The organism is Microbacterium alcoholitolerans (assembly GCF_050408615.1).
GTDB lineage: Bacteria > Actinomycetota > Actinomycetes > Actinomycetales > Microbacteriaceae > Microbacterium.
In genome coordinates this window covers 564,324-621,824 of record NZ_JBNTKD010000001.1, presented here as the reverse complement: position 1 = coordinate 621,824, position 57,501 = coordinate 564,324, and the positions used below count along the sequence as shown (strand labels likewise).

At 67.9% G+C, this 57,501-nt stretch carries 49 protein-coding genes and 1 tRNA gene (2 of these 50 running past the window's edge); 27 read left to right on the top strand and 23 right to left on the bottom strand.

From position 1 onward, the window contains the following. Positions 1-348, top strand: partial view of an AAA family ATPase gene (locus ACQUSX_RS03020; protein WP_428905484.1) — the final stretch only. The gene continues 1,803 nt to the left of window position 1, outside the view; the window shows 348 of its 2,151 coding nt (coding positions 1,804-2,151); the start codon falls outside the window, past its left edge; the stop codon is at positions 346-348. Positions 349-920: 572 nt separating this feature from the next. Here ACQUSX_RS03020 and ACQUSX_RS03015 read toward each other — a convergent pair. Next, complete coding sequence (locus ACQUSX_RS03015; RefSeq protein WP_428905483.1) at positions 921-2,555, bottom strand: ABC-F family ATP-binding cassette domain-containing protein; 1,635 nt, start codon at positions 2,553-2,555, stop codon at positions 921-923. A gap of 239 nt (positions 2,556-2,794) precedes the next feature. Here ACQUSX_RS03015 and ACQUSX_RS03010 point away from each other — a divergent pair, with 239 nt between their 5' ends. Further along, on the top strand, positions 2,795-3,790 hold the full coding sequence (locus ACQUSX_RS03010; RefSeq protein WP_428905482.1) for a pirin family protein: 996 nt from the start codon (positions 2,795-2,797) through the stop codon (positions 3,788-3,790). Between the two features lie 16 nt (positions 3,791-3,806). On the opposite strand, the gene ACQUSX_RS03005 is transcribed toward ACQUSX_RS03010, so the two are convergent. Beyond that, positions 3,807-12,764 carry a DUF5979 domain-containing protein gene (locus ACQUSX_RS03005; protein ID WP_428905481.1) on the bottom strand — a complete coding sequence of 2,986 codons (8,958 nt, stop codon included), beginning with the start codon at positions 12,762-12,764 and terminating at the stop codon, positions 3,807-3,809. A gap of 159 nt (positions 12,765-12,923) precedes the next feature. Next, complete coding sequence (locus ACQUSX_RS03000) at positions 12,924-13,415, bottom strand: carboxymuconolactone decarboxylase family protein (RefSeq protein WP_428905480.1); 492 nt, start codon at positions 13,413-13,415, stop codon at positions 12,924-12,926. A gap of 157 nt (positions 13,416-13,572) precedes the next feature. On the opposite strand from ACQUSX_RS03000, the gene ACQUSX_RS02995 reads away from it, so the two are divergent. Then, on the top strand, positions 13,573-14,904 hold the full coding sequence (locus ACQUSX_RS02995; protein WP_428905479.1) for an APC family permease: 1,332 nt from the start codon (positions 13,573-13,575) through the stop codon (positions 14,902-14,904). A 3-nt stretch (positions 14,905-14,907) separates the two neighbouring features. On the opposite strand, the gene ACQUSX_RS02990 is transcribed toward ACQUSX_RS02995, so the two are convergent. After that, positions 14,908-15,363 carry an Lrp/AsnC family transcriptional regulator gene (locus ACQUSX_RS02990; protein WP_428905478.1) on the bottom strand — a complete coding sequence of 152 codons (456 nt, stop codon included), beginning with the start codon at positions 15,361-15,363 and terminating at the stop codon, positions 14,908-14,910. A gap of 116 nt (positions 15,364-15,479) precedes the next feature. Here ACQUSX_RS02990 and ACQUSX_RS02985 point away from each other — a divergent pair, with 116 nt between their 5' ends. Together ACQUSX_RS02985 and pepN are read left to right on the top strand one after the other, a co-directional pair. Continuing rightward, the gene (locus tag ACQUSX_RS02985) at positions 15,480-16,676 is read left to right on the top strand and encodes a trans-sulfuration enzyme family protein (protein ID WP_428905477.1); all 1,197 of its coding nucleotides are present in this window, start codon (positions 15,480-15,482) and stop codon (positions 16,674-16,676) included. A gap of 71 nt (positions 16,677-16,747) precedes the next feature. Then, positions 16,748-19,291 carry an aminopeptidase N gene (gene pepN, locus ACQUSX_RS02980; protein ID WP_428905476.1) on the top strand — a complete coding sequence of 848 codons (2,544 nt, stop codon included), beginning with the start codon at positions 16,748-16,750 and terminating at the stop codon, positions 19,289-19,291. On the opposite strand, the gene ACQUSX_RS02975 is transcribed toward pepN, so the two are convergent. Then, on the bottom strand, positions 19,249-19,896 hold the full coding sequence (locus ACQUSX_RS02975; protein WP_428905475.1) for an MBL fold metallo-hydrolase: 648 nt from the start codon (positions 19,894-19,896) through the stop codon (positions 19,249-19,251). The two genes, pepN and ACQUSX_RS02975, sit on opposite strands and share 43 nt — an antisense overlap. A gap of 148 nt (positions 19,897-20,044) precedes the next feature. Between ACQUSX_RS02975 and ACQUSX_RS02970 the strand changes: the two genes are divergently transcribed. Next, positions 20,045-20,117 (top strand) — tRNA-Glu (locus ACQUSX_RS02970). Between the two features lie 53 nt (positions 20,118-20,170). Here ACQUSX_RS02970 and ACQUSX_RS02965 read toward each other — a convergent pair. Genes ACQUSX_RS02965 through ACQUSX_RS02945 form a run of 5 tightly spaced genes read right to left on the bottom strand, consistent with a single transcriptional unit; the run spans position 20,171 to position 24,485 of the window. Next, positions 20,171-20,977 (bottom strand): SDR family oxidoreductase, encoded by an 807-nt coding sequence (locus ACQUSX_RS02965; RefSeq protein ID WP_428905474.1) that lies wholly within the window; start codon positions 20,975-20,977, stop codon positions 20,171-20,173. A gap of 25 nt (positions 20,978-21,002) precedes the next feature. Continuing rightward, complete coding sequence (locus ACQUSX_RS02960) at positions 21,003-22,253, bottom strand: MFS transporter (RefSeq protein WP_428905473.1); 1,251 nt, start codon at positions 22,251-22,253, stop codon at positions 21,003-21,005. Position 22,254: 1 nt separating this feature from the next. Beyond that, entirely contained in the window at positions 22,255-22,794 is a 540-nt protein-coding gene (locus tag ACQUSX_RS02955) for a helix-turn-helix domain-containing protein (RefSeq protein ID WP_428905472.1), read from the bottom strand. 57 nt (positions 22,795-22,851) lie between these two features. Continuing rightward, a complete protein-coding gene (locus ACQUSX_RS02950; RefSeq protein ID WP_428905471.1) occupies positions 22,852-23,931 on the bottom strand; it encodes a DUF4349 domain-containing protein in 1,080 nt (359 codons plus the stop codon). Then, complete coding sequence (locus ACQUSX_RS02945; protein ID WP_428905470.1) at positions 23,928-24,485, bottom strand: RNA polymerase sigma factor; 558 nt, start codon at positions 24,483-24,485, stop codon at positions 23,928-23,930. Before ACQUSX_RS02945 ends, ACQUSX_RS02950 begins: the two co-directional genes overlap by 4 nt. Before the next feature lie 223 nt (positions 24,486-24,708). Between ACQUSX_RS02945 and ACQUSX_RS02940 the strand changes: the two genes are divergently transcribed. The 7 genes from ACQUSX_RS02940 (at position 24,709) to ACQUSX_RS02910 (ending at position 32,270) form a co-directional block, all read left to right on the top strand. Then, positions 24,709-25,701, top strand: coding sequence for a TerC/Alx family metal homeostasis membrane protein (locus ACQUSX_RS02940; protein WP_428905469.1), 993 nt, complete (start codon positions 24,709-24,711; stop codon positions 25,699-25,701). Between the two features lie 195 nt (positions 25,702-25,896). Beyond that, the gene (gene leuC, locus ACQUSX_RS02935) at positions 25,897-27,324 is read left to right on the top strand and encodes a 3-isopropylmalate dehydratase large subunit (RefSeq protein WP_428905468.1); all 1,428 of its coding nucleotides are present in this window, start codon (positions 25,897-25,899) and stop codon (positions 27,322-27,324) included. Next, entirely contained in the window at positions 27,324-27,920 is a 597-nt protein-coding gene (gene leuD / locus ACQUSX_RS02930) for a 3-isopropylmalate dehydratase small subunit (RefSeq protein ID WP_428905467.1), read from the top strand. Before leuC ends, leuD begins: the two co-directional genes overlap by 1 nt. A 108-nt stretch (positions 27,921-28,028) precedes the next feature. Next, positions 28,029-29,393, top strand: coding sequence for a UDP-N-acetylglucosamine 1-carboxyvinyltransferase (gene murA / locus ACQUSX_RS02925; RefSeq protein ID WP_428905466.1), 1,365 nt, complete (start codon positions 28,029-28,031; stop codon positions 29,391-29,393). 4 nt (positions 29,394-29,397) lie between these two features. Beyond that, a complete protein-coding gene (locus tag ACQUSX_RS02920; RefSeq protein WP_428905465.1) occupies positions 29,398-30,147 on the top strand; it encodes a lysophospholipid acyltransferase family protein in 750 nt (249 codons plus the stop codon). Continuing rightward, positions 30,137-31,276, top strand: a complete 1,140-nt coding sequence (locus ACQUSX_RS02915) for an NAD(P)H-dependent glycerol-3-phosphate dehydrogenase (RefSeq protein WP_428905464.1) — start codon at positions 30,137-30,139, stop codon at positions 31,274-31,276. The genes ACQUSX_RS02920 and ACQUSX_RS02915 overlap by 11 nt, the downstream gene beginning before the upstream one ends. After that, a complete protein-coding gene (locus ACQUSX_RS02910; protein ID WP_428905463.1) occupies positions 31,182-32,270 on the top strand; it encodes a D-alanine--D-alanine ligase family protein in 1,089 nt (362 codons plus the stop codon). The genes ACQUSX_RS02915 and ACQUSX_RS02910 overlap by 95 nt, the downstream gene beginning before the upstream one ends. Before the next feature lie 29 nt (positions 32,271-32,299). On the opposite strand, the gene ACQUSX_RS02905 is transcribed toward ACQUSX_RS02910, so the two are convergent. Then, positions 32,300-32,788, bottom strand: coding sequence for a DUF3515 family protein (locus tag ACQUSX_RS02905; RefSeq protein WP_428905462.1), 489 nt, complete (start codon positions 32,786-32,788; stop codon positions 32,300-32,302). Positions 32,789-32,811: 23 nt separating this feature from the next. Here ACQUSX_RS02905 and thiL point away from each other — a divergent pair, with 23 nt between their 5' ends. Further along, positions 32,812-33,816: a thiamine-phosphate kinase gene (gene thiL / locus ACQUSX_RS02900; RefSeq protein WP_428905461.1), complete on the top strand. Its 1,005-nt coding sequence runs from the start codon at positions 32,812-32,814 to the stop codon at positions 33,814-33,816. Positions 33,817-33,838: 22 nt separating this feature from the next. On the opposite strand, the gene rsmD is transcribed toward thiL, so the two are convergent. After that, the gene (gene rsmD / locus ACQUSX_RS02895; protein ID WP_428905460.1) at positions 33,839-34,414 is read right to left on the bottom strand and encodes a 16S rRNA (guanine(966)-N(2))-methyltransferase RsmD; all 576 of its coding nucleotides are present in this window, start codon (positions 34,412-34,414) and stop codon (positions 33,839-33,841) included. Between the two features lie 55 nt (positions 34,415-34,469). On the opposite strand from rsmD, the gene ACQUSX_RS02890 reads away from it, so the two are divergent. The 6 genes from ACQUSX_RS02890 to mutM all read left to right on the top strand — a co-directional run bounded on the left by ACQUSX_RS02890 (position 34,470) and on the right by mutM (position 39,652). Next, entirely contained in the window at positions 34,470-36,641 is a 2,172-nt protein-coding gene (locus tag ACQUSX_RS02890; RefSeq protein ID WP_428905459.1) for an ATP-dependent DNA helicase RecG, read from the top strand. A gap of 81 nt (positions 36,642-36,722) precedes the next feature. Then, entirely contained in the window at positions 36,723-37,220 is a 498-nt protein-coding gene (gene coaD / locus ACQUSX_RS02885; RefSeq protein WP_428905458.1) for a pantetheine-phosphate adenylyltransferase, read from the top strand. Between the two features lie 66 nt (positions 37,221-37,286). Further along, positions 37,287-37,835 carry a YceD family protein gene (locus ACQUSX_RS02880; RefSeq protein WP_428907578.1) on the top strand — a complete coding sequence of 183 codons (549 nt, stop codon included), beginning with the start codon at positions 37,287-37,289 and terminating at the stop codon, positions 37,833-37,835. A 2-nt stretch (positions 37,836-37,837) separates the two neighbouring features. Continuing rightward, positions 37,838-38,047: a 50S ribosomal protein L32 gene (rpmF, locus tag ACQUSX_RS02875; RefSeq protein ID WP_428905457.1), complete on the top strand. Its 210-nt coding sequence runs from the start codon at positions 37,838-37,840 to the stop codon at positions 38,045-38,047. An 11-nt stretch (positions 38,048-38,058) separates the two neighbouring features. Continuing rightward, on the top strand, positions 38,059-38,751 hold the full coding sequence (gene rnc, locus ACQUSX_RS02870) for a ribonuclease III (protein ID WP_428905456.1): 693 nt from the start codon (positions 38,059-38,061) through the stop codon (positions 38,749-38,751). A 7-nt stretch (positions 38,752-38,758) separates the two neighbouring features. After that, on the top strand, positions 38,759-39,652 hold the full coding sequence (gene mutM, locus ACQUSX_RS02865; RefSeq protein ID WP_428905455.1) for a bifunctional DNA-formamidopyrimidine glycosylase/DNA-(apurinic or apyrimidinic site) lyase: 894 nt from the start codon (positions 38,759-38,761) through the stop codon (positions 39,650-39,652). A gap of 13 nt (positions 39,653-39,665) precedes the next feature. On the opposite strand, the gene ACQUSX_RS02860 is transcribed toward mutM, so the two are convergent. From ACQUSX_RS02860 to ACQUSX_RS02830, 7 genes are all read right to left on the bottom strand, one after another. Next, entirely contained in the window at positions 39,666-40,223 is a 558-nt protein-coding gene (locus ACQUSX_RS02860) for a dihydrofolate reductase family protein (protein WP_428905454.1), read from the bottom strand. Between the two features lie 23 nt (positions 40,224-40,246). Beyond that, complete coding sequence (locus tag ACQUSX_RS02855; RefSeq protein WP_428905453.1) at positions 40,247-41,347, bottom strand: variant leucine-rich repeat-containing protein; 1,101 nt, start codon at positions 41,345-41,347, stop codon at positions 40,247-40,249. Between the two features lie 53 nt (positions 41,348-41,400). Then, positions 41,401-42,723 (bottom strand): permease, encoded by a 1,323-nt coding sequence (locus tag ACQUSX_RS02850; RefSeq protein ID WP_428905452.1) that lies wholly within the window; start codon positions 42,721-42,723, stop codon positions 41,401-41,403. Next, complete coding sequence (locus ACQUSX_RS02845; RefSeq protein WP_428905451.1) at positions 42,720-43,415, bottom strand: ABC transporter ATP-binding protein; 696 nt, start codon at positions 43,413-43,415, stop codon at positions 42,720-42,722. The genes ACQUSX_RS02850 and ACQUSX_RS02845 overlap by 4 nt, the downstream gene beginning before the upstream one ends. 100 nt (positions 43,416-43,515) lie before the next feature. Then, a complete protein-coding gene (locus ACQUSX_RS02840; protein WP_428905450.1) occupies positions 43,516-44,625 on the bottom strand; it encodes a GNAT family N-acetyltransferase in 1,110 nt (369 codons plus the stop codon). Then, positions 44,622-45,713, bottom strand: coding sequence for a GNAT family N-acetyltransferase (locus tag ACQUSX_RS02835; protein ID WP_428905449.1), 1,092 nt, complete (start codon positions 45,711-45,713; stop codon positions 44,622-44,624). Before ACQUSX_RS02835 ends, ACQUSX_RS02840 begins: the two co-directional genes overlap by 4 nt. Before the next feature lie 28 nt (positions 45,714-45,741). Continuing rightward, positions 45,742-46,032 carry a hypothetical protein gene (locus tag ACQUSX_RS02830; RefSeq protein ID WP_428905448.1) on the bottom strand — a complete coding sequence of 97 codons (291 nt, stop codon included), beginning with the start codon at positions 46,030-46,032 and terminating at the stop codon, positions 45,742-45,744. Between the two features lie 506 nt (positions 46,033-46,538). Here ACQUSX_RS02830 and smc point away from each other — a divergent pair. After that, positions 46,539-50,060: a chromosome segregation protein SMC gene (gene smc / locus ACQUSX_RS02825; protein ID WP_428905447.1), complete on the top strand. Its 3,522-nt coding sequence runs from the start codon at positions 46,539-46,541 to the stop codon at positions 50,058-50,060. 88 nt (positions 50,061-50,148) lie between these two features. Here smc and ACQUSX_RS02820 read toward each other — a convergent pair whose 3' ends face one another. Beyond that, on the bottom strand, positions 50,149-50,313 hold the full coding sequence (locus ACQUSX_RS02820; protein WP_428905446.1) for a hypothetical protein: 165 nt from the start codon (positions 50,311-50,313) through the stop codon (positions 50,149-50,151). 22 nt (positions 50,314-50,335) lie between these two features. On the opposite strand from ACQUSX_RS02820, the gene ftsY reads away from it, so the two are divergent. Both ftsY and ACQUSX_RS02810 read left to right on the top strand, forming a co-directional pair. Next, a complete protein-coding gene (gene ftsY, locus ACQUSX_RS02815; RefSeq protein ID WP_428905445.1) occupies positions 50,336-51,211 on the top strand; it encodes a signal recognition particle-docking protein FtsY in 876 nt (291 codons plus the stop codon). 38 nt (positions 51,212-51,249) lie between these two features. After that, the gene (locus ACQUSX_RS02810; RefSeq protein ID WP_428905444.1) at positions 51,250-51,750 is read left to right on the top strand and encodes a DUF2004 domain-containing protein; all 501 of its coding nucleotides are present in this window, start codon (positions 51,250-51,252) and stop codon (positions 51,748-51,750) included. Positions 51,751-51,846: 96 nt separating this feature from the next. Here ACQUSX_RS02810 and lipA read toward each other — a convergent pair whose 3' ends face one another. Both lipA and lipB read right to left on the bottom strand, forming a co-directional pair. Further along, the gene (gene lipA, locus ACQUSX_RS02805) at positions 51,847-52,839 is read right to left on the bottom strand and encodes a lipoyl synthase (RefSeq protein WP_428905443.1); all 993 of its coding nucleotides are present in this window, start codon (positions 52,837-52,839) and stop codon (positions 51,847-51,849) included. Further along, on the bottom strand, positions 52,836-53,537 hold the full coding sequence (lipB, locus tag ACQUSX_RS02800) for a lipoyl(octanoyl) transferase LipB (protein WP_428907577.1): 702 nt from the start codon (positions 53,535-53,537) through the stop codon (positions 52,836-52,838). The genes lipA and lipB overlap by 4 nt, the downstream gene beginning before the upstream one ends. A gap of 68 nt (positions 53,538-53,605) precedes the next feature. On the opposite strand from lipB, the gene ACQUSX_RS02795 reads away from it, so the two are divergent. Genes ACQUSX_RS02795 through ffh form a run of 4 tightly spaced genes read left to right on the top strand, consistent with a single transcriptional unit; the run spans position 53,606 to position 56,955 of the window. Beyond that, positions 53,606-54,190, top strand: a complete 585-nt coding sequence (locus ACQUSX_RS02795; RefSeq protein ID WP_428905442.1) for a TetR/AcrR family transcriptional regulator — start codon at positions 53,606-53,608, stop codon at positions 54,188-54,190. A 59-nt stretch (positions 54,191-54,249) separates the two neighbouring features. Beyond that, entirely contained in the window at positions 54,250-54,891 is a 642-nt protein-coding gene (locus ACQUSX_RS02790; protein WP_428905441.1) for a hypothetical protein, read from the top strand. After that, positions 54,888-55,391, top strand: a complete 504-nt coding sequence (locus ACQUSX_RS02785; RefSeq protein ID WP_428905440.1) for an RNA polymerase sigma factor — start codon at positions 54,888-54,890, stop codon at positions 55,389-55,391. The genes ACQUSX_RS02790 and ACQUSX_RS02785 overlap by 4 nt, the downstream gene beginning before the upstream one ends. 13 nt (positions 55,392-55,404) lie before the next feature. Next, a complete protein-coding gene (gene ffh, locus ACQUSX_RS02780; RefSeq protein ID WP_428905439.1) occupies positions 55,405-56,955 on the top strand; it encodes a signal recognition particle protein in 1,551 nt (516 codons plus the stop codon). 18 nt (positions 56,956-56,973) lie between these two features. Here the strand turns inward: ffh and glpK are convergent, their stop codons facing one another. Next, positions 56,974-57,501: the 3' portion of a glycerol kinase GlpK gene (gene glpK / locus ACQUSX_RS02775; protein ID WP_428905438.1), read on the bottom strand. 987 nt of this gene lie beyond the right edge of the window; the window shows 528 of its 1,515 coding nt (coding positions 988-1,515); its start codon lies off the right edge, out of view; it ends in the stop codon at positions 56,974-56,976.

The window sequence follows — 57,501 nt, the reverse complement described above, 5'->3', positions numbered from 1 at the left end:
GACCGCGAGCCGCTTACCGCCGAGGAGCTGGCGGAGGGTTCATTGAAGATCAGCGAAGTGGTGCTGGGGTTCGACTACGACGTCGCGGTCAAAGGGCTACGCAATCTAGACATCCTCAAGGAAAAGTTCTCGGCCTCTGCCGTCGGCTATGAGAAGGTGCAGATCTTCCGCATGATGCTCGAGATCGATGAGCCGCAAGAGGATGACACGTTCAAGAAGTTCGTGAACGAGACGTTTCACATCGAGAACGAGTACGTCATGCAGCTCGACCCGCGCGAATATGACTCGGTGCCAGAGTTCGTGGTCCGGGAGTGCGAGCGCCAAGTGGCCCTGATGAGGGCCACCTGATTGGCCACCGTCAAGTTCTGAAGAGCCGCCTAAAAGCTGAAGGGACGAAGCGACACCAAATAGCGCCTACTGCGTCTTCCTGCGAGGAGCCTTTGCCCTCGTTTTTACGCCAGCGCGATGGAGCGCTCTCAGAACTGCACCGTGAGACAGGTCATGTGCTACCTCGAGCTCGCGCATCGTGGCCCCGGCTTCGTATTCCGTAGCAAGCGCCCGCGCTTCGGTTTCTGTCACCTTGCGCTTCTGTACCACCACGTTGTTCTCGCGGAGCAACCGTGTCATTGCCGATGACGAGACCTTGTATCTGTGTGCCAGGGAACGGGCGCTCTCGCCCACCCTAGCTCTGCGCACAATCTCCGCGAGCTGCGCTGCGCTAAAGCGCTTGGACAGCGCCTGAGCTCGATACCTCACGGGATTGCTCGAACCATTTGTGCGATCACCTGCGACTGCTAGTTTCTTTAGTTGACCGGGGTTAAAACCAGCCATGTAATGGTTCGAGCAGATGTCAAGTACGTCAGCCAACAGATTAGGCCCGGAAGCACTGAGGAAAGTCAGTGATCCGGGCCTCTGTCGTCTCAGGCGCTCGCCAGATGGATGTGAGGCCATTCGGCGACATCGCGCAGGAGCTGCCGATCATGAGTCGACAGCACGACGGCCGCCTGGGTCGCCCCGAGTGCGTCGGTGAGTTCATCGACGAGCGCAATCGAGAGGTGGTTGGTGGGCTCGTCGAGAAGCAGCACGTGAGGCCGCGCCGCAAGCACGAGCGCCAGATCGAGGCGCCGCTGCTGTCCCATTGACAGTTCACTCACTCGTTTGCCGGCCTCTCGCGACCTAAGCAGCCCGAGCTGAGACAGACCGACCGTCTCCGACGCCTGGAGCGTTCCTTGCGCAACGAGTTGCTCGATGTGCCGCGCGTACACGTCGCTCGGGCGCCGATCAGGCGGCAGCGCAGTCTCCTGCCGAAGGAAGCCCAGGCGCGTGCCTCGGGATGCGCGCACCGTTCCACTGTCCGGTGGCAATTCCCCAGCGGCGATGCTCAGCAGCGTCGACTTCCCTGCTCCGTTCGGACCGGTCACGACGAGCCTGTCCCGGTGCGACAGCGTGAACGACACTGGCGCCGTCGACCGCCCCGCAACACCGACGGTCTCGACGCTGAGGAGGGCCGCGCCTGTTCGTGTCGGGAGTTCGGGGAACCGGAACAGCTGCGGTGGCTCCGGCATCGTCACCGCGTGGGCCTCAAGCGCTTCCTGGCGTCGGTGTACGCTCTGCACCAGCCCGCCTGCGCGGGTGGCGCGTCCATGCTTGTTGGTCCCTTTTTCGGGTCGCCACCCCGAGATCAGGCGGTTCTGCGCAGCGCTGAGGCTGTCCTGCAGCCGGGCCTGCTCTTGCTGCTGGCGGTCGTACTCCTGCTCCCAGCGTTCTCGTTCCGCCCGGCGTCCTTCTTGATAGCCCGCATACCCGTTGCCATAGACGCGGGGACGGTCATCGGGTGTCGGATCGAGGTCGACGATCGTCTCCGCGATGTCTGAGAGCAGAGCGCGATCGTGGCTGACGATGACGACACCACCGCTGCGGGCGCGGAGGTGCGCGGTCAAGAATTCAAGCCCGCTGCGGTCGAGATGGTTGGTCGGCTCGTCCAACAGGAGGAAGTCATCATCAGCACCCAGGAGGCAGGCCAACCGCACTCGGTAACGCTGTCCAACAGAGAGGTCAGCCAGCAGCCTGGTCATGTCCGCTTCTGCGTGGAGCGCTTCGAGTGCGATCTGCACGCGGCGCTCGGCATCCCACGCGTCGAGCGCTTCGGCAAGCTCCAGCGATGCAGCGTACTGCTCTGCGGAATCGTCGCTCCCATCGGCGAGAGCAATGGAGGCCGCGTCCAGCGCGGCCAGCGCCGCGAGAGGCTCGGCGATCGCCACGGTGACGACCTGCCCAACGGTGCGCCTGTCGGCTGCGTTCATCTCCTGTTCCGCGAGGCCGAGGGTGCCGATGCGCTGCACAGTTCCGCTGTCAGGCGGCAGGGTGCCGGCGAGTACGTGCAGCAGCGTGGTCTTCCCGCGCCCGTTCTCCCCGACGATCGCCACGCGCGATGCGGGCGTGAGGACGAGATCGACATGATTGAGCACAGTTGTTGCGCCGCGTACAACGGAGACGCCGGAGGCGGTGATCTGCGCGCGCTGGCGCGCCGGATGACGGTTTGTGGGGGTGAGCATTCGGATCCTTCGAAACAGCGCACCACGACGGCCGAACCGCACGCGGGTACGCGAATGACGGTGACCTCTTCAGAGGTCAGAACGAGCGGCCGCCGCCGGCTCGGAGTTGCTCGACGAGTGCGGTGGGCCTGCTCAGCCGTCACAGGAAGTACAAATGCATGTTGCCAGCATACCCCGCCACCGGAAGCGCCAGGGCCGATACGCTGACAGCATCCGTCCGCAGATCGAGGAGGCGTCCCGTGACCAATCCCGAGAAGAATCCTCAGCTCGCGGTGCTCGCGCCCGGCGCGATCTGCACGGACGTCGAGGTGCTCGAGCCCCGCGAGGTGCCGCTCGGCGGACCGCGCGCGATGACGGTGTACCGGACGCTGCCGCAGCGGCAGCGATCACTCGTCGGATCGTGGTGCTTCCTCGACCACTACGGGCCCGACGACGTGGCGCTCACCGGCGGGATGGAGGTGCCGCGGCATCCGCACACCGGGCTCGCGACGGTCTCGTGGCTGTTCACCGGGCGCATCGACCACGTCGACTCGAGCGGCGCAGCCGCGGCTGTTCTGCCGGGCGAGCTGAACCTGATGATCGCCGGCCAGGGGATCACCCACCAGGAGATCAGCTCACCCGATACGACCGTGCTGCACGGTGTGCAGCTCTGGTACGCACTTCCCGACGCCATGCGATTCAGCGAACACCACTTCGCGCACTACGCGCCCGAACCGGTGCAGCTGACTGAGGCGACGGCCCGCGTCTTCATCGGCGAGCTAACCGGCTCGACCTCTCCCGTCGACACCCGCACGCCCGATCTGCTCGGCGCGGAGCTGATCCTCGATCCCGACGCCGAGCTCACGCTGAGTGTGCGGCATGACTTCGAACACGCCTTGCTCGCAGAGACGGGCGGCATCACCGTGAATCGCACACCGGTCTCGCACCGCGAACTCGGCTATGTGCCGGTCGGCGCCGACACCCTGCACATCACAGCGGGAGCCGACGGAGCACGGGTGATCCTGATCGGCGGGGTGCCGCTGAACGAGCAGATCGTGATGTGGTGGAACTTCGTCGGTCGAACGCACGATGAGGTCGAGGAGTACCGCCGCCGTTATCAGGCCGAGCTCGGCTTCGAGCCCGCCGACCCGCGGGATGCCGGCAAGCCCGAGCTGTTCGGCCCGTACCCCTCGGGTCAGCGCGCGCCATTGCCGGCCCCCACACTTCCGACCGTGCGGCTGCGGCCTCGGGAGTAGATCGACGCCGCCGACGTCAGCTCAGCAGTCGACGCCGCCGCGAGGCGGCCAGGAGCAGACCGGCGATGAGCAGCCCCAGTCCGAGGGTGGTCGCGGTTGCGACCGCGCGGAACTCCGCGCCGGTAGCGGGCAGTGGGGCGATGAACGTGTTCGTGAACGCTATCGAGACGTGACCGGATGCCAGCATCACCGATCTGGTCGGTCCGTTCTGTTCCTCGCCGTCGACCGCGACCGTCGTGCGGTCGGCATCGCCGGCATCCGTCTCGGTCACGACACACTCACTGCCGGCCGGCAGGTCGTCGATTTCGGCCGTGAGCCGGTCGGGGCCGCCGATCTCGTACACCGCGTCATGCACGATAAGACCCGGTGCGGGATGCGACGGGTCGACCAGCACGCACAGGACCTCGACCGGGAAGGTGCGCGTCACCGACCCCGCCGCGGTGCCGTCGACGATCTTCGAGATGCTCAGAGACGAGACGCCGAAGGTGTTCGTGAACGCCACCGAGGTCTGGTCGGCCGCGTCGGTGTTCGGCAGCGGAGCGAGCGCCGTCGTGGTCGCCGTCTGCGCGTCGCTGTCGGCGCCCGCCTCGGTCACGACAATCGTGGTCGACTCGGCACCGGCCGTGTCGGTTTCGGTGACCGTGCAGCCGGCCCCCTCGGGCAACTCGGTCCAGGTGACTGTGTCGCCGTCGGCCATCGACTGCGTCATGGGCTCGGCAGCCGTGACCTGCTGCTCGTTCCAGATGCAGGCGAGGGTCACGTCGAACGGTCCATAGGCGACCGGCTGACCGTCGGCATCCGCCGCCTCCGACTCGACAGCCTTCGTCACCGACACCTGCGCGAGATTGAAGATGTTGCGCACCTCCAGCCCCGGCTGGGGCTGGTCATCGACGCTGAGGACGGTCGGGTCTGTGTCGACGGTGAAGGTGTAGCCCTCGCCGTCGCCGGCGACGACCTCGCCGTCTTCGTCCAGGATCTCCGTCGAGTTCGCTCCGCCGTCGTCCAGCTCGGTGAGGCGGCACTCGGCGCCGGTCGGCAGGTTCTCCCACAGCGCGGTGGGGGAGTCAGCGCTGACCATGCGGATGTGGCCGTCGGGGATGTCGACCGGTTGGCCGTCGCGGATGCAGACGAGGCCGAGCTCATAAGCCGAGGTGCCGAACTTCTCGGCGCCGTCGCCGGCGAATGTCTTGGTGACCTCCAGTGAGCCGGTGAGGTACCAGTTCGTCGCCGTCACGGTGACCAGCCCGCCCTCCTCGGGCACGATGCCGACGCCGGTCGAGGTGTTCTCACCGTCGTTCGGCTCGATCACCACGGCATCCGCGCCATTCAGATCGTTCTCGACGACGGTGCAGGCCGATCCGGCCACGACGTCCTGGACGGCGCTGCTCCAGCCGTTCTCGGCGTTCAGCTCGACCTGCGCGGAGAGCACGGTCTCACCCGCGTACGTGCACGTGACGGTGAAGACGAAGGTCTCGTCGAAGCCGAACTGCTCGGCGCCGGCGCCCTGGAACTTCTTGACCAGCACCATCGCGGTCGCGTCGAACAGGTTCGTGTATGTGACAGTGTTCACCTCGGCGGTGCTGTCGGGCTGCAGCTCCGGGATCACGACGGTGCGGGTCTCCTGGTCGATCTGCGGCGCGGTCTCTCCGTCGGCGCCCGGCACGTCGGCTGCGGTGATGGTGTCGTCGGCGCTGCGGTCGTCGGTCTCAGTCACCGTGCACTCCGAGCGTGCAGGGATCTGCGTGATCACCTCGGTCTCGCCGGCGTCGAGGGTGAACGACTCATCGACCACCGTCTCGCCCTCGAACGTGCACACCACGGTGAACCCGAACTGCGTCGGCACGTACTCGCTGGTGGACTCCACCAGCTTGCCGACTTCGAGAGATGCCCACTCGAAGGTGTTCTCGACGTCAAACGCGAATGTCTGATCGGCCTCGTCCACGGTGATCTCCGCCGGTGTCACGGTCGTGTCCGTCTGACCGGCATCGTCTTCGACCACGGTGCAGACCGAGCCGACCGGCACATCTTCGATGACCACCGGGGCGGCGTCGGGGGCGATCGTCACGACGCCATCATCCGCCAACGGCACCGCCTCGCCCCGCCAGGTGCACGACACCGTCGCGGTGAACTCCGCCGGCACGGGGAAGCCGTCAGGGGCATCCACCGTCTTCTCGACCGACACCGAGCCGTTGTCGAACTCGTTGGTCACCGTGACCACCACCGGTGTCTGGCCTTCGCCGATCGTCACCGGCTGATCCGGGCTGATCGTGTGGCCGGTCGCGTGCCCGGGATCGGTCTCGCTGACGGTGCAGGATGCACCGGTGGGCAGTCCTTCGTACAGAGCGGTGCCGGCACCGACGATCGTGCGCGTCGCGCCACCGGGGATCGCCACGGCGACGGTCTCGCTGTTCACGTTCCGGGTGCACGCGAGACTCACCTCGTACTCGAAGGTCGTGGCAGGGTCGAGGCCCGCGGCGGGGGAGCCGTCGAGCTCCTTCTGCACCTGCAGCGAACCGACGGTGAAGGTGTTCGTGACGTCGGCCTCGACGGGCGCGGTCGGGTCGTCTCCGACGACGACGGTCACCGACCCGCTGTTGGAGTTCGCCCCGCCGTCCGCGGTCTCGGTGACGACGCACGTCGCTCCGGTGGGAAGGCCGGTGACGGTCCAGGTCGGATCGTCGCGGCTCAACGTCGCGGAGTTCTCGTACACAGGGTTCGGCGTCACGCCGTCGAGAGTGCAGGACATCTCCACAGTGAAGGTCGCGCCGCCCCAGGCATCGCCGCCCGAGCCCGCGATCACCTTGGTGACCTCCACGGCGCCGACCGTGTACACGTTCTCGAATCCGATCGCGGTGAGCGCGGTGGTCGCGCCCTCGGCATAGGGCAGGATCGTGAAGGATGCCTCGGTCGATGTCTCCGCCGCGCCCTCGGTTCCGTTCTCGGTGACGACCACGGTGGTGCTTCCAGCGCCGGCGGTGTCGGTCTCGGTCACGGTGCAGTCGGCACCGGCGGGGATGTTCGAGAACTCCTTCGTCTCGCCGTCCTCGAGGCTGAACTCGCGGTCGCCTTCGGGGATGGTCTCCTGGTCGAGGTAGGTGCAGCTGGCTTCGAAGGCGTACACGCGGTCGTAGACGATCTCGGTGCCGTCCTGGTTCTCGGCTCCGCCGTTGTCGACGGTCTTGGCGACCGTGAAGCCGCCGGCAGCGTACTCGTTCGTGATCTGGAACGAGGCCTGTTCGATGTCGCCCGTATAGGGATCCCATACCGCGTCGTCCTCCGACACATCCCGTTCGGCGGTGAGCGGACCCGACGGTTCGACGGTCACGGTCACGCCGGGGATGACGGGATCCTCCACGACGGTGCAGTCGGCGAACAGCGGCAGGTTCACCGGTCCCGTGGTGTTGTCGTAGATCAGGACTGTCCCGTCCGCGTCGACGACGGGTCTGCTGGCATCCGATCCGTCCGCATGCAGAAGGGTCACGTCCTCGCCACCCGACGTGCAGCTCACGAGAAGCGGATACTCAGAGGGCAGGGCGACGCCGCTCCCGAAGTCCGGGGCGGTGACGGCCTTCGCCAGCAGCAGCTGACCGGTCGCGGTCGCGACGCCGACCTTCTGCGGTTCGACGATGAGCGAGGGTCGCTCTGGCTGCGTCACCGTCTGCGCAGAGCGCGAAGCCGTGGCGAACGAGTTCCAGGCGACGGGCAGGCCGTTCTCGACCGCCGACTCGGCGGGGAGCTGGAACGGCGTGCGGGTGTCGAAGGTCACACGGAGCGTCTCGTCCGGCCGCAGCCCCGGGGCAGGCGACAGCTCGTCGGGGTTCTCATACTCCAGGACCATCAGGATGCTCCGCGCTGAGTCCAGAGCCTCCGGCGACGTGGAGGCGTCCACCTCCTGCCAGGCGAAGTCGCAGCTCGGATCCAGCGCGGCGTTCTCGGTGTACACCTCGATCGCGTTCGAGTTGCAGGCCTGACTCAGCAGCTGCGGAGAGACGAGGGCGCGCGCGGTCGCGTAGCCGCCGTCGGCCAGCTCCTCGACGTTGAGGGCGACCGCGCCGGTGAGCGTCACGGCGAACTCGGACCCCCTCGCACCCGGCACGATCACGCCTTCATCGCCGACGGTCGGCAGCGTGTCGAGAGCGGCGACCACCCGGGCATTCGTGTTCCCCGTGTTGGTGAAGTCGAGGCGCCACTGCTCGGTGCCGCCTGGGCGGGTGATCGGAGCGCAAGGGTAGGAGTAGTACCCGTCGTCGGTCACGCCGGGTCGGCTCGGGTCGCACGCTGCAGCGTCGCCGTTGACATTGAGCACGCCGAGGTCGTCATCTCCCGCGATCGCGGGGTCACCGGCGTCCACGCCCCTGACGTACTTCTTCGCCGCGATGGTCGCGGAGGCGAGCGGGGCGACCGACGTGTCGGCCGAGCACGATTCGACGTCGCTCTCGGACGGCTTCTCCGTCAGGTCGGTGCCGTCCACGACCGTGGTGCCCTCGCACGTCTCGAAGAGGCGGTCGGAGGTGACCGTCGCCTCGTTGCTCACGATCGTGTCGGGTGTGACGTCGTCACGGAACCTCAACGGTGCGTTCACAGTCAGCGTCCAGCCGGACTCGAAGACGAAGTCGTCGGGACCGTCGATGCTCAGCTCACCGGTCTCCTCGTCGAGCGACGCGGTGAAACCAGGGTCACCCGTCGGTGCGCCTTCACCGGTCAGCGTGAACGCGTATGCGGGTGGGTCGGGCTCCACCAGCAGCGAGCCGTTCTCATCTGTCTCGACCTGATCGACGAGATGGAAGCCGGTCATGTCCCACTCGCCGGTGTTGGTGACCGTGATGACGTACGGGATGGTGCCGCTCGGGCTGACCAGGCTCGACGAGCCGCGGGTCTTGGTGATCTCCACCGCGTTCGGGCGGTGCAGGACGACAGTGGAATCGGCGGCGTCGCCGGTCTCGGTGAACTCCTGCGCGCCGAACTGGGCTTCGCTGTAGGACTGCACGTCGTCGCTGATCCGGCCGAGGTCGGATTCGCCGGGGTTCGGCTGCAGATCCGGACGGGTCGTCGACACCAGCACGCTGGGGTCGCTGCGCAGTGTCTCGCGGCGCTCGGTCGACAGCTCGAAGCTCAACTGCGGGTTGTACGGACGCTCCCACTGCAGCACGTTCCCATCGCCGTCGACCTGCTGCGCCCGGAAGCGCACGCCGACGACCTCGCCGGCTTCGACGTCAGACGGCAGATCGAACACTGCTGTGCTGCCTGGCGCCGCATCCACCCAGTCACCCGACTGCCAGCACGTCGACGATTCAGTGATCGGATCACCGTCGCACGTCTGGGTGAGGTCGCCCCCGTCACTGGTGAACTCCGTGCCGACGAGCACGTCCATGGCCACCTGATTCACGGGCGCGGGCACGTCGATCTGAGCTTCGGTGAAGTCCATCGTGTTCCAGAACGTCGCCGTCGTATCTGTCAGCGCGAACAGTGTCGTGCGGGCGGTGCCGTCGGGACGGCCACCGAGCGTGGTCACGTAGTCGCGCGATTCGTCTTCGTAGACGGACTCGGGCGTGATCGACTTGCTCGTCTCGATCGCGTAGCTCGCCGTGACGATGATGAACTCGTCTTCGGCATCCGCACGCCCCGTGCCGCACCGGTTGTCTGCGCACTCGTCGAGGGCGGGGGTCTCCAACTGCACCTGGGTGTCATTGACGATGGTGTCGCCGGGAGAGGTCGTCTCGACGGGCGTGCCCGGGCTGGAACGGAGCTCTTCGCGCAGCTGCCAGGTGAACCTCACCCCTCCCGTCGCCGTCGAGGGGATGACGGCGCCGCCGTCAGCCGAGCGGAATGCCACGGAGACCGCCGTGACATCGCGGAGGTCATCGGGGCCGAGGCCGAGGGCTTGAGTATAGGAGTATTCCTGCGTGCCGCCCGGGCGGGTGACGGTGATGATCGTCTCGGCCTCGCTGATGCCGGTGGGCATCTGGATGGCGTCGATGTCGTACAGGTTGAGCGTGTCGAAGACCGAGTCCTCGAGCGCCACACCGTCGGTGGGCTCGTCGATGACCATGCCCGACACCTGTGCGGCGGAGGTGTTCGTCGCGACGATGGTGGCGCTGATAAGCGGGTAGTCCTCGGGTGCCACGTTCAGCGTCGGATCGGGAAGCCCGAGCTGATCCTGATCGAGCACCTTCGTCAGCTCGGCATTGATCGGCTGGTCGACGATCAGGATCGTGTCATTCGCGACGTCGATGTCGTCGACCCCGGTGGCAGGATTCACACCGTGGGCGCTGGCGGTGTTGTCGACCAGCCCTTCCTCATCGGTGTTGTAGGTGTAGGGATGCAGGTCACCCAGTACCCACGCGTCGGGGTCACTGCGCAGGGTGTCGCGCACTCGGAAGTCCAGATCGAACGGCCGGCGGTCGTACGAGGTGCCGATGCCTGCGCCCTGTGCCCTCTCGGTGAGCACGAGGCGCACCGCCAGGGTGTCGTCGCTCTGCTCATCGCTCAGCGTGTAACCGCCGAACTCTCCGTCACAGCCGTCGGCGCAGGCATCCGACGTGATGTCGGTCCAGCCGCGACCCTCGTCCAGGTAGAGCGATACCTCGGTGATCACGGCGTTCGTGATGAGCGGATCGCTCTCGGCGGTGATCGGGTCGATGCGCACGAGGTCGAATGCGTCGTACACGGAATCCGCCGTCGCGGTCGGATCCTGGGTCTCGGAGATGTCGGTCAGCGTCATCTCGGAGATGTTCAGGCCGTCCGTCGACCACAGCAGGCGGGCGGTGCGCACGCCGCGGGAGAGGGCAGGGACGTCGTCTTGCAGCCACTGCTTGTCTAGGAAGTCCGCCCCGGGGCCGTCGCCGTCGAGCGGCAGCAGGTCGATGTCGTCGGAATCCTCGTCGGTCTTCTCACCTCCGGCATCCGGGTTGTCGACGAGCGACTGCGCCGTGTTCGTGAAGGTGACCTCCTCATCCTGCGGCTGCGTCACCCCGACCCCGACATGCGTGACGACGGTGAACCCGGGCGGCAGCAACTCGGGGCACCCCTCGGCGTCCATCGGCAGGTACTCGAACTGGATGCCGCCGATGTCGTCCTGCAGATCGGCCGGGATCTGGTACGACCACAGGCTCTGCGGCCCGGGGATCTCGGTGGCGCCGGGAAGGTCGGTCCAGTCGCCGTTCGTGGATTTCGGCCAGTACCGCACGGTGAGCGTGGTGCACTCGGGGACGTCGGTGTTGTCGATCTCGGTCGCGGTGAAGTTCTCCCAGAACTCCGTGTCGGTTCCGGGGGATGCGGGGTCGGAGATGACGAGCTTCTCGGAGCCCGCCGTGGAGTCCGGGGTGACATTGCCCGTGAGCGTCATGTCGGCTTCGGTGCCGGGAACTCCCCAGATCGTGTCGGGGGTGATCTGCTTGGTGACCGAGGTGTCGAGCGTCAGCGGGTCGATCGTGAAGGGCGCGGTCGTGTCATCGGCGCCCGTCTGGCCCTGGGCGTTCTCGACCTCGGTGTCGACGGCGTTCGTGCTCGAGATGGCTTCTTCGGTCGGGAGTGCGGTGATCTCCATCGGGATCGTGGCGTAGGCGCCCGAGACGATGTCATTGCCCTCGGCCGAGTACACGACGGTGAAGCTCTCGACGGTGCAGCCAGCGGCAGGCCCGGGGAGGGTGTTCGGCTCCATCGTGGATTCGGTGCTCGGGTCACAGCCGGCATACGTGTAGGTGATCTCGGCAGACGTCGCGGCCACGGGCCACTCCACACCGTCGCCGAAGCCGTCGAAGCTCAGTCCCTGCTCATCGAAGGTCGCCGTGCCGGTGGACGGCTCGGTGATGGTGAGCGTCTGCACGTTCTGTTCGCCCACGGTGGCGGTGATGTTCGCGGTGGAGCTCTGTCCGCTGACCAGAGTGCTGTCGGCGAACGACTTCTCGATCGAGACATCCGGCAGGCGCTGCGCGAGCACGATGCTCGCGTCGTCGGTGATGGGGTCACTAGTCGTGCCGTCCTTCGCCACGCTGCTGGACGCGTCGTTGGTGACTGTCTGCTGCGTCTGGTCCGGGATGTCCGTGACCGCATCGTTGGTGATCGTGTGCACGACGAGCTCACCGGATGCATCGGGCGCAAACGTTCCGGTGAACGTGACGCGGATGCCGCCGGCATCCGAGATAGGATCGGGCTCCGTCTCGGTCCAGTCGCCATCGACCCAGTACTCCGTGGTCGTCGCGGTGGTGCCCGGAGGCGGCGTGATGTCATATCCGGTGACGTCCAGATATCCGCCGAACTCCCCGGGGGGCGTGATGGGATCCTGAACCACGATCGTGTCGACGTTCTGATTCGAACCATTGCCGGGAGTGACCGTCCAGTCGATCATCTGACCGGGGACGGCGGGATGGGTGCCCGACGGGCTGACGGACTTCGAGATGGACGGTTCGAGGGTCGTGTCCACGGCCAGCGTGACGTCGGCCGTGTCGAAGGCCGGCGGGGCATTGTCGCCGTCGATGTCCACCCGGTTGGTCACATTCGCGCCGTCCCAGGTGCCGTCGGTGTCGGGCTTGACCATCGCGTTGACGGTGATCGTCATGCTGCCGCCAGCCGGCCAGAGGTGTGGAGTCGCGTCCAGATCGAGTGCCGGCTCCACCGCGAAGCTGTCGGCCTCGGTGTCGATGGCGAGGTCGTACACGCCGGCCGGCTGCCCTGCAGCAGCGTTCATCTGCACCGTCACAGAAGGCGTGATGGCGGGGTTGAACATCAGCGGCTCGGGCAGCTCATCGCTGAGAACCGTGCCTTCGCAGTACTGCGCGCTGGTGGACGAGCAGTTGACGGTGATCTGGTATGTGATGGTGTCGCCCGGCTTGAACGGCCCGGGCTGGACGACCGTCTTCTGGATGCCGAACTGCGCTGTGTCCGCCGCCGCGGCCGGCGCCGCTCCCACGAAGATCGACGTGGATAAGAGCAGAACCGAGGTCACGCTGGCGAGCAGCTTGCTACGACGCTTCATGGTCTGTGGCCCCCCTGAGACGCAAGTGTCGCGGTCAGCCTACGGGGCGTTCATAGGGAGTTTCCAGACTTTGTGCATCTGCTCACCCGCAGCGGGTGACTGGATCAATCCCGGCCTCTGCATCGTTGCGCCGCCTCGAGCGCCGCCGGTGCGGAGGCGTCAAGCGCCGTCGGGGCGTCTGAGCAGATGGTTGCCCTGAGCGTCCCGGGCCCGGACGGGATGCTCGCTGAGGATCGAGATCCGGTTGAAGGCGTTGATCGTCAACGCCACCCACTGTGCGGCGACGAAGGCGTCGTCGCCGAGCACGCTCTGTGCACCCGAGAGATCGGCCTTGTGCTCCTCGGTGAGCGGCATCCTGGTCGCCGCCTCGGCGACGGCGAGGACAGCGCGCTCGCGCTCGGTGTAGAGGCTCGACTCACGCCAGGCCGGCAGCATGTCGACCTTCTGCGGAGTGATGCCTGAGGCCTTCGCCTCGCGTGTATGCAGATCGAGGCAGAACGCGCAGGCGTTCAGCTGTGATGCGCGGACCTTGATGAATTCCGATTCCTGCTCCGTCAGGCCCAGGCGCTGAGCTTCCTTCCCGACGGTCGCCGAGTACGCCGATATGGCCTTCCACGCTTCAGGGGATGCCTTGTCCAGATACGGGCGCATGATTCTCCTCGGGGTGGTGCGAAGCGCACGCAGCTCGTGCCAACACCAACCTAAGCCACCCGGCAGCAGCGGGCCTGCGCGACGGGCGCCTAGTGGAGAGCCGATCACCACGTCAAGCCCGCTGGAACCGGCACCTCCCGGGGCTAGCGTGACAGGCATGTCAGCAGAAGCACCGTCTCGGCTGCGCCGGGCGATCAACGGCCCGATGCTCTACGCGTTCATCCTCGGCGACGTGCTCGGCGCAGGGATCTACGCCCTGATGGGCGTGCTCTCCGAGAGCGCCGGAGGGGCGCTCTGGGCGCCGCTCGTGGTGGCGCTGCTGCTCGCACTGCTCACGGCCGGATCCTACGCCGAGCTGGTGACCAAATACCCGCGCGCTGGAGGAGCCGCGGTCTTCGCGGAACGAGCCTTCCGCAACCCGCTGCTGTCGTTCCTCGTTGGATTCAGCATGCTCGCCGCCGGAGTCGTCAGCGCCGCCGGCCTGGCGATCGCATTCTCGGGGGACTACCTCGCGACCTTCATCGACGTGCCGGTCGTTCCGGCGGCGATGGTGTTCCTCGCCCTCGTCGCGCTGCTCAATCTGCGCGGCATCCGGGAGTCGATGTCCGCCAACCTCGTCATGACCGGGATCGAGCTCAGTGGCCTGGTGATCGTCATCGTCGTCGTCGCGATGTTCGTGGGATCCGGCGGGGGAGACCTCAGCCGCACGACACAGCTGCCGGAAGGAGCGGGAGTCGCGGGCGCCGTGCTGGGAGGCGCGATCGTCGCGTACTACTCATTCGTCGGCTTCGAGACGTCTGCGAACGTCATCGAAGAGGTGCGGCGTCCGAGCCGGGTGTACCCGCGGGCGCTCTTCGGTGCGCTGATCACGGCGGGGGTCGTCTATGCGCTGGTCGGGATCGCCAGCGCCGCGGCGCTGCCGTCCGAAGAGCTTCAGGAATCCACCGGCCCGCTGCTCGCCGTCGTCGAGGCGACGGGACTGCATGTGCCGTCGTGGCTGTTCAGCCTGATCGCTCTGATCGCGGTCGCGAACGGTGCGCTGCTCACCATGATCATGGCGAGTCGCCTGGCGTACGGGATGGCTGAGCAGGGCCTGCTTCCGCCGCCGCTGTCGAGGGTGCTGCCGAATCGGCGCACGCCGTGGGTGGCGATCGTCTCGACGACGGTCGTGGCGATGCTGCTGACTCTGATCGGCGACCTCGCGACGCTCGCCGAGACCGTGGTGCTGCTTCTGCTGCTTGTGTTCATCAGCGCCAATGTGGCGGTTCTCGTGCTGCGTCGCGACCGTGTCGAGCACGAGCACTTCCGGGTCTGGACGTTCGTTCCCGTGCTCGGCGTCATCTCGTGCGTTGTGCTGCTCAGCCAGCTGCGGCCGATCGTCTGGCTGTTCGCGGCGGCGCTGCTGGCCGTCGGAGTCGTGCTGTGGCTGGTCAGTCGCAGGTTCGGCCCGGCGCCGACCGAATCTCCCGCCTCACGCGGCGAGGTGTGATCGTCAGCTGCGCGGCAGCACGCCGACGCCCTCGCGCAGTTCGAACACCAGCTGCGTCTCGGTGGCGCGCACGACCTCGTGCACGGTTATCCGCTCGAGGACGATGTCGCGCAGCGCTCCGGCATCGGCGACCGCGATGTGCACCAGGAAGTCATCGGCGCCGGCGATGTGGAACACCTGCAGCACGCCGGGCGTCTCCGTCAGGGCGTCGAACAGTGACTCGACCCCCGGCTTGTTGTGCGTACCCAGTCGCACGCGGATGATCGCCTGCACCGGGGCGCCGACTGCCGCCGGCTCGATGCGCAGCCGTGGGGCGGAGATCACGCCGCGGGCGCGCAGGTTGCGCAGCCGGAAGGCGCAGGTGGATGCCGGGGTGCCGAGCACGGCAGCCAGTGCCTTCACCGATGCATCTGGTCGCTCGGTGAGCGCACCGAGGATGCGCAGGTCGAGTTCATCCATCAACATCGTCCTCCGAGATCGTCTGATTTTTGCTCACCGAACAACATACGCCTCGTTCTGGGCGTATTGCGACAACACCTCTGGAATCCGGTGGCTGCGTAGCGCAATATGACAGCATGTCCGATCTGCCGCTGCACCCCGAAACCCTCGCCGTCCACGCCGGTCGCTCCGACCTCGGCGCGCTCGGCGTGCATGCGGCACCCATCGACCTGTCAACGACGAACCCGCTGCCGGACATCCTGCACGGTGGCGACTCCTACGAGTCGATGGCGAACGGCGGGCATCCGCTCGCCGAAGGCGGCAACGTCTACGCCCGTCTGTGGAACCCGACCGTGGCGCGATTCGAAGATGCCCTCGCAGAACTCGAACACGCTGACGCCTCGGTGGCGTTCGCCTCCGGCATGGCGGCGATGACCGCGGCGATCCTCTCGCATACGACCGCCGTCGGGAGACACCACGTCGTCGCGGTGCGCCCGCTGTACGGCGGCACGGATCACCTGCTCGACTCCGGACTGCTGGGAGTCGAGGTCACCTTCTGCGACGAGGACGCGGTCGCGGACAGCATCCGTCCCGACACGGGCATGATCGTGCTGGAGACGCCCGCGAACCCGACGCTCGACCTCGTCGACATCGCGGCCGTCGTCGCACAGGCGGGGGAGGTGCCGGTTCTCGTCGACAACACGTTCGCAACCCCGATGCTGCAGAACCCGCTCGATCTGGGCGCGGCGATGTCGCTGCACAGCGCGACCAAGTACATCGGCGGGCATGGCGACGTGATCGCCGGCGTGATCGCCTGCTCTGAGCAGACCGCAGAAGCGCTGCGTCGCGTGCGCGCCATCACCGGTGCGCTGCTGCACCCGCTCGGCGCCTACCTGCTGCATCGCGGTCTGGTCACGCTGCCGGTGCGCATCCAGACTCAGCAGGCCGCGGCCCGCACGCTCGCCGCGAAGCTGACCGATCATCCTGCCGTCGTGGCAGTCCACTACCCGGAACTCGACGACACGCGCGGCCTGGTCGGCAGGCAGATGCGCGGCGGCGGTGCGATGATCGCGCTGCGTCTCGCCGGCGGCTACGCGGCCGCGGAGTCGCTCACCGGTGCGGTGCGCCTGTTCACGCACGCCGTCTCACTCGGCGGCGTCGACTCGCTCATCCAGCATCCGGCAGCGCTGACGCACCGACCCGTCGCGCCCGAGGCGCGACCGGGCGCCGACGTCGTTCGCCTGTCGATCGGCCTCGAGAACGTTGACGACCTGCTCGCCGATCTCGAGCAGGCGCTGGCGAAGGTCCCGGTCGCGGCCCGGGCCGGGGCTTGAGGAGAGGCCCACGCCGGAACTCGAGCACGATTGATTCCTCGCCCCTGAGGACGACGTGACACCATGGATGCATGAGCTCCGCGAACCTCTCCAGGGACGAGACCGCCCGCCGTGCGGCGTCGATCACGCTGCACGAGGTGCGCGTCGAACTCGATCTGACCGGTGCACCTGAACATGCACGCACAGGCTTTCCCACTGTCACGACGCTGCGCTTCGACGCGAGTGAGGACGCCACCTGGCTCGACTTCATCGGCGAATCCGTGTCGAAGGTCGTGCTGAACGGCGAAGAGCGCGACGTGGACTACGACGGCGCACGCATCCAGCTCGACGGTCTCGAGGGGGAGAACACCGTCCGCGTCGAGGCGGTCGCGGCGTACAGTCGGTCCGGCGAGGGGATGCACCGCTTCCACGACCCGGTCGACGGCGAGACCTACCTGTACACGCAGTACGAGCCGGCCGACTCGCGTCGCGTGATGGCATGCTTCGAGCAGCCCGATATGAAGGCCGCCTTCACGTTCGATGTGACCGCTCCTGCCGGCTGGCACGTGCTGTCGAACCAGTCGCCGGCGGCGGTCACCGAGGGCATCGGCGTGCAGCGCGTCGAGTTCGCGCCGACGCTGCCGATCTCGAGCTACATCACATCGGTGGCCGCGGGACCCTACGCGCGTCTGGACGGGGAATGGTCGCGTGACGACCAGCACGTCGCGCTCGGCGTGCTGTGCCGCGCTTCGCTCGCCGAGCACCTGGAGGGCGATGAGATCCTCGAGGTCACCCGCCAGGGTCTCGACTTCTTCAGCGACGCGTTCGCGTACCCGTATCCGTGGGGCAAGTACGACCAGATCTTCGTGCCCGAGTACAACCTCGGCGCGATGGAGAACCCCGGTCTGGTGACCTTCACCGAGGCGTACATCAGTCGCGGCGCCGCGACCGCCGCGCAGCGCGGCGGGCGTGCCAACACCATCCTCCACGAGATGGCGCACATGTGGTTCGGCGACCTGGTGACCATGCGCTGGTGGGATGACCTCTGGCTCAAGGAGTCCTTCGCCGACTACATGGGCACCCATGCCTCCGCCGCGGCGACCCGCTTCACCGACGCCTGGGCGCGCTTCGCGAACAGCCGCAAGACGTGGGCGTACCGGCAGGATCAGCTGCCGACGACGCATCCGATCGTCGCTGACATCCCCGATCTCGAAGCGGCGAAGCTGAACTTCGACGGCATCACGTACGCGAAGGGCGCGGCCGTGCTCAAGCAGCTCGTCGCGTTCGTGGGCGAGGAGGCGTTCTTCGAGGGCGCGCGCCGCTACTTCGCCGCGCACGCCTTCGGCAACACCACGCTCGGTGACCTCCTGGATGAGCTCGAGGCCGTGTCAGGCGAGGACCTGCGCGCGTGGTCGAAGGCGTGGCTCGAGACCAGCGGCGTCTCGACACTGTGGCTGGAGTCGGATGCCGATGGCGGGCGCACCCTCGTGCAGGACAGCGGCGACGTCGCGCCTCGTCCGCATCGCCTGCGCATCGGGCTGTACGACCGGCACGATGGCATACTCACGCTGCGCGAGCGCATCGATGTGCGCATCGATCAGGAGCGCACGGCGGTCGAGATCGCGGATGCTGAACTCACTCTGCTCAACGATGATGACCTGACGTACGCGAAGGTGCGGCTGGACGAGCGCTCGCTCTCGGCGGTCACCGAGTCGCTGTCGACGCTTGCGGATGATCTGGTCCGCGGGCTGGTGTGGTCGTCGCTCTGGAACGCGACGCGTGACGGCGAACTGGCCGTCGGCCGCTACCTCGACATCGTGCGCCGCCACGCGCCCGCCGAATCCAACGTCGCGCTGCTTTCGGCAGTCGTGCTCAACGCCGGCTTCGCCGTGGAGCACTACGTCGGCGATGAGGATCGCGCGGCCGAGCGACGCACCTGGGTGGATGCGGCCTGGACGGCGATGCAGGGCGCCGATGCAGGCAGCGATGCGCAGCTCTCCTGGGCGCGGGCGTTCGCCGCGGCATCCGTCTTCGATGACTCGCGTGAGGCCGATCTCCGCGCCATCCTCGACGGCGACGCGCCTCAGGGGCTGCCGATCGACGCCGATCTGCGCTGGCTGCTGCTGACCGCGCTGACGACCACCGGGCACGCCGGTGCGGAGGAGATCACCGCCGAGCGCACGAAGGACGACACGGCCGCGGGACGCACCGCCGAGATCCGTGCGCTCGCCTCGCGGCCCGATGCAGCGGTTCGCGCCGCCGCGTGGGAATCGGCCTGGACGGACCTGTCGCTGACGAACGACCACCTCGACGCCACGATCAGCGGCTTCCGGGCGGGCGGACGGCGCGACCTGACCGCCGGCTTCGACGGCGAGTACTTCACGCGGATCCGGGATGCCTGGACGGAGCGCAGCATCGAGATAGCCAAGCGTCTTGTCATCGGGCTGTTCCCCGACGCCGAGGCGACCGATGCGGTCGACGAGTGGCTCGCCAAGAATGAGGACGCGCCCGCGGCGCTGCGACGGCTGGTGCTGGAGCAGCGGGACGATCTCGCTCGGGCCCTGCGCGTGCGCGCAGCGCAGCAGCCACAGGTTCAGACCTCGAGCGACATCCCCGGATCGAGCTCGAAGAACTGACCACCGCCCTGCTCGGTGGCCCACTGCAGACGCTGCCGGTGCATGCTCCGACCGATGGCGGAGAGCGTCATGTCGTGCGTTCCGAAGCAGCTGCGCGGAGCGATGGCCAGCACGAAGTCCATCGCCTCGCCGATCTTCAGCCAGGGCGCCCCTAGCGGCGCGGCCAGCGTGGAGACCCGCACACCCTCCGGAATCGCATACGAGTCACCGGGGTAGTAGAACTCATCATTGACGAGCACGGCCACGTTCTCGACGGCGGGCAGCGTTGAGTGGATGACGGCGTGGGCGCCGCCGAAGAAGCGCAGCGTGAAGGCACCAATCGTGTGCGTCTCGCCAGGCGCGACGACCGTGATCGCGTCGGGAACCGCCTCGGCGGCCTCCGAGGCGACGCCAGCCGTGCTCAGGATCGGGATGCCAGGGGCCTCCTGGAGGATCTGCTGCAGGTGCGCCGCGGTCCAGTGATCGGGATGCTCGTGGGTGATCACGACTGCCACGACGCCGGACAGGCCGTCCAGCGGTGCGGTGAAGGTGCCCGGGTCGATGAGAAGCGTCTGGCCGTCGTGCTCGAGGCGCAGTGCAGCGTGCTCATGCTTGGTGATGCGCATGCTCGAAGTCAACCCTTCGAGGGCGAGCGCGGCAAGTCCCACAGGTCCGACACGCCCGTGATTCACATTCGGGACGCCCCGATTTGGCGTCGTCAGAATCGCCGTGGCATACTTGAACGGTTGCAAGGACGGCCTGAAAAGGCCGGACGGCCCCATCGTATAGCGGCCTAGTACGCCGCCCTCTCACGGCGGTAACGCGGGTTCGAATCCCGCTGGGGTCACAACACGAGAAAGCCCCCGATCTTCGGATCGGGGGCTTTTTTCGTCTCCGCAGTCAGTCGCGACGCCAGCTGTCGTCCGTGAGGTGCGATCCCGCCTGCGGGCCCATCTGCAGCATCCCGCCGTCGACACTCCACTCGGCGCCGGTCACGTAAGACGAGTCGGGGGAGGCGAGGAACGCGATGACCGCGGCGACCTCCTCGGCCTTTCCAGGACGGCCCAACGGCACTCCCGGGCGGTGGGTGCGATCGGCATCCTCCGAGTCGCGTCCGCTCGCCGCGGTCGCGATCTCGCCGGGGGCGACCGCGTTGCACGTGATGCCGTGTTCGCCGAGCTCCTGAGCCATGTTCTTGATGAGGCCGGTCAAGCCGTGCTTCGCGGCGATGTAAGCCGAGAGCCCGACCCGCGGCTGGTGCGCGTGGACGCTCGTCACCGCGATGATCCGACCCCCGCGGCCGGCGCGCACCATCCGCTGAGCGGCGGTCTGCATCCCCGCGAAAGCGCCGTCGAGGTTCAGTGCCACAGTGTCGCGCCACTCGTCGAGCGGCACTTCGAGGAATGGCCGGCGCACGCTCGCGCCGGCATTGTTCACGAAGACGTCGACCCCGCCGAGTTCGTCGGCGAGATCGTCGATGACTCCGGCGACGCCACCGAGGTCGGTCGCGTCGAAACGGGTGACGAATGCACGGCGTCCGCGCCCACGCACCTTCTCGGCGGTGTGCTGCGCGCCTTCCCGGTCGGTGTGCCACGTGATGCCGACATCCATTCCGGCGTCTGCGAGGGCGAGGGCTGTCGCAGCGCCGATGCCGGAGTCGGATGCAGTGACGATGGCGTATCGAGGGTTGAATCGGTCTTCCGTCATGGCCGAACGCTACCGGAGCGGCAGGTCACGCGGCAGGGGCCTTGTCACGAAGGGCGATTGCCCGTAGAAGCGGGTTGCGCAGCGGGACGACCATCAGCAGCATGAGGGCTCCGCCGTAGAGCGTGAACGGCATCCAGGTCGGCAGCATCGATGCGAGGAGACCGAACACGACCATCGCGAGGGGCATCAGGCAGTCATCTCCCAGGCGGGTTATGGAGGACATCCGTCCGAGGTAGTCGGGTGCGATGGTAGCGGCGAACGTCGCACCCAGCAGCACTGATGCGAAGCCGGCAGTGAGACCGATGATCACGCAGCCGATGCCGACGGCGATCGGCGAGCCGATCCCGAGCGCGACGATTCCCGATCCCTGAACGACCAGTGCCCAGAACGCTCCGCTGGCCTCGTGCCGCGGTCGCCAGCGCACGACCGCGAGCGCGCCGATCATGGCGCCGCCGCCGACCAGCGCTTCGAAAACGCCGACGGCGCCAGCGCCCCAGCCGTGCTCGGTCGCCTGCAGCGCGAGTCCGATGGCGAGGGCGGGGCCGACAGCGAGGTTCAGTCCGGACAGGGCGATCACCAGCGTGCGCGTCGCGGAGTTCTCGCCGAGATGATGGAATCCCGATGCGACGCCCCGCAGCACCGTCTCGCCTTTCGCGGTGCGGGGCAGCGCGAAGCGCGGCCGCAGCCAGATCGCGATGAAGGCGATCACGACCGTGAAGGTCACCACATCCGCGGTGGCGCTGCCGGGCATCCCGGCCCAGGCGACGAGGAAGCCGCCGATGGCGGCGCCGCCCATCGTCCCGAGCCGGCTGAGCGTCTGGCTGAGTGCCGAATACGACGGCAGATCCGCCGGTCGCACGAGTTGGCGAGGGATCGTCCCCGCCGCCGGCTCGTAGAACGCATCGCAGATGCCGAACGCGATCGTCGCGATGAGCAGCACCGCGACGGTCGGCTCGGTCAGCAGTATCCAGACCGCGGTCACCGCGAGCACCACGACTCGGATGCTGTTGAACAGCAGCATCATGCGGCGGGCATTCACGCGATCGGCGATCGCGCCGCCGATGAGCAGGATCACCGCGCGCGGAATCGTCCCGGCGGCGACGATGAGACCGGCGACGGCAGGTGAGGCGATCTGCACCGCGGTCCACGCGACGGCGATCGTCCAGACGGCGTCGCCGGCGTCGGAGAGCGCCTTGACGACGAGCCAGGTCTGCACCATCCGGTCGCGGCGGAACGGCGGGGGAGTGCGCAGCAGCAGCGGTTCGCTCGTCGTCATCTCACACTTCCGTGGGGAAGCCGTGCGCGAAGAAGTAGACGGGCATGCGCCGCTGTCCGTCCTCACGGTCGATGCCGCTGCGCCAGGTCTCGAGAGTCTCGACGATGCGCTGCGAGAGGTCGGAGAGCTCTGCCGGTGTCGCCCAGGCCAGCGCGTCGGTGTTGAAGCCCTGCACATCGCTGTTCGGGCTGGCCCGATTCCACTGCTGCAGGCGCTCGAGCTGATGCCGCACATTCAACCGGCGCGCCTCGCGCGCCAGGTAGGCATCGGCGGGCGAGTCGGCGTAGTCACGACTCGACCAGCTCAGCGACGTGCGGATCAGTCGCCACCAGCTCGCACGGCGATCGCCGTCCGGAGCCTGGATCTGCTCGGCGACGCCGGCGCGCTGCAGCATGCGCAGGTGGTGGCTGATGCTGCCGACCTGCGCGTCGAGGGCACGCGCGAGTGTGCCGACCTGTGCCTTCTCATGCAGCAGCAGGTGGTCGACGATGCGCCGGCGCAGCGGGTGGTGCACGGCGGTGATGACGGAGATATCTTCCACGTCGGCAACGCTAAGCGCCGATTCGAAATCTCACAAGAGTTCTTGTATATCCCGGAATCACGCGGATTCAGCGGTGTTCGAACTCTTCACCCGGCGACCTCGACGGCGGATCAGCCAGACGATCAGCACCGCGACCCCGGCGATGACCAGCCAGGGCAGCAGAAAGCCGAGTGCGACGACCAGGGCGTTCAGCGACACGATCAGCCCGTTCCAGCCGGCCAGCAGGCCGTCGCCGAACCCGGCCGGATCAGCCGTGGTCGCGCTGGTCTGCTCCGTCAGATCGATGGAGATGGTCGACATCGCCACCTGATCGTCCAGGCTCTTCAACTGCTGCTCGTAGCTCTCCAGCTGTGCCTGGCGCTCGCTGAGTGCCGACTCGGCCGCGATCAGATCGCCGATGGAGCCGGACTTGCCCATCAGCTCGGTCAGTCGCTTGACGGATGCCCGGGACGCATCGACGCGGGCTTGCAAGTCCACCGTCTGCGAGGTGACGTCCTGACGCGCGATCGACGAGCGCAGGATCTCGCCCTGACCCTCGAGCGCACCGACCACCTCCTCCAACTCTGCGGACGGAACGCGGATGCTGACCCAGCCGCTGCCCGGCTGGCGCGGCTCTTCGGGCGAGATGTCCGCGGTGGCGCCCAGCGTCGAGCCGATGTCCGTTGCCTCGACGTAGCCACTGTGCTCGGCGGCGAGGTTGCCGATGGCATCCGCCGCATCTGACACGTCGGCCACACGCAGGGCGACCTGGGACGTCGTGATGATGTCGCGCTCGTCGGAAGGCGCCGCCGCACTGTCAGCCACGCGCGCGGCGCCGCTCATGTCGCCATCCGCGATCTCCGGCTGCGCAGCGCCCTCGACGGGAGCCATGTCGTAAGCCGGTACGGACTGCGCACTCGTGTCGCCTGCCGTGCCCCCGCTCACCGCGCTCAGCAGAGGAGGGGCGATCAGGATGCCTCCGACGAACGCCGCGGCGACGCCGAGCGCCGTGATCCACCCGCGCCGTCGGCGACTCGCGGAGGGCGCCGCCGTCGGCGCCGGCCGCTCGTCGCCGATCTCATCGAACACGGCACCTTCGATGCGTGCGATGGTCTCGTCGCTCAACGCGGGGAGCGTGGGCGTGCTGTTCTCGTTCATGCGTCTCTCACTTCTGCCGCGGCGCCTCGCAGGCGCGTTCGCACCCGGGAGAGACGGTTGCGGACGACGGCATGGCTGACACCGAGTTCTTGCGCGGCCACCTGGTAGGCGTAGCCCTCGACCGCGCAGAGCCGGAAGATCGACCGGTCGAGCTCATTCAGCAGCCCGACCTCCTCCGCGATCCGGTCGGCGAGAGCAGTCGAGATCACCTGGTCCTCGACGCCCACCGTGTCGGGGATCGTCTCGTCCAGGGCATCCGCCGTATTCGCTCGATCCCTGCGCAGCACCCGCAGCCGGTTCGCGGACTGGAAGCGGCAGATCGTCGCCAGCCAGGGCAGCAGCGAGTCGTTCACCAGCTCCAGCCCCGGCAGCTTGCGCCAGGCGACCACGAAGGTCTCCTGGGTCACATCCTCGGCATCCGCGGCGGATCCGAGGATGCCGTGCGCGATCCAGTACACCGGCCTGACGTGGGCGCGATAGATCGCACGGAACGCACCCTGATCACCGGATGCGGCCCGTGCCGCCCATTCGCGGTCCTCGCTGCTCGTCGGCATTCCATTCCGATCGCCGTGCCTCACAACACTGTCTCTCACCTGCAGAGTGTCGCGGATCGTCTCATCGTCTCAGAGTCCGGTACGATCGTTCGAGCGAAAGGGAGTATCCCACCTTCGCGCGGATCGTCATCACGAGCATCGTCATCGCTGCTCCGGCCGTGCGGCGCATTCTTGCGGGGAGAGACTTTCGGTTCACGCCAACCCTTTCGAAAGGCACTAGTCCTTGACTATCCCCGTCTGGTTCGAGGTCACCGCGCTGGTGGTCCTCACCGTCATCCTCATTGCGGATCTGCTGCTCATCCTGAAGCGGCCGCACATCCCCTCGACCAGGGAATCGAGCCTCTGGGTCGGTTTCTACGTGACGCTCGCGCTGATCTTCGCGGCGGTGCTGTTCTTCATCGGAGACGCGAAGACGTCTCTTGACTTCCTCACCGGCTGGGCGATGGAGTACAGCCTCTCCATCGACAACCTGTTCGTCTTCGTGCTGATCATGACGCAGTTCTCGGTGCCGCGCCGGTACCAGCAGGAAGCACTCATGGTCGGCATCATCATCGCGCTGGTGCTGCGCGCGATCTTCATCATCATCGTCGGCGCGGCGGTCGAGCACCTGAGCCCGATCTTCTACCTGTTCGGCGCCTTCCTCGTCTTCACCGCTGTGCGTCAGGCGCTTCCCGAGAAGCACGAGGACGACAAGCAGACCGAGGGATTCATCGTCCGTCAGATCCGTCGCGTCATTCCGATCAGCGACGAGTACGACGGACCCAAGGTGCGCACCATCGTGAACGGCAAGAAGATCTGGACGCCGATGCTGATCGTGTTCGTCTCGCTCGGCGTGACCGATCTGATGTTCGCCGTCGACTCCATTCCCGCGATCTTCGGTGTGACCACCGATCCCTTCATCGTCTTCACAGCCAACCTCTTCGCGCTGATGGGTCTGCGGCAGCTGTACTTCCTGCTCGGCGACCTGCTCGACAAGCTGCGCTACCTGCATTACGGCGTGGCATTCATCCTCGGCTTCATCGGCGTCAAGCTGATCCTTCATGCGATGCACGAGAACGAGCTGCCGTTCATCAACGGCGGCGAGCCGATCGCCTGGGCACCCGACATCAACAACTGGGTCTCGCTCGGTGTGATCATCACCTCGATGATCGTCGCCACCATCGCCAGCCTGATCGCCTCGGGTCGTGAGAAGCGCGCCGCGCTGAACCGCCGATAGCGGCGTCCTCCTGATCGACGGCGTCTGCACGTCATATCCGATCACACCGAGAGAACCGCCCATCGCTGCCGTGTAAACTGACCGGCATGCGGCGGGTGGTTCTTCTTCTTAGCAGCCGCGACGGGATCTGACACAGGCCTTCCTCGTCGCGGCGTCCAACGCGGGCCGAATCACTGAGCCAGAAGGAACAACCGCATGACCAGCACCCCGCAGCCGCGCACTCTCGCAGAGAAGGTGTGGGACGACCATCTCGTCGTCAAGGGCCAGAACGGCGAGCCCGACCTCATCTACATCGACCTGCACCTCGTGCACGAGGTCACCAGCCCGCAGGCGTTCGACGGACTGCGCACCGAGGGTCGCCCGCTTCGCCGCCTCGATCTGACGATCGCGACGGAGGACCACAACACCCCGACGCTGAATATCGACAAGCCGATCGCCGATCTGACCAGCCGCACCCAGATCGAGACGCTGCGTCGCAATGCCGAGGAGTTCGGCGTCCGGCTGCACTCGCTGGGGGATGCCGAGCAGGGCATCGTCCACGTCGTGGGCCCGCAGCTGGGCCTGACCATGCCCGGTATCACCGTGGTGTGCGGTGACTCGCACACCTCGACGCACGGCGCGTTCGGCGCGATGGCGTTCGGCATCGGCACGAGCGAGGTCGAACACGTCATGGCCACGCAGACGCTGCCACTGAAGCCCTTCAAGACCATGGCGATCAACGTCGAGGGCGAGCTGCGCCCCGGCGTGACTGCGAAGGACATCATTCTCGCCGTGATCGCCAAGATCGGCACCGGCGGCGGCCAGGGCTACGTGCTCGAGTACCGCGGCAGTGCCATCCGCGCCCTCTCGATGGAAGGGCGCATGACGATCTGCAACATGTCGATCGAAGCCGGCGCGCGCGCCGGCATGGTCGCCCCCGACGAGACGACCTTCGAGTACGTCAAGGGCAAGCCCCACGCTCCGCAGGGCGCGGACTGGGACGAAGCCGTCGCCTACTGGCGCACGCTGCCCACCGACGAGGGCGCGGCCTTCGACGCCGAGGTGTTCATCGACGCGAACGAGCTCGAGCCGTTCGTCACCTGGGGCACGAACCCCGGCCAGGGCAGCTCGCTCTCGTCCTCCGTCCCCGACCCGGCCGTGATCGCGGATGCCAATGAGCGCGCCGCGGCCGAGCGCGCTCTGGAGTACATGGACCTGACGCCTGGCACCCCGCTGAAGGACGTGAAGGTCGATGCTGTCTTCATGGGGTCGTGCACGAACAGCCGCATCGAGGACCTGCGCGCCTTCGCGTCGATCATCGAGGGCAAGAAGAAGGCTGACGGCGTGCGCGTCATGGTCGTGCCCGGTTCGGCTCGCGTCCGCCTCGAGGCGGAAGCCGAGGGCATCGACAAGATCGTCGAGGCCTTCGGTGCGGAATGGCGATTCGCCGGATGCTCCATGTGCCTGGGCATGAACCCCGACCAGCTGGCCCCGGGGGAGCGCTGCGCCTCGACATCCAACCGCAACTTCGAGGGACGCCAGGGCAAGGGCGGGCGCACGCACCTCGTCTCGCCGCTCGTCGCCGCAGCGACCGCCGTGCGCGGCACATTGTCCAGTCCTGCTGACCTGGAGGGGAGCAACTGATGGAGAAGTTCACCACGCACACCGGAGTCGCCGCTCCGCTCAAGCGCTCCAACGTCGACACCGACCAGATCATCCCCGCGGTCTTCCTCAAGCGGGTCACCAAGACCGGCTTCGACGACGCGCTCTTCCACGCCTGGCGTCAGAACGACGACTTCGTGCTCAACCAGGCGCCGTTCAAGGGGGCATCGGTGCTCGTCGCCGGGCCCGACTTCGGCACCGGCTCCAGCCGCGAGCACGCCGTGTGGGCGCTGCGCGACTACGGTTTCAAGGTCGTGCTGAGCCCGCGGTTCGCCGACATCTTCCGGGGCAACTCCGGCAAGCAGGGGCTGCTCGCCGCGACGGTCGACGAAGCGGACATCGAGCGCATCTGGGCGCTCATCGACGAGGACCCCGGCCGTGAGATCACGGTCGACCTCGAGGCGCGCACGGCCACGATCGCAAGCTTCCAGACCGCCATCGGGATCGACGATTACACTAGATGGCGGCTCCTCGAAGGGCTCGATGACATCGGGCTCACGCTGCGCAACGAAGACAAGATCGCGCAGTTCGAGGCCCGCCGCGAGTCGTGGCGGCCACGTACGCTTCCTGTTCGATAGCCAGGAAGCGAAGGTGGGCCGGGGGTCACAAGCCCCTGCGGCACCCGCCGTGATTGAAGAGAGGCTCGCGGCGACCGCCGCGCCTGTCCCGATGAAGATGAGGCCCGAATGACGACACCCGCGCGCGACGCCGCAGTTGAACTGGCTCCTGCCCCCACAGCATCCGTGCTCGCGATCCGCGGAGGTCGGCCGCTGCGCGGCCGAGTCGACGTGAAGGGCGCGAAGAACCTCGCCACCAAGGCGATGGTCGCGACGCTGCTCGGCGAGACGGCCAGCACCCTGCGCGACGTGCCGGATCTCAGCGACGTCGCCGTCGTGCGGTCGCTGCTCGAGGTGCACGGGGTCACCGTCACCGAGGGCGATGAGCCCGGCTCGCTCGTGCTGGACCCCAGCGCGGTCGAGTCAGCGCACTACGAGGAGATCGACGCGCACGCCGGTGCGTCTCGCATCCCGATCCTCTTCTGCGGGCCACTGCTGCACCGTCTCGGCCAGGCGTTCATCCCCGACCTCGGCGGATGCCGCATCGGCGATCGCCCGATCGACTTCCATCTCGACGCGCTGCGCAATTTCGGTGCGATCGTCGAGAAGGAGCCCAATGGCATCCGGCTGTCGGCGCCGAACGGTCTCAAGGGCGCCGAGATTCACCTGCCGTACCCGAGCGTCGGCGCGACCGAGCAGGTGCTGCTGACCGCGGTGCGCGCCAAGGGGACGACAGAGCTGCGCAACGCCGCGATCGAGCCCGAGATCATGGACCTGATCGCCGTGCTGCAGAAGATGGGCGCCATCATCTCGTACGAGCCCAACCGCGTCATCCTCATCGAGGGCGTCGACCAGCTGCGCGGGTACGACCACCGCTGCATCTTCGACCGCAACGAGGCGGCCTCCTGGGCGTCCGCGGCGCTGGCCACCGATGGCGAGATCTTCGTCGGCGGAGCGAAGCAGCAGGAGATGCTGACCTTCCTCAACGTGTTCCGCAAGGCCGGCGGCTGGTTCGACGTGCAGGAGGACGGGATCCTCTTCCGACGCGGCGGCGAGCTGGTTCCCGTTCTCGTCGAGACCGACGTGCACCCCGGCTTCATGACCGACTGGCAGCAGCCGCTGATCGTCGCGCTCACCCAGGCGCACGGCCGCTCCGTCGTGCACGAGACGGTCTACGAGAACCGCTTCGGCTTCACCCAGGCCCTCGTGAAGATGGGAGCCGAGATCGAGGTGCACCCGCACGGGCTGCAGGAAGGTCCACGTCGAGTGCCGCGCCGTGAGCTCGAGCAGGCCGCCGTCATCACCGGTCCCACTCCGCTGCACGGTGCCGACATCGTCGTGCCCGATCTGCGCGGCGGATACAGTCACGTGATCGCCGCACTGACAGCCGAAGGCGAGTCGCAGGTGTCGGGCGTCGACATCCTCAGCCGGGGGTACGAGAAGTTCCTCGACAAGCTGAAGGCGCTCGGCGCGGACTTCGACGTCGTCCGGTGATCTGATGGCAGCATCCGAACGGAGCCGTCCCAGCCTCTTCTGGCCGCTCGCGGCGGTCGTCGTCCCTGCACTTTCGCTGATCGCCAAGATCACGGCGGTGCACGATGAGAAGCTGCCACGGCAGGGAGCCTTCGTGCTCGCGCCGAACCACTACTCGGAGTTCGATCCGCTGATCATCGCCCTCGCCGTGTTCCGCACGGGTCGGCTGCCGCGCTTCATGGCCAAGGAGAGCCTGTTCCGCATTCCCGTGGTCGGCTGGGTGCTGAAGAAGACCGGCATGATCCCGGTGGCGCGCGCCGCGTCGGCGGCGGCGGCGAAGCAGACCATGGAACAGTCCGACGCACTGGTGAAGCTCGGTCGCGGCGTGATCGTCTACCCCGAGGGCACTCTGACGCGGGATCCTGACCTGTGGCCGATGCGCGGCAAATCCGGCGCGGTGCGCCTGGCGCTCTCCGGCGACATCCCGCTGATCCCCGTCGCGCAGTGGGGCACGCAGAACATCATGGGGCGCTACCAGAAGGGCCTGAGCCTGTGGCCGCTGCGCAAGCCGGTCCGCGTGCTGTTCGGCGACCCGGTCGATCTCTCGGACCTGAGGGGCCGGGCCGCCGAGCCCGGTGTCCTCAATGAGGCGACGGACCGGCTGATGGCGGCGATCACAGAGCTGCTGGAAGAACTGCGCGGAGAGAAGGCGCCGACTGCACGCTGGAACCCCGCAGATCACGGGCAGAACGAGACGGGGCGCCTTGAACCGTAAATCGACACCGGTCGCCGGCACCGGGACACGCGCGACCGTCATCGGCGCGGGCAGCTGGGGAACGACCTTCGGCAAGATCCTCTCCGACAGCGGCGCGCAGGTCACCATGTGGGCGCGCCGCCCCGAACTCGCTCTCGAGATCGCCGAGGCCAAGCGCAACTCGAAGTACCTTCCCGGGATCAACCTGCCGCGAGCGATCGGCGCCACGCACGAACTGGCGCGGGCGCTTGACGGCGCCGAGCAGGTGTACCTGTCCGTTCCCAGCCAGTCGCTGCGCGAGAACCTCAAGGCGCTGCGTCCGCTGCTCATCGACAGTGACGCGCCGATCATCAGCCTGATGAAGGGCGTCGAGCGCTCCTCGGGACTGCGGATGAGCCAGGTCATCGAGCAGGAGCTGCGCTGCGACCCGGATCGCATCGCCGTGGCATCCGGTCCGAACCTCGCGCTCGAGATCGCGCGCGAGCAGCCGACGGCCGCGGTGATCGCCTCACGCAGCCAGGAGACGGCGGATGCCGTCGCCCGCACAGCTCGCAACAGGTACTTCCGCTCGTTCGTGAACACCGACGTCATCGGCACCGAGTTTGGCGGCGTGCTGAAGAACCTCATCGCGGTCGCGATCGGGATCGTCGACGGCGTCGGCTACGGCGAGAACACCAAGGCGTCGATCATCACTCGGGGCCTCGTCGAGATGACCGACTTCGCGGTCGCGAACGGCGCGAAGCCCGAGACCCTGCAGGGACTGGCGGGCCTCGGCGACCTGATCGCCACCTGCCAGTCGCCGCTCAGCCGCAACAACACCGCAGGACGCCTGCTCGGTCAGGGGTACAGCTTCCAGGACGTCATCAAGCAGATGGAGCAGACGGCGGAGGGCCTCGCCTCCGTCGCGCCCGTGCTGCAGCTCGCCCGGGAGTCCGAGGTCCACATGCCCATCGTGGAGCAGGTGAAGATGGTGCTGGACGGGCGGATGGATCCCCGTGACATCGCGCCGCACCTGACCACTGACGACGACACTCCGCAGGAGGAGAGAACCAATCATGGACAAGCAGACGGTGGTGGTGCTCTTCGGCGGGCGTTCCAGCGAGCATTCCATCAGTTCCGCGACGGCGGGCGGAGTGCTGGCCGCGATTGATCGCGACCGCTATCAGGTGATCCCGGTCGGGATCACCCGCGAAGGCGCATTCGTCCTCGAGGAGGACCGTCCGGAGAAGTTCGCGCTGGACGCCGCGAACCTGCCGCTGGTCTCCGACAACGGCACCCGGGTGCGCTGGCCCGAGCCCGGCGGGGATCGGATGCTGCGCGTCGCCGCTCCGGACGGATCGACCGTCGATCTCGGCGAGATCGACGTCGTGCTCCCGCTGCTGCACGGCCTGCACGGCGAGGACGGGGCGATCCAGGGCTTCCTCGACGTCATCGACGTGCCGTACGCGGGCGCCGGGATCCTCGATTCCGCCGTGTGCCTCGACAAGCACTTCACGAAGCTCGCGCTGTCGGCCGCCGGCATCGCGGTCGCCCCCGGCGTCACGATCCGTCAGACGGAATGGGACGCCGATCCCGAGAGCGTCCGGGCGCGGGTCGCCGAGCTGGGCGACGTCGTGTTCGTGAAGCCAGTCGATGCCGGCTCGAGCGTCGGCGTCACCCGCGTCGACGGCGGCGAGGGACTCGATGACGCTCTGCGCGTCGCGTTCGATGAGAGCGACAAGGTACTCGTCGAGACGAAGATCAGCGGTCGCGAGATCGAGGTCGGCGTGCTCGACGGTCGTGACGGTGCTCGTGCCAGGGCCTCCCTGCCGGGCGAGGTCGTGCTGACCTCACGCAGCTTCTACGACTTCGAGGGCAAGTACCTCGGCGGCGACGGGGTCGAGATCGTCTGCCCAGCATCTGTCGACGACGCCCTGATATCGCGGTTGCAGGAGGCCGCCGTGCGCGCCTTCGAGGCAGTGGACGGCAGGGGACTGGCCCGCGTGGATTTCTTCGTGACGCCCGACGGCGACCTGATCGTGAACGAACTGAACACCATGCCGGGGTTCACGCCGATCTCGATGTTCCCGAAGTGCTGGATCGCGTCGGGCCTGAGCTACAGCGACCTGATCACCGAGCTGATCGAGACCGGTCTGCGCCGCTGACCCCGCTGTGACACCGGGCTGCCGAACGACTACTCCGGCAGCTCGTCCGAAGAGATGCACGCCCGCTCCGCCGGGATCATCCGCACGCCGGAGACGATGCCGACGTTGGCCAGCGCCTCGTTCGCGCTGACGACTTCGGTGTCGACGAACACCTGCACGGCGGGATCGCGACCGTAGGTGGTCATGCGCATCATCGGCGCCTGCGATTCGTCGACGAGCCAGTCGATGCCTTCGAGCGTGATGCACTGCAGCTCGCTGGTGGGCCCCGGCACGTCCACGCCGCACGAGACGAAGACGCTCGCGGGGTCGCCGTACGCTCCGGTCGCCTGCGCATCCGTCCAGCGCCGGTCCTGGCCGGAGATCGAGTCGGGCAGGCGCACGGAGACCTCCGCGCAGACCGGGTTGTTCGCATCCTTCGCCGGGTCGAGAGCCACGGTGCTCGAGCAGCCGGTGACAGCGAGAAGCATCACAGCGCCAGCGGACAGTGCACCAGCGGCCAGGGCGAGTCGACGGAGCATGATTCCAGGCTACCGTTGTCGACATGGCATCCGCTCCGGACGACGACCCGCGCATCGGCGACATCTCGGAGGGCACGGTGCTCCGCGCCATCCTCGCGCGCACCGCGCCGGGCGCGCACACGATCCTCGGTCCGGGCGATGACGCGGCGGTGCTCGCCGCTCCTTCCGGCTCGGTCGTCGCGACGGCAGACACGCTCGTCGAGGGGCCCGACTTCCGCACCGCCTGGTCGAGCGGGCACGACCTCGGCTGGAAGGCCGCGGCCGTGAATCTCGCCGACATCGCGGCGATGGGAGCCGTCCCTACGGGGCTGCTGGTGTCACTCGCCGTGCCGCGCGGCGTGCGTCTGTCGTTCGTCGAGCAGATGGCCGACGGCTTCCGTGAGGCGTGTGCGGCGCTGGCGCCCGGATGCACGGTGATCGGCGGCGATCTGACGGTGTCTGATCTGCTGATGATCGCAGTGACGGCACTCGGCGATCTGGGCGGCAGGGTCGCGGTGACCCGCAGCGGCGCTCGCGAGGGCGACATCGTCGCCCTCGCCGGTGAACTCGGTGCGGCTGGAGCGGGGCTCGGGGTGCTGTTCGCGCGCTTCCGCGAAGGCGAGACGCCGGTCGCCGTCGATCGCGGGACGCTGGATGCCGCGCAACTGCATGCCCTCGACGCGCAGCTGCGCCCCACCCCGCCGATCGGGCTCGGCCCCGTGGCAGCGGATTCCGGTGCAACCGCGATGATGGACGTCTCGGACGGGCTGGCGCTGGATGCGGCCAGGATGGCGGATGCATCGGGCGTGACTCTCGCGCTGGCGGGGGCTGCCCTGGATGGTCTGGCGTTCGGAGGTGACCGTCAGCGCGCCATCGGCGGCGGAGAGGATCACGGTCTCCTGGCGACGTTCCCGCCCGGGGTGCTGCCGGCAGGCTTCCATCGCATCGGCGAGGTCATCGGCCGGTCAGCGGACGGCGTCCTGGTCGATGGCGCCCCGATCGTGCACGCGGGGTGGGACCCGTACCGCGATTGGGACGGCGTCCTGTAGCGGAGGGTGGCGTTCGCCGCTCTCAGGCCTGGTCGGATGCCGGGCCGGCCCACCACAGGGTCGTGTCGCCGTAGGTCTTGGAGCGCAGCAGTTCGAGACCGGCGGATGCGAGGTCCGGGACAGTCGCGCGCTTGCCGCGCTCGATCACGACGACCGCATCTGGCGACAGCAGTGGAGCCAGCGCCGCCAGATCAGCGTTCATCGCGTCATCGCCGAGGTCGTACGGCGGATCGGTGAACACCAGGTCGTACGGCCCGCGTGCGCGGGTGAGGAAGGGGCGCACCGCGCTCTGGTGCACCTTCGCGGCCATCGGCAGTCCCATCGCCTTGGCGACGATACCGGCGTTTCGTCCGGTGATGGTCGCGGCGGGGCGGGAGAGCTCCACCAGGTCGACGGATTCGCCGCCGCGGCTCCAGGCCTCCAAGCCGAGCGCGCCGCTGCCCGCGTACAGATCGAGCACCCGCGCCTCCTCGAGCGCGCCCATCGACTCGAGGGCGCCGAACAGGGACTCCCGGATGCGGTCGCTGGTGGGGCGAGTGCCTGCGCTCGGCACGCCGAGGCGGGCGCCGCGCGCACGGCCCGCGATGATCCTGGTCACCCGTTCACGATACGACACCGGCGGTGGCGTCCCCGCCCCTCTCTAGACTCGGATCATGCCCCTCGCGCTCGACACGCCCCTCACCGAGGCCCTCGGCACATCGACCGCTCGATCGCTCGATCGGGCGTTCGGCATGAAGAGCGTCGGCGAGCTGCTGGGGCACTATCCGCGGCGCTACGCCGACAGGGGAGAGCTCACGCCGATCCACGAGCTGCCCATCGGCGAGACGGTCACGATCGTGGCAGAGGTGCTCTCATCGAATGCGCGCACGATGCGCAACCGGCGCGGGGCGATGCTCGAGGTGACGATCGGAGACGGCGTCGGCCGCATGTCGCTGACGTTCTTCGCGAAGAACATCGGGCAGGCCGAATGGCGCAAGAAGGAGCTCGCCGTGGGCCGTCGGGGCATCTTCTCCGGCAAGGTCGGCATGTTCAACAACACGGTGCAGTTCGCGCATCCCGACTACCAGCTCTTCGAAGACACCGAAGCGGCGCAGCGGCAGGCAGACGCGCTGCGCGACGTGCCCATCCCGATCTATCCGGCCACCTCCGCCGTGCAGAGCTGGCAGTTCGCGAAGCTGGCCGCCAGTGTCCTCGACCGTCTGGGCGATGTCGTCGACCCCCTCCCGGAGAGCCTTCGCGAGCGCGAGGGACTGCTCACCGCCCGTGAGGCACTCGAGAGCATCCATCGGCCCCGCCGCAAGAACGACATCGACCCCGCCGTGCGCACGCTGCGTGCGCACGAGGCGCTGGTGCTGCAGACCGCGCTGCTGCAGCAGCGCGAGCAGGTGCGCGCCCTGACGGCGACGCCGCGGCCGGCGAAGCCGGGCGGACTGCTCGAGCGCTTCGACGACGCTCTTCCGTTCTCGCTCACAGCCGATCAGCAGAGAGTCGGAGCCGAGATAGCGGTCGACCTGACTGCGGATCGGCCGATGAACCGACTGATCCAGGGCGAGGTCGGGTCGGGCAAGACCCTCGTCGCCCTGCGGGCGATGCTGCAGGTCGCAGAGTCCGGAGGGCAGTCCGCGCTCATCGCGCCGACAGAGGTGCTCGCCGCCCAGCACCTGCGGTCCATCACCCGGATGCTCGGACCCGATGTGGCCGCCCGGTTGATGCCCACCCTGCTCACCGGTCAGATGTCGGCGCCGGAGAGACGCAAGGCGGCACTGCGGGTGGCATCCGGTCAGGCGCTGATCGTCATCGGCACCCATGCGCTGCTGTCCGAGAAGACCACCCTCGCCGACCTCGCGCTGGTCGTCGTCGATGAGCAGCACCGCTTCGGCGTCGAGCAGCGCGAGACACTGCGGGCGAAGGGCACGGCTCCGCACGCGATCGTGCTCACCGCGACGCCGATCCCTCGCACCGTCGCGATGACGGTCTTCGGCGATCTGGATACGTCGGTGATCCGATCGATGCCGGCCGGCCGCGCCGGCATCCAGACGTTCGTCGCGCCGCTCGCCGAAAAGCCGGAATGGTTCGGGCGGGTGTGGGAGCGTGCGGGGGAGGAGATCGCAAAGGGCCGGCAGGTGTTCGCCGTCTGCGCCGCGATCGACATCACCAAGGAGTCGGTCGAGTCCGGTGACGCACCGCCGCCGGATGCCGAGGGCAAGGGTCCGAGCTGGGGCGTCGCGCAGCTCGATCAGGCACTCGGCACGCACCCGACGCTGTCGAAGGTGCGCCGCGCCGTGCTGCACGGGAAGATGCCCGCAGAGCAGAAGGATGCGGTGATGCAGTCGTTCGCGCGCGGCGAGATCGATCTTCTCATCGCGACGACGGTGATCGAGGTGGGCGTCGACATGCCGAACGCGTCGATGATGGTCATCATGGATGCCGATCGCTTCGGCGTGTCTCAGCTGCATCAGCTTCGCGGACGCGTCGGCCGCGGCGAGCACGCCGGACTGTGCCTGCTGGTCACCGAGGCGGAGGCGGGATCGCTGGCGCGCGAGCGCGTCGAAGCGGTCGCAGCGACACTTGACGGCTTCGAGCTCGCCGAGGTCGATCTGGAGCTGCGTGGAGAGGGCGATGTGCTCGGAGCCTCGCAGTCCGGCGTGCGTTCGTCGCTGCGACTGCTGCGCGTGGTGAAGGATGCCGGCCTCATCGCGCACGCGCGCGAGCTCGCGGCCGGCATCCTCGCCGATGACCCGGCGCTCGAGCAGCACCCCGGCCTGCGGGCCACCATCGAGCGGCGCGTGAGCGAGGCGGACCGCGCGGCTCTGGGCAAGAACTGACCGATAGGCTGTCAGCATGCGATGTACTGAGCGACCGCAGGGAGTCGAAGTGCCTGCACCGAGCGTCTGGAGGAAGTCCGCGTGAACAGTCGGATCGCTGTCGTCCCGGGCTCTTTCGACCCGCCGACCCTCGGACACCTCGATGTGATCGATCGGGCGGCGCGTCTCTACGACGAGCTGCATGTGCTCGTGGTGCACAATCCGGGTAAAGAGGCGATGCTTCCGATCGCGCAGCGCATGAGCCTGCTTGAGCAGTCGATCGCCGACGCCGGCATCGAGGGGCACATCATCGTCGGGTCCTGGAGCATGGGCCTGCTGGTCGACTACGCGCGTGACGTCGACGCCGGAGTGCTCGTCAAGGGCATCCGCTCGCAGGTCGATGTCGCCTACGAATCGCCGATGGCGATCGTGAACCGTCACCTCGCCGAGATCGAGACCGTCTTCCTGCTGCCGGACCCGGCGAACGCCATGGTCTCCAGCTCGCTGGTGCGCCAGGTGGCAGCGCTCGGCGGCGACGTGTCGCCCTTCGTGCCGCGTGCGGTTGCGTCGTTCCTCGACACCGGCGCACGCGGCCTCTGATCATCGACTCTCGGTCCGGCCCCTCGCAGGCGCTGGACGGGTAGCATTGGCGGGGTGAAATCCCGAGTGAATGGACCTTTCTTCCTTCCCGTCCGCGACATCGTCCGAAAGCCCGGAGAGATGCGCGAGCACAGCTTCGACGTGACTCTCGCCGAGAAGTGGGGTGAGGGCATCGTCACCGTCGAAGCCGGCGAGGAGCTGGCGCTGGACGTGCGGCTGGAGTCGGTGCACGAGGGCATTCTGGTCTCCGGAACAGCCGATGCGCAGTACACCGGCGTGTGTGGCCGCTGCCTCACCGACATCACTGCGCCCGTCGAAGTCGAGTTCCAGGAACTTTTCGCGTATCCTGGTGAGGAAGAAACTGACTTCGAAGTTCAAGACGACCACGTGGATCTTGAAACTCTGGTCAGGGACGCGATCGTATTGTCGCTTCCATTTCAGCCGGTGTGTCAGCCGGATTGCCTGGGTCTCGACCCGGAAACGGGCGAGAAGCTGACCGCGAGCACTGGCGCAGAGAGCACCGCTCCCATCGATCCACGGTGGAGTGCGCTCCGACAGATCACAGACCAGGACGGCGCGGCAGAAAGTCACGCCGCCGAGAAAGAAGAGAGCTAGTCATGGCTGGTAACCCCCCGAAGCGCAAGGTCTCCCGTTCGAACACCCGCTCGCGCCGCGCGCAGTGGAAGGCGACCCCCACCGCTCTGGTGAAGACCATCGAGAACGGCAAGGTCGTCTACAGCCGCCCGCACCAGGCCAAGGTCGTCACCGACTCGCAGGGCACCGAACTGTTCCTGGAGTACAAGGGCCGCAAGGTCGCAGACGTCTGATCGGATAGGTCATGTCCGAGACTCTCACCGGCGAGGTTTCCCTCGCGGAGAAGCTCGGCGTTGAGATCGATCCGGAGCTGCTGGAGCGTGCTCTGACGCACCGCTCCTACGCCTACGAGCACGGTGGCATTCCGCACAACGAGCGCCTGGAGTTCCTCGGGGACTCGGTTCTCGGACTGGCGGTCACCGTGATGCTCTTCACGACGCATCCCGACCTCGACGAGGGCGAACTGGCCAAGCGACGCGCAAGCGTCGTGTCGACAGTCGCCCTCGCCGAGGTCGCTCGCGTCATCGGGCTCGGTGAGCACCTGCGGCTCGGCCGCGGTGAAGAGCAGACCGGCGGGCGTGACAAGGACTCGATCCTCGCCGACACGATGGAGGCGGTGTTCGGCGCGACGTTCCTGTCTGCCGGTGCTGACGCCGCGACCGATCTCGTGCTCCGCCTGACAGCGCCGCTGCTCGCGGATCCCGAGCGGTACGGTGCCGCGATGGATCCGAAGACGAGCCTGCAGGAGCTGGCCGCACGCCTCGGCGCGACGCCGCCGAGCTATTCGATCGAATCCGACGGTCCAGATCACGATCGCGTCTTCACCGCGACGGTGCGTGTCGGCGATCTCGCCTGCACGGGCGTGGGCAGCAGCAAGAAGACCGCCGAGATGGCGGCCGCGCTTGCCGCCTGGCGTCAGCTGAGCGACCGGACCTGAGCACGGCGTGCCCGAGCTTCCTGAGGTCGAGGTCGTCCGCGCCGGCCTCGCGCCCGCCGTCACAGGCGCTCGCATCCGCGCGGTCGAGGTGCTCGACGAGCGTGCCCTGACCCGGCATCCTCTCGGCGCCGCCGACTTCGTCGGGCGACTCGAGGGCAGCGACGTGCGCGCCGCGGTGCGTCGCGGCAAGTTCCTGTGGCTGCCGTTGGATGACGGCGATGAGGCGCTGATCGCACACCTCGGCATGAGCGGTCAGATGCTGCTGCGGGAATCGGATGCCCCTCGCGAGCGCCATGAGCGCATCCGCCTGCAGATCGAGCATCCCCGACACGGACGGCTGGCCGTGGCGTTCGCTGACCAGCGCACCTTCGGCTCGCTCGCCGTGGACCCGCTGGTGCCGACACCGGATGCCGCGCCGGGCGGTTACGGAAGCGACCTCACGCGGGTTCCGTCGCAGGTGGCGCACATCGCACGGGATGCCATGGACCCGGCGTTCGCCGATCAGGCTTTCATCACCGCGGTGCGCCGCAGGTCGAGCGCGATCAAGCGGGTCCTGCTTGATCAGGGTCTCATCAGCGGCATCGGCAACATCTACGCCGACGAGGCGCTGTGGGCCGCGCGGATCCACCCCGAGACCCACGGGGCCGCGCTGTCAGCTCAGGCGGTGCGTCGCCTCCTGAGCGAGGTGCGTCTCGTGCTCGAGAAGGCGCTGGCCGAAGGTGGGACGAGCTTCGACGCGCAGTACGTCAACGTCAACGGACAGGCCGGTTATTTTGCGCACTCGCTGAATGCGTACGGCCGTGGGGGACGGGCATGCCCGCGCTGCGGCGGGCCGATCAGGCGCGAGGCGTTCATGAACCGCTCCTCGCATTACTGCCCGAGGTGCCAGCGGCGACGCTGACCTGCGCGGCGCATCAGCGGGTTCGGTAGTGCGCGTAGATCAGCCCGCTGTCGAACGCCCGCTCCTGGACCAGGTCGAGGTCGAGGCGGATACCGTCGGGGAAGAAGCGCTTGCCGCCGCCGACCACGCTCGTCGTGATGAGCAGGTGGTATTCGTCGACCAGATCGGCAGCGATCGCCTGGGCTGCGAGGTTCGGGCCGTCCACGGTGATGTCGCGATCGGATTCGGCCTTGAGGGCACGCACGGCATCCGGGTTGAATTCCCGTTCTATCCGAGTCTTCGCGCTCGACGCCGACTGCAGGGTCTTGGAGTACACGATCTTCTGCGCGGCCTGCCAGTCGCGGGCGTACTGCACGATATGCGGCGGGGCATCCGGATCGGCGTGCGCGGTCTCCCAGAAGACCATCGTCTCGTACATGCGCCGGCCGTAGAGGAACGTGCCGACGTCCCTGAAGAGGTCCCCGATGAAGGTGTGCACCTCCTCGTCCTCGGCACCTCTGCCGAGACCGCCTTCCGTCGCCTCGGCATAGCCGTCGAGTGAAGTGATCATCGAGTAGATGAGTTTGCCCATGATGTGCTCCTTTGCCGAAAACGTCAGTTCGGCATCGGAGCGTTGACCTCGGCGGCCCACTCGCGGATCGCTTGACGCTCCGACGCGTTGCAAACGTACCCGTATCCCAGCGTCACGCTGCCGTTGGTGAGGGTGTGCTCGTCGTAATAGGTGAGCGCGTAGCAGTCCGCCATCTTCTCGTCGCTGCCCTGGAACATGCCCTGCTCGACCAGACGGTCCGCATCCCCCTTGCCGTCGTCGAACCGGCGGGCATCCGCATGCTGGTAGACATGCGCGAGCTCGTGCGCCACCACCATCCTGCGCTCCCAGTCGCCGCTGGCGGCGCTCTCTGACTGCAGGTGGATCGTGAGCGGATCACCGGTGACCACGCAGCCGGTGGTGAGCTCGCCTTCTCCAGCTGCATCGCAGGCGGATGTCGCATCCCAGCGGACGTCGATGAAACCGTCGCCGGCCTCATCGACGAGCTGTTCCGTGAGCGTGCCGGAAGCGTTGGCTCGGCGCGCCTCTGCCGCGGTGACCTCCGCCTCGAGCTCTTCCCGGAACTCACGAGCGCGCTCCGCCACCGAGCGCGCGGCGATCTCGGAGATGCCCGGCACCGCAGCCTCACGCTCGACGCGCTCCATGAAATCGAGCTGCGTGACGAGCGGCGCGACCGGGTTGCCATCGAGCTCCGCCACCAGCTGGTGGTACCTCGCCCGCTCGGATTCGAAGATCGCCAGCTGCTCGGCGACCGCGTCGTTCGCGGGCTCGGGCGCGGGTGCGGGCACACTGCCGGCCTCGGGCCGGGATCCACCGTCCTGCTGCAGTGCTGCACCGACACCTCCGAGCAGCGCGATCACCACAACCAGAACGCCGGCCACAGCGAGACACCCGCACCCGGCGAACCACCATCCGATCCCGCGCCGCGGGCGCCGCACAGGGGTGAGAGGCATCGCCTGTGCCGTGTGATCGCCGCCCGGATCCACCTGTGCCATCCATCGCCGCAGCTCCGGGTATGCCTGCGGATGCGCGGAGATCACCGCGTGCAGATCCCAGCGGCGTGCGGCGATGTCAGCCAGCTGCTGCGGGGGAGTCCTCGGGTCGGTCGCCGCGTGCCAATCGGGATCCACAGTCGCTCCGGCCATCCCCACATGCTATCCGCGGCGCCGGCGGGGTCCGTCAAGCGGCGCAGTGACGGTCATGCCTCGGCGAACGCCGGACGCAGCAGCGGCCGAGTGGCACGGGTACTCGCCCAGACGATCAGGATGCCGACGCCGAGCACCCCGGCGATGGTCATCAGCGACACCGGTGCAATGATCAGGGTGAGACCCAGCAGCGGGAAGATCACGGCCGCCGCACACAGGGCGGAGCCCAGCGTCGTCACCAGCAGCGGCGACATGATCGCCCGACGGCGGGCCGCGTCGACGGTCTTCATCGGCACGCCCAGCTGATGCAGGCTGCGGTGCAGGGGCCGCTGATCGAGGGCATCCGACGCCTGCGTCACACCCACCGACGCTGCCACCATCAGGAATGAGGCCACCAGCGTGATGATCAGTCCGGTCCGCATATCGACGGCGAGCGCGAGCTGCTCCGGTGCGGCATCCGCAGTGCCCATCAGATCCATCAGTGACACACCCGTGCCGGCGAACACCGCCATGAAGCTCGCCATCGCGAGACCGCCGACCTGCCGCCAGGCGCGCTTCGGCGACTCCAGCACGGAACGCGCTGCGAGCAGCCGCTCAGGCGTCGCCGCCCGTCGCACCTGACGCTTCGCGATGACCTTCAGCACCCACGGGCCGGCGAGGTTCAGCAGCGTTACCGTGCCGCCGAACAGCGCAGCGAGGATCACGGCGATCGCGACGACACCCGCCAGGGACGGAACGGCCTGCGCGGCGAGGACGGCGACGGCCAGCAGAACGGCGGCCGCCGCAGCGCGCATCCAGTGCGCCGTTCCGGTCTGCGCACGCATCCGCACACCGAGCGGCGAGATGACGACGCGACGCAGCCCGAGCGCGGCGCTCACGATCGCAAGCAGCACCGCGCCGAGCCCGACCAGCGCGAGCACCCCAGGGGGCAGCAGAACCGCGTCCGCGCCCAGGGCCTCTCCACGGAACGGGATGAGTCCGATCGCAGGCACAGCCGCGAGATACACGGCGGTGCCCACCAGCACACCGGCCGTGGCGATCAGCGTGGATTCGACGATCGTCGCCACGCCCACGCCGAACGGCGTCACGCCGAGAAGCCGCAGCGTCGACAGGCGCTCATCGCGGCGCCGCGCCGAAAGCCGAGCGGCCGCACCGCCGAGCGACGCCAGGGGCATCACGAGCAGGGCCAGCGCGATGCCGGCCAAGGCCTGGTAGACCGGGGCGTAGTCATCCCGCCAGGTCCAGAACGTCTGCGCGCCGCCGATGATGGTGAGGCTCAGAGCCGAGACCACCGCGAAGGCGATCCCGGGGAGGATCACTGTCGCGGCCTGTCCCTTCTCGGGCCGCAGCAGCATCCTCAATACGGCGATGTTCATGCGGACACCTCCGAGCGCACGATCGCACCGTCGCTCATCAGCAGCACGCGGGAGCATCGGGCGGCCACCTGCTCATCGTGTGTCACGACCACCAGCGTGCGACCCTGGCTCGTGGTCGACCAGAGCAGGGCATCCATCACCTCTGACGAGGTGATGGAGTCCAGCGCGCCGGTCGGCTCGTCCGCGAAGATCAGCTCGGCACCGGTGACCTGCGCGCGGGCGATCGCCACGCGCTGGGCTTGACCGCCGGAGAGCTCACCGATGCGGCGATCCTCCATACCGGCGAGGCCCAGGGAGTGCAGCCAGGCGACGGCCTGCACGGTGGCCTCGGCGCGGCGCACGCCGTTGATCATCAGCGCGAGGGCGACGTTCTCGACGGCCGTCAGCTCGGGGATCAGAAGTCCCTGCTGGAACACGAAACCGAAGCGCTCGCGCCGCAGCTGCGAGCGCTTCGTCTCGGACATGCGTGCCACCTCCACGCTGACGCCCGAGGCGGGTGTGAACGTGACGGCGCCGGCGTCCGGCGCGATGATCCCTGCGAGCACATGCAGCAGAGTCGTCTTCCCAGAACCGGATGCGCCCATGATCGCCAGTGACTCGCCGCGCTGCACGGCGACGTCGACACCGGCGAGTGCCCGGGTCGACGCGTAAGCCTTGGTGAGTGAGTGTGCGAGCAGGATCGGATCGTTCATGCCTCCAGCCTCGTGCGATGCGCGCGCGAAGTCGTCGGCCCCGAGGACGATCCCGCGTGCTGCGGGTCATCCTCGGGGATGATCGACGCTCATTCCTTCGTCAGTCGAGCTTCTTCTGCCAGGCACCGGCGTACGAGCTCGGGCGGAAGCCCATCGCCTCGTTGATGTCGAGCATCGGCCGGTTCTCCTCAGCGTTGAACGTGCTGATGCGGGGAGACTCCGGTGCGATCCCGCGCCATCGCACGATGTTCGCGCACTTCACGATCTGGCCGAGCCTGTGCCCGCGGTGCTCCTTCAGCACCAGCGTGCAGTACTGGTGCGTCACGCCGGTGAGATCGGCGCCGATCGCGAGCTCGTTGAAGGCCGCGAGCACACCCGTCGGCACGTGTTCGACCGCGACGACCGACATCCTCTGCCCGCCATCGAGGATCCGCGCGTCACGACGGGAGATCCGCTCGGCGTCCCAGGTCTCCTCGTCCACCTCCAGTCCGCCGCTGGGAGCATCCGTCGACATGCGCGACAGCGCCCATGCATACCCGTCGCGCAGGTGTGGCGGAGTCGGCAGCGTCCATTCGACGACCCGGTAATCGGCGCCGGCGACAGCGAGCGCTGCGGCGAGCATCGTCTCGACCGGGGCGTGGTCCGCCTGCAGATCGTAGACGCTGCTGCGCTCGACCTGTTCGAGCGTGAAGCCGCTGTCGGCCAGCAGCTGCGCGTGCGGCGTCGCGGTGAGCCGTCCCCAGCCGGTCCGCGGGACCAGCGGTCCGGTGGCCGCATCGGCACGGTGCAGCGTCCAGGCCTGCAGGACCATGCGCCCCAGCATCCGCACCTCCGACTCCACCCGGTCGAGCAGCGCCTGCTCGATGCCCCGGCCCCAGTGCTCAGGCAGCACCATCAGGTCGACCTCGGCGCTGGTGGGCTCTGCGACGCCGTAGCCGAGCACCGCGGCGCCGACGATCGCGCCGCCCTCCCGCGCAAGCAGCGTGCGCGTGACGTGGTCGGCGTTCGTCCGCCACCGAGGCAGCATCTCCTCGGCCGTGCTGGCGAAGTCATCCAGCCCGGAATCGCTGAGGCAGATCGCGTTGTTCAGCGCGACGGCGGCGTGGAAGTCCGCCGCATCCGCGTCGTCGAGGCGAGCAGGTACGCGCATCTCGGCGATCGTCAGCGCGGGCGCCGTCGTGGTCGTGTTCGTGGTCGTGAGGGTGTTCACGCGAGGTCCTTCCGCCAGGCGCCTTCGTAGGCGACAGGGGTGAAGCCGATGGCTTCGTTGATGGAGAGCATGGGACGGTTCTCCTCGGCGTTGTACGTGACGACGCGAGGTGAGTGCGGATGGTTCTGGTGCCAGCGTCGAAGGCCGGCGGTCTTCACGAGCATCCCGAGGCGGTGGCCGCGGTGGTCCGAGAGCACGAGGGTGTCCTCCTGGTCGGTCTTCGCAGTCTCATCGCCGACGATCGCCAGTTCGTTGAAGGCGCACAGTTCGCCGGTGTCGATCCGCTCGGCGGCGGTCACCTGGACTCGTGCACCACGTGCCGCATAGCGCGCGTCGTGTCGTCGGACGCGTTCGGCGTCCCACTTCTCGATCGGCATTCCGAGCTCGGCGTCGGGAACGTCCGTCGACATGCGCGACTTCAGCCACGCGTACCCGTCGAGATGCTCATCGGGCGTCGGCAGCATCCACTGCACGACGCGGTATCGCTCCGCGTGCAGCTCGGCATCGCGCTGAAGCTGCTCCAGGTGCGCGGCCGTGTTCGAGCCCCAGATCAGCTCGCTGGCGCGCTCGACCTGCTCAAGTCGGAATCCGTGCCGCTGCAGGAAGCGAGCCGAGTGATCGAGGGGCACTGCACCGAAACCGGTGGGGGAGGGCAGCAGCTCATCAGACCCGTCGGAGTGATGCTCGTTCCAGCACAGGAGCTTCCGCACGCTCGCATCGCGGGCTCGCTCCTCGACGAACGACAGGGCAGCGGTGCCGATGCCCTGGCTCCAATGCGCCCTGAGCAGAGCGATGGTGCCGATGGCCGTGGTCGCGCTGTCGTCCTGGAAGACGTTCAACGCGACGCACCCCGCCATCTCGCCGTCGATCCGGATGTACCACTGTCGGCGGGTCATGTCGGCGTCTCCGTAGAGCATCGGCAGCAGCGACTCCGCGGTCTGCGCGTCGTCGTCTCGGCCGGTCTCCTCGACAATCGCGGCGTTGCGCACGGCCGCGTACTCGCGGATGAGCGGGGTGGGCCCCGCATCCGCCCGGGCCGGAAGCTCGAGCGGATGCAGGGTCGCACCTGCGGGAAGGGTGATGGTCATCTGCGTCTCTCCTCGTCGACTCCGGCGATCAGTACATGCCGCGCTGCAGGCCGTAGGTCAGCAGCGCGACAGCCTGGTGCTGTTCGAGCATCTGGAGCTGCAGGTACTGCAGATCCGGTGCGCCCTCTGCGCGTGAGCGCTCGGCGCGCAGGCTGCGGTGCAGCAGCCAGAGGCCGATGTGGAGGCTCAGACGGTCGGCGAGTGAAAGTCGCTGCCGGCCCTCCCTGTCGGGGATGGTGAGGATCTTGCGATCCTCGGTATCCGGTGGATGGATGGACGTGTTCAGCTGCCGGTGATCGGTCAGCAGAGTGGTGCTCACGATATGTGCGCTTTCTACTTGATGGGATTGGCGATGCGAAGATCGTCAGCGCTGGACCGCGCGACATGCGGTCGTCAGCGGGGAGAGATGCCGAGCGGACGGATCCGGGAGGGGCATCGGTGCGGCCCGGAGAACGGGCGGAGCGTCGACCGCGTGCAGAGCGGAGACGTGGATCGTCGATCGGACGCGTGGCGTCCGAGAGATCGGGAGAGGCGGTTCGGTTCTAGCCGAGCACGTTGGCGAAGGTCACCGAGATGGCGGCTAGCGCTGGCACGTGCGACGCGGTATCGAACCGGGCGTCAGACTTCGTGATCATCATCGGTGACCTCCTCTCATATGAACGAGAGATCACGTTAGTGATGCGCGACCCCCGCGTCAAGCATTTTCTCAGCCTTCGGCGTGTCGCGAAGTGCGTCATCCTGCTGTCGCACCGCGCGGGATCCTCGTCGTTCGGCGTGATTCCGGTAGCGTGTGGGCGTGATTCACCTGACCCCGAGGGCGCCTGCATGCATCTGAAGAGCCTCACGCTGAAGGGCTTCAAGTCGTTCGCGCAGCCGACGAGCTTCGTGTTCGAACCGGGCGTCACGTGCATCGTCGGCCCGAACGGCTCGGGCAAGTCGAATGTCGTCGACGCCCTGGCCTGGGTGATGGGCGAGCAGGGCGCCAAGACGCTGCGCGGCGGCAAGATGGAGGACGTCATCTTCGCCGGCACGTCCACCCGGGGCCCGCTCGGGCGCGCCGAGGTGCAGCTGACGATCGACAACAGCGACGGCGCGCTGCCGATCGAGTATGCCGAGGTCACGATCAGCCGGACCCTGTTCCGCAGCGGATCCAGCGAGTACGCCATCAACGGCTCGAGCTGCCGTCTGCTCGATGTGCAGGAGCTGCTCAGCGATTCCGGCCTCGGCCGCGAGATGCACGTGATCGTCGGTCAGGGACGCCTCGACACCGTCCTGCAGGCTTCGCCTGAGGATCGCCGCGGCTTCATCGAAGAAGCCGCCGGCATACTCAAGCACCGGCGCCGCAAAGAGAAGACGCTGCGCAAACTCGACGCGATGGAGGCCAACCTCACCCGCCTGAGCGACCTCGCCGGAGAGATCCGACGGCAGCTGAAGCCGCTCGGTCGACAGGCCGAGATCGCGCGGGAGGCGCAGACGATCGCCGCCATGGTGCGCGACGCGAAGGCGCGCATCTTCGCGGATGACGTGGTGGCGCTCCGCACCGCAGTGGCCGACCACACCCGCACCGAGCAGGAGCGCCACACCGAGCGACTCGTGCTCTCCGAGCAGGCGGATGCTGTGCGCATCGGCATCCAGCGGCTCGAGCAGGAGCAGAACTCCGCCGCCGTCGACGAGGCGCGTCGCGTCGCGTTCGCGCTCGAGCAGGCGCAGGAGCGGATGCGAGGGCTCTACACCCTCGCGAACCAGCGCCTCGCCCTGCTCGGCACCGAGGAGGACGACGCGGTCACCGCGATCACTGTCACTCAGGACACCATCGACGAGGCCAAGGACGAGATCACCCGCATCTCGGAGGGGCTGGGCGATGCGCAGGATGCCGCTGCGACCGCCAGCCGCGAGGTCGTCAACGCGCGAGCGGAGCTCGACACACTGGACGTCGACATCGCCGAGCAGAGCGCGCTGGTCTCGCAGTACGACATGCGACTGTCCGCGCTGCGTGGAAATGCGGATGCCGCAGCATCGGCTCTCGCCGCCGTTCGCGGCGCCGTGCTGCGCCAGGAGCAGGCGCTGGAGGCAGCGCACACCCGCCGTCGCGAGGCGGCGGAGGCACTGGAGGCGATCGACGGCGCGGAGGCTCCTGACGGTACAGCCGCCGAATACACCGCCGCCTACGAGGAGGCGCAGAAGGAGGTCGCGGCCGCAGAGAGCGACCGGGACTCGCTGCGTGAGCGCCTGCACGCCGCGGAGCGCGAGGCGGACTCGTTGACGGCCAAGGCCGCGGCTCTCGGCAGCGCACTCGCGCTGTCGGGCGGTGCGGCCGAGATCGTCGCGTCCGGGGCATCCGGAGTGCGGGGCCTCGTGGGAGACGCGGTGCAGGTGCGCGCCGGGTACGAAGCCGCGGTCGCCGCCGTGCTGGGGCCACTGGCTGAGGGCGTGCTGGTCGACGGTGTCGACGACGCGTTCGCGCTGGTGGCGGAGGGCTCGCGTGGAACGGTCGATTTCGTGATCGCAGAGGGTACCGTCGTGCCGGAGGCCCTCGCCGCCGCCGTCACCGGAACCGTCGCGGCATCCGAGGTGGTGGAGGCGCCGCACGGCATCCGCGCCATCCTCGCTTCGGTGCTGATCGCCGACGACCTCGATGTCGCCCGCAGCGCACGGGCTGCACTCGACGCGCTCGGCGACGAACGCACCACGATCGTCACGAAGGACGGCGAGGTGATCACCGCGCACACGCTGCGCGCGGGCTCTGGGGAGACCTCGCGGCTCGAGCTCGCCGCAGAGCGCGATGCGGCGACGGAGCGCCTGACGGAGGTGCGGGTCATCGTCGACAGCCTGCGCGAAGCGCGCACCGACGCCACCGATCGTGTCGAGGACGCCCGTCGTCGCTCGAAGGACGCACTGCGCGCTCTCCGTGAGCACGATGCAGCCCTCGCCACGCACGCGGAGCAGGTCAACCGGGTCACGGTCCAGCATGAGGCTGCGACGGCGGAATGCGAGCGACTCGAGTCCGGGCTCGCGCAGGCGCAGGCCGCGGTGTCGGATGCCGAGAAGGCGGCGGCGTCCGCGAAGGAGGAGTTCGAGTCGTCCGAGGCGGAGCCGCGCCCCGTGCTGGACGCATCGGCGCGTGACGGACTTCTCGAGGCGCTGGAGAGCGCTCGCGAGGGCGAGGTGCGCGCACGGCTCGAGATCGAGACGCTGCGTGAACGCGTGCGCGCGGCTCAGGCCCGCGTCGTTGGCCTGGAGCGGCAGCGCGAGCAGGAGCGGGATGCCGCTGCCGAGGCCGCCCGTCGCGCCGTCATCCGGCGCGCTCAGCGCGCGGCGGCGTCCGCAGTGGCCGAGGAGCTGCCGCGGGTGCTCGACTCACTGGATCGCTCCGTCACCGAGTCGCGGGTCGCGCTGACGGCCGCCGAAGCCGAGCGCTCAGCGCACAACGAGGAGCTGACTGTGCTGCGCGCGCAGGAGGGCTCGCTGCGCGAGCGCCTCGCCGGTCTCACGGAGAGCGTGCACGGGCTTGAGCTGCAGATCCATGAGAAGAAGCTGCATCTGACCAGCCTGCTGGATCGAGTGGCATCCGAACTCGCGCTCGATGAAGATATTCTCGTTGCGGAATATGGTCCGGATCAGCCGGTTCCACGCGATCCGGGTGCGGAGGAGGGCGACGACGACTCGGCGATCCCGTTCGACCGGCGCATTCAGGAGCGCCGTCTGAAGGATGCTGAGCGCAAGCTCGCGCAGCTGGGCCGCGTCAACCCGCTCGCCCTGGAGGAGTTCGCGGCTCTGGAGCAGCGACACGCCTTCCTCACCGAGCAGCTGGCCGACCTGACCAAGACCCGACAGGATCTCCTGACGATCATCGCCGAACTTGACGAGCGCATGGAGACGATCTTCGCGAGCGCTTTCGAAGACACCAGGCAGGCGTTCACCGAGGTGTTCCCGCTGCTGTTCCCCGGTGGCTCTGGCAGCATCTCGCTGACCAACCCGGACGACATGCTCACCACGGGAATCGAGGTGGCTGTCCGCCCGGTCGGCAAGAAGATCGAGCGTCTGTCGCTGCTCTCCGGTGGTGAGAGATCGCTCGCGGCGGTGGCACTGCTGGTCGCGATCTTCAAGGCGAGGCCAAGCCCGTTCTACATCCTCGACGAGGTCGAGGCGGCGCTCGACGACGCCAACCTCGGCCGACTGCTCACGGTGTTCGAGCAGCTGCGCGAGAGCTCGCAGCTGCTGGTGATCACGCACCAGAAGCGCACCATGGAGATCGCCGACGCCCTGTACGGCGTGTCGATGCGCCAGGATGGCGTGTCGGCCGTAGTCGGTCAGCGGGTCGGAGACCGCGCTGCGGCAGCCTCCTGATGTCATCGCGGTCCTGATCACTGACGCTGGTCGGCCCCGGCGGCGTGTCGTCATCCGACACGCCGATGGGCCGCGGTTCCATCACTGTTCAGGCACGCATGAGTTCGGATTCGAAAGCGGCGACGACGGCGCCGAACCCGGGCGCGTCCTGTGCCCGGTGCGCGGCGCCGGTGAGCACGACGTGCGTCGTGGTGTCGGATGCCAGTGCGCCTCGGCGCCCGGCGCCGTGGACGTACAGGCGTCGGAGAGTCATCCCGCCATCGTAGGCTGGAGTCATGGCGGAGAAGTCCTGGTCCCTCGGTCGCGCACTGCGCGGCATGTTCGTCAAGCCCACGATCGATGAGACGACGTGGGAGGACCTCGAGACCGCACTCATCACCGCGGACTTCGGCCCCGACATCACCGAGCAGCTGATCGACGAGCTGCACGACAAGGTCGACCGATACCGCACGACCGACCCGAGAGATCTGCAGCGGATGCTGCGCGAGACGCTCGAAGAGCGCTTCGCGAAATTCGACACCACCCTCAAGCTCACCGAGCGCCCGGCGGTCGTGCTCGTCGTGGGCGTCAACGGCGTCGGCAAGACCACGACCATCGGCAAGTTCACGAAGTTCCTGCGCGGGTTCGAGCGCAGCGTGGTCGTCGGCGCCGCCGACACGTTCCGCGCCGCCGCCGTCGAGCAGCTCGCCACCTGGGCGCAGCGTGGGGGAGCGGCCATCATGCGACCCCAGCACGAAGGGCAGGATCCGGCATCCGTCGCCTTCCAGACCGTCGAGTACGCGAAGAACAACGCCATCGAGATCGCGATCATCGACACCGCAGGCCGCCTGCACACCAAGGCCGGCCTGATGGACGAGCTGTCCAAGGTGCGTCGAGTGATCGAGAAGCAGGCGCCCATCAGCGAGGTGCTGCTGGTGCTCGATGCGACCACCGGCCAGAACGGCGTCATGCAGGCAGAGGCCTTCCTGCAGCACGCGGGGGTCACCGGTCTGGTCATCACCAAGCTCGACGGCTCCGCCAAGGGCGGTTTCGTGCTGGCGGTTCAGGAGCGCACGGGCATCCCGGTGAAGCTCCTCGGGCAGGGCGAGGGCATCGACGACCTCACCGGATTCACCCCGCACGTGTTCGTTCAGTCGCTCGTCGGCGCGTAGGACTACCGCGTCGGCACAGAGGCTGGTTTCATAGCGATATGGCAATCGAACACGACTACTTCGGCGTCCTCTCCTCAGGGCCGGATGGGGCCATCTTCTGGACCGAGCGGGTCGAGTTCGGCGACCAGATCGTGACCGTCGACCTGACGGCGCCGGACCAGGACGACGTGTCACAGGCGGCGCTGGACACCGCCGCCGCACTCATCGCGGGCCTCGAAGACCTGGATGCCACGGTGCGTGGCGCGATGCTGACCGAGGTCGATGACCGCACCAGCGAGGTGACGGAATACATCCTGCAGCAGCAGGAGACCTACGGCGACGAGCTCGAGGATGTGCTGGTCGACATCAGCGGCGATGCCGCAGTCGACATCATCCGCTCGCTGCGCCTGGCCAGCATGACGATCCTCGCCGACGAGCACGGCGGCATCGAGCCGTTCGCGGTGCTCGAGTACGCGCTCGACGTCGACAACACCGATGACGTGCTGCTGGTCAACCTCGGCTCCGACGGCGCCGTGCTGTCGGTGATGAGCGCCGACTGATCCCCACGCCCACTCCAGACAGCGCTGGCGCGCTGCCCGGAGCCTCGGGGCGCGTGGCCCCTCCACGCCCACAGCGCCCGGTCAAGCGGAGACCGTCTAGACGGCCTGCGCGAAGCCCAGTTCCATGCCCTCGGCGATGTGCGCCAGGTGAGGCGGGATCTCCCGCCCCTTCGACGTCATCGACTGAGCCCACAGACGGCCTGCGCGGTAAGACGAGCGCACGAGGGGACCGGCGAGCACACCGAGGAAGCCGATCCTCTCGGCCTCGGCCTTGAACTCGACGAACTCGTCCGGCTTGACCCAGCGTGCGACCGGCAGGTGCCGCGGCGACGGGCGCAGGTACTGCGTGATGGTGATGATGTCGCAGCCGGCGTCGCGGAGGTCCTGCAGCGCTTCGATAACCTCGGCGGGCTCTTCGCCCATGCCGAGAATGAGGTTCGACTTCGTGATGAGGCCGGCCTCGTGTCCCTGCGTGATGACATTCAACGACCGCTCGTAGGTGAAGGCGGGGCGGATGCGCCGGAAGATGCGCGGCACCGTCTCGACGTTGTGCGCGAAGACCTCGGGGCGGGCGTCGAAGATCTGCCCCAGGTAGTCGGGGTTTCCGCTGTGGTCGTTGGCGAGCAGCTCGACCCCGGTGTTCGGATTCTGCGCGTGGATCTGCCGCACGGTCTCGGCGTTGAGCCAGGCGCCCGTGTCGGGAAGGTCGTCGCGCGCGACGCTCGTGACCGTGGCGTACCGCAGGCCCATGCGGGTGACGCTCTCGGCGACGCGTCGCGGCTCGTCGGTGTCGTAGGCGGCGGGTTTGCCGGTGTCGATCTGGCAGAAGTCGCAGCGGCGGGTGCACTGGGAACCGCCGATGAGGAACGTCGCCTCACGGTCCTCCCAGCACTCGTAGATGTTCGGGCAGCCCGCTTCCTGACATACCGTGTGCAGGTCTTCGCTCTTCACCAGCGAGTGCAGCGCCTGATACTCGGGGCCCATCTTCGCCTTGGTGCGGATCCACTCGGGCTTGCGCTCGATGGGGGTCTCGGAGTTGCGGATCTCGAGACGCAGCAGCTTGCGTCCGTCGGGGTGGGCGGCGCTCACGCGGCGACCTCCTCGCTGCTGTCGGTGCCGATGGCGGAGTACTCGGTCTTGAAAGCGTCGGACACGGCCTGCAGGATGTCGGCCGGGCGCACATCCTCTCCGATCACCTCGCTGACGGTGGTCACACCGGCGTCCGTGATCCCGCAGGGGATGATGCCGCGGAAGCCGGCGAGTGAGTTGTCGCAATTGATCGCGAAGCCGTGCATCGTCACACCCTGCTGGACGCGCACTCCGATCGCGGCGACCTTGTCCTCGCTGAGTGGGCGGCGTACCCAGACTCCGCTGCGCCCGTCGACCTGGTAGCCGTCGACGCCGAGCGGCTTCAGGATGCTGATGAGCAGGCGCTCCAGGCGACGCACGTGCGCGACGACGTCCATCGGCTCGGGCAGTTGCACGATCGGATAGCCCACGAGCTGGCCAGGTCCGTGCCAGGTGATCTTGCCACCGCGGTCGACGTCGACGACAGGAGTGCCGTCCTGCGGGCGCTCGTGCGGTTCCGTGCGCTTGCCCGCGGTGTAGACGGCCTCGTGCTCGAGGAGCAGCAGGGTGTCCGGTCGGGTGCCGGCCACGACCTCGTGGTGGATGCTGCGCTGCAGTTCCCAGCCGTCAAGGTAGGGAACGTAGTCGGGTGCGAGACCGGGAGTCTGGATGTCGAGCATCGACGATGCCTTCCGAGTTGTTGGATGCTGTCCAAAAATAGTGCAGGGCTCAGCATACGCCGATCGTGTGCCGTCGGCGAGCGACGCGCACAGCTACGCTGAGCGCTATGGAATCCGAGCCGCGCACCGGACGTCCCCGCGCGTCGTCGCGGGAGACGCTGGCCGAAGCCGCCTGCGAGCTCTTCCTGGAGCAGGGTTACGACGCGACCTCGGTCGCCGATATCACCCGTCGTGCCGGTGTCAGCCGGTCGAGCTTCTTCAACTACTTCTCGTCGAAGAGCGATGTCATCTGGTCGGGCCTCGACGCGCGGATCGACAGCGCGCTGGTCGCGCTGGCCGCGTTGGGGACGGATGCCGACGGCCCGGCGGTCCGCGCGGCGCTGGAGCCCGTCGTGCGCGATCTCGCTCCCGACCCACTGGCACTCGCGCTGCGCAACGCCAGCGCTATGGGCGTCGAGACGGAGCTGTTGCGCGACACCGGACTGCGTCACGCTCGCATCTCGTCGGCTATCGCAGCGACCGCCCGCAGCTCCGGCATCGACCGGGTCCGCGCCGAGATCCTCGGCTCCGCTCTTGCGACCGCACTGCTGTCGTCTCTGCGCGTGTGGGCCGAGCAGGGCGCTGGTCAGGCGTCGCTCGAGGCGCAGTTCGATCAGGCCCTGCGCAGCATCCACGATCTTCCGTGGGGCTGATCGGACACTTCCGCGCCAGCCGGACAGGTCATGAGCAGAACCCGTTGAAGGAGGCTCTCATGTCTGATCCGATCGATGCCCTGCTCGAACACGCTGCACCGCCTATCGCCGACCGGGGGAGCGGCCGCGACGCTGCGCTCGCGCAGATGGCGGCGGATGCCCGTGACACGGCGCGCCCGCCGAAACGCTCCCGGCGTCGTGTCACACTGCTGAGCGGAGCGCTGGCAGCCCTGCTCATCGGCGGTGCCGGAATCGCGACGGCGAACTCAGATTGGCTGTGGAGCCCAGGACTGGAGAACCCGGATCGGAGCTACAGCTACACGTCACCGAGCTGGGGGCAGTGCGAGATCCGCTACAGCGGGTTCGACACGCACAACCCGTTCATCCGGGCGGACGTCAACCGCATCATCGACGAATGGTTCGCGAACACCGACGTGGAGGCCGCGGCCCAGCGCTACCTCGCCGACGTCATGACGACGATCGAAGAAGGCCACGCGAACGATCCCGAGGCCAGCACGGACCCGCGTTCCGCAGATCTCGACGCGTGGCTCGCGCACGATCAGGCACTAGCCACGGCGCTGCACGAGGAACTGAGGGCCCACGGCTACGACAGCGGCGATGGCGATCTCGAGGGAACGGATTCACACAGTCAGCTGCACTGCGAGGGTGAGGACTGGGGTGGAGAGGGCGCAGAGGAGTGACCCGTCACGATGACGCGCGACTGACGCGTGCGCTCGAGTCTTCAGCATCCGACCTCCTTGCCTATCTCGAGCGTCGCGTCGGCCCTGACGATGCGCCGGATCTGCTCGGCGAGACGATGGTCGTCGCGTGGCGGCGTGTGCGAGAACTGCCGGACGACAGCGAACGCGCCCGCATGTGGCTGTTCGGCATCGCGCGCGGCACGCTGCTGAACCACCAGCGAGGGCAGAGACGGCGATGGGCGCTGGCTGACCGCATCCGACTGCAGCTGCGCGAGTCGCCGACGGCCCCCGCCGCGGACGAAGGCACGGAGGTGCGCGATGCCATCAGCCGCCTCGATCCGGACCTCGCTGAGCTCGTCCGTCTCGTGCACTGGGAGCGGCTGAGCCTGGCGCAAGCCGCCAATCTGCTGGGCATCCCGGCATCCACCGCTCGCGGGCGGTATCAGCGTGCGAAGGAAGAGCTTCGCGCCGCGCTCAGAGTGGAGGCGCCGCTCGCGTAGAATCGAAGGCACCATGGCTACCTTTGGCACGCTCTCCGATCGGCTCACCGAGACCTTCCGCAATCTGCGCACGAAGGGAAAGCTGAGTCCAGCCGACGTCGACGGCACCGTCCGTGAGATCCGACGCGCCCTGCTCGATGCGGACGTCGCACTCGTCGTCGTCAAGGACTTCACCGCGAAGGTGCGCGAGCGCGCGCTTGGCGACGAGGTCAGCAAGGCGCTGAACCCCGCGCAGCAGGTCGTCCAGATCGTCAACGAGGAGCTCGTCGGGATCCTCGGTGGTGAGCAGCGCCGCCTGGAGTTCGCGAAGACCCCGCCGACCGTGATCATGCTCGCGGGCCTGCAGGGATCGGGTAAGACGACCTTCGCGGGCAAGCTGGCCAAGCAGCTCGAGAGCGACGGACACACCCCCCTGCTCGTCGCCGCCGACCTGCAGCGACCGAACGCGGTGAACCAGCTGCAGGTGGTCGCCGAGCGCGCCGGTGCCACGATCTTCGCGCCCGAACCGGGCAACGGCGTCGGCGACCCGGTCAAGGTCTCCAAGGACGGCGTCGACTATGCCCGCCGCCAGCAGCACGACGTGGTCATCATCGACACCGCCGGACGCCTCGGCGTGGACGCCGAGCTGATGAAGCAGGCATCCGACATCCGCAAGGCGACGAACCCCGACGAGGTCCTGTTCGTCATCGACGCGATGATCGGTCAGGACGCCGTCAACACGGCCAAGGCCTTCCAGGAGGGCGTCGACTTCACGGGCGTCGTGCTGTCGAAGCTCGACGGCGACGCCCGCGGTGGTGCCGCGCTGTCGGTGGCATCAGTCACCGGTCGCCCCATCATCTTCGCGTCGACCGGCGAGAACCTCGAGGACCTCGAGCCGTTCCACCCCGACCGCATGGCGAGCCGCATCCTCGACCTCGGTGACATCCTGACCCTCATCGAGCAGGCCCAGCAGGCCTTCGATGAGGAAGAGGCGATGAAGGTCGCCGAGAAGCTCGCGAACGAGGCCTTCACCCTCGAGGACTTCCTTGAGCAGCTTCAGCAGATGAAGAAGATGGGCTCGATGAAGAAGATGCTCGGAATGCTGCCGGGCATGGGTCAGATGAAGCAGCAGCTCGATGACTTCGACGACCGCGAGATCGACCGCACCGAGGCGATCATCCGCTCGATGACGCCGGGGGAGCGCCGCAACCCCAAGGTGCTCAACGGCTCGCGAAGACTGCGCATCGCCAAGGGCTCCGGCATGACCGTCACCGACGTCAACCAGCTGGTGCAGCGCTTCGACCAGGCGGCGAAGATGATGAAGACCGTCGCCCGCGGCGGTACACCGCAGATCCCCGGGATGGGATCGATGGGCAAGCCCGGGGCATCCGCCAAGCGCGGCAAGAAGGGCTCGAAGGGCAAGGGCGGCTCGCGGTCGGGCAACCCCGCCAAGCGAGCTGCCGAGAACGCGGGTATCACCACCGCGAACGCGAACCCGACAGGCTCGGGATTCGGTCTCGGCGGCAGCGCCGCGCCGAGTGAGGCGGACCTCGCCGAGATCCAGAAGCTGTTCGGCAAGGGCTGAGCCAGCCGAGCGGCTGACTCAGCGCACGTCGTCGTCGACCCAGTCCATCGACTTCGTGACTGCCTTGCGCCACAGGCGCAGCTGACGGTCGCGCTCATCGGCGTCCATCGTCGGCTCCCATCGGCGATCCTCCTGCCAGTTCGCCGACAGGTCGTCGAGTCCGCTCCAGAACCCGACGGCGAGGCCCGCTGCGTACGCGGCGCCGAGCGCCGTCGTCTCCGTCACGACCGGCCGCACGACCGGCACGCCCAGGATGTCGGCCTGGAACTGCATGAGAGCGTCATTGGCGACCATGCCGCCGTCGACCTTCAGCTCGCTGAGTCCGACCTCGGCGTCCGCGTTCACAGCATCCAGCACATCCCGCGTCTGGTACGCGACCGCCTCGAGGGCTGCGCGCGCGATGTGATTGCGGTTCGCGAACCGGGTGAGCCCGACGATCGCGCCGCGCGCGTCCGGACGCCAATACGGCGTGAACAGGCCCGAGAACGCCGGAACGATGTACACGCCGCCGTTGTCGTTCACCTGGCGCGCGAGCTCCTCGACCTC

Bases quoted from the DNA above. Each gene is read 5' to 3' on its own strand.
- ACQUSX_RS03005 (WP_428905481.1), bottom strand. From the start codon at position 12,764: ATGAAGCGTCGTAGCAAGCTGCTCGCCAGCGTGACCTCGGTTCTGCTC.
- ACQUSX_RS02995 (WP_428905479.1), top strand. From the start codon at position 13,573: ATGTCAGCAGAAGCACCGTCTCGGCTGCGCCGGGCGATCAACGGCCCG.
- ACQUSX_RS02850 (WP_428905452.1), bottom strand. From the start codon at position 42,723: ATGAACATCGCCGTATTGAGGATGCTGCTGCGGCCCGAGAAGGGACAG.
- ACQUSX_RS02905 (WP_428905462.1), bottom strand. From the start codon at position 32,788: ATGCTCCGTCGACTCGCCCTGGCCGCTGGTGCACTGTCCGCTGGCGCT.
- ACQUSX_RS02845 (WP_428905451.1), bottom strand. From the start codon at position 43,415: ATGAACGATCCGATCCTGCTCGCACACTCACTCACCAAGGCTTACGCG.
- ACQUSX_RS02965 (WP_428905474.1), bottom strand. From the start codon at position 20,977: ATGACGGAAGACCGATTCAACCCTCGATACGCCATCGTCACTGCATCC.
- ACQUSX_RS02855 (WP_428905453.1), bottom strand. From the start codon at position 41,347: ATGGCCGGAGCGACTGTGGATCCCGATTGGCACGCGGCGACCGACCCG.
- leuC (WP_428905468.1), top strand. From the start codon at position 25,897: ATGACCAGCACCCCGCAGCCGCGCACTCTCGCAGAGAAGGTGTGGGAC.
- ACQUSX_RS02860 (WP_428905454.1), bottom strand. From the start codon at position 40,223: ATGGGCAAACTCATCTACTCGATGATCACTTCACTCGACGGCTATGCC.
- smc (WP_428905447.1), top strand. From the start codon at position 46,539: ATGCATCTGAAGAGCCTCACGCTGAAGGGCTTCAAGTCGTTCGCGCAG.
- ffh (WP_428905439.1), top strand. From the start codon at position 55,405: ATGGCTACCTTTGGCACGCTCTCCGATCGGCTCACCGAGACCTTCCGC.
- ACQUSX_RS02975 (WP_428905475.1), bottom strand. From the start codon at position 19,896: ATGCGCATCACCAAGCATGAGCACGCTGCACTGCGCCTCGAGCACGAC.
- ACQUSX_RS02835 (WP_428905449.1), bottom strand. From the start codon at position 45,713: ATGACCATCACCCTTCCCGCAGGTGCGACCCTGCATCCGCTCGAGCTT.
- ACQUSX_RS02890 (WP_428905459.1), top strand. From the start codon at position 34,470: ATGCCCCTCGCGCTCGACACGCCCCTCACCGAGGCCCTCGGCACATCG.
- ACQUSX_RS02950 (WP_428905471.1), bottom strand. From the start codon at position 23,931: ATGAACGAGAACAGCACGCCCACGCTCCCCGCGTTGAGCGACGAGACC.
- ACQUSX_RS02985 (WP_428905477.1), top strand. From the start codon at position 15,480: ATGTCCGATCTGCCGCTGCACCCCGAAACCCTCGCCGTCCACGCCGGT.
- ACQUSX_RS02910 (WP_428905463.1), top strand. From the start codon at position 31,182: ATGGACAAGCAGACGGTGGTGGTGCTCTTCGGCGGGCGTTCCAGCGAG.
- thiL (WP_428905461.1), top strand. From the start codon at position 32,812: ATGGCATCCGCTCCGGACGACGACCCGCGCATCGGCGACATCTCGGAG.
- ACQUSX_RS02960 (WP_428905473.1), bottom strand. From the start codon at position 22,253: ATGACGACGAGCGAACCGCTGCTGCTGCGCACTCCCCCGCCGTTCCGC.
- ACQUSX_RS02810 (WP_428905444.1), top strand. From the start codon at position 51,250: ATGGCAATCGAACACGACTACTTCGGCGTCCTCTCCTCAGGGCCGGAT.
- rnc (WP_428905456.1), top strand. From the start codon at position 38,059: ATGTCCGAGACTCTCACCGGCGAGGTTTCCCTCGCGGAGAAGCTCGGC.
- ftsY (WP_428905445.1), top strand. From the start codon at position 50,336: ATGGCGGAGAAGTCCTGGTCCCTCGGTCGCGCACTGCGCGGCATGTTC.
- murA (WP_428905466.1), top strand. From the start codon at position 28,029: ATGACGACACCCGCGCGCGACGCCGCAGTTGAACTGGCTCCTGCCCCC.
- ACQUSX_RS02790 (WP_428905441.1), top strand. From the start codon at position 54,250: ATGTCTGATCCGATCGATGCCCTGCTCGAACACGCTGCACCGCCTATC.
- ACQUSX_RS02920 (WP_428905465.1), top strand. From the start codon at position 29,398: ATGGCAGCATCCGAACGGAGCCGTCCCAGCCTCTTCTGGCCGCTCGCG.
- rpmF (WP_428905457.1), top strand. From the start codon at position 37,838: ATGGCTGGTAACCCCCCGAAGCGCAAGGTCTCCCGTTCGAACACCCGC.
- pepN (WP_428905476.1), top strand. From the start codon at position 16,748: ATGAGCTCCGCGAACCTCTCCAGGGACGAGACCGCCCGCCGTGCGGCG.
- ACQUSX_RS02990 (WP_428905478.1), bottom strand. From the start codon at position 15,363: ATGGATGAACTCGACCTGCGCATCCTCGGTGCGCTCACCGAGCGACCA.
- ACQUSX_RS02795 (WP_428905442.1), top strand. From the start codon at position 53,606: ATGGAATCCGAGCCGCGCACCGGACGTCCCCGCGCGTCGTCGCGGGAG.
- ACQUSX_RS02820 (WP_428905446.1), bottom strand. From the start codon at position 50,313: ATGACTCTCCGACGCCTGTACGTCCACGGCGCCGGGCGCCGAGGCGCA.
- leuD (WP_428905467.1), top strand. From the start codon at position 27,324: ATGGAGAAGTTCACCACGCACACCGGAGTCGCCGCTCCGCTCAAGCGC.
- ACQUSX_RS03000 (WP_428905480.1), bottom strand. From the start codon at position 13,415: ATGCGCCCGTATCTGGACAAGGCATCCCCTGAAGCGTGGAAGGCCATA.
- ACQUSX_RS02945 (WP_428905470.1), bottom strand. From the start codon at position 24,485: ATGCCGACGAGCAGCGAGGACCGCGAATGGGCGGCACGGGCCGCATCC.
- ACQUSX_RS03015 (WP_428905483.1), bottom strand. From the start codon at position 2,555: ATGCTCACCCCCACAAACCGTCATCCGGCGCGCCAGCGCGCGCAGATC.